Origin of the sequence: Bowmanella denitrificans (assembly GCF_002887595.1) — a bacterium.
Classification (GTDB): Bacteria; Pseudomonadota; Gammaproteobacteria; order Enterobacterales; family Alteromonadaceae; genus Bowmanella; species Bowmanella denitrificans.
On the sequence record NZ_PEBU01000008.1, the window covers coordinates 57,672 to 115,342 of the forward strand.

Genomic DNA, 57,671 nt, shown 5'->3' on the forward strand with positions numbered 1-57,671 from the left:
GCGGGCTACTGCTTCTGTATCAGGGCTAAGCTGCATCATACCAAAAGGCACAACAGCACCAGGGAATGTATGCCCCTCACCACCGGTACCAATAAACGGGTCAACATACTGACTATTGCCATTGTATGAGCTTGCCAGAACCGGCAAATTCAAACAGCAGATAAGTACACTGAGTCCTAAACACTTTATGGCCAGTTTTGTATCCATCAACATCACCCCAGTTTGTTGCAGCCAGCATGTGCAGAATCATAGGTTACAGATTCACACGCGGAACGTTCCAAAATTGTTAATGAGTGTAAATAAGCATATCGTATCGTCAAGGCATTTGGATCGGTGCCGGACTAAACAACAGAACAGTGACAATGACAGCCAATAACGTGAATAAAAACATAACCGTATTTGATGTGGCCAGACAGGCCGGTGTGTCCAAATCCACCGTGTCTTTGGTTCTGACCGAAAGTGATAAAGTCAGTGAGAAATCGAAGGAAAAAGTACTTAAAGCCATTGATGAACTGGGCTATGTGTATAACCGTGATGCGGCAGCGCTGCGCAGCCGCCGTTCTAATCTTGTCGGTGTAGTCATCAATGACCTGACCAATCCATATTCTGCCCAGCTGGCGGTGGGTCTTGAGCGGCATATTCGCAGCCTGGGCTATATGTCTGTACTGGTCAACAGTGGCGAGGACCTCACCACTCAGAAACAATTAGTTCAGCAGCTTAAAGAATATCGGCTGGCAGCCCTAGTCATCTGTCCAACTCCAGGTACTGATGCACAATGGCTTAATCAGCAAATCGATGCCGGCATTCCGGTTATCCAGATTATGCGCGAGGTTGTCGGCGCGCGCGCACCCTTGGTGATCCCGGATAATGTCAAAGGGACCAGCCTGGTAACCCAACACCTGCTCGACCAGGGCTACCGTCATTTGGCCTTTATTGGCGGTAATGAGAGCATTTCGGACTTTCATGAACGACTGGCCGGATTTGATAGAACCTTACTAAAAGCACAACTGACAAACCTGCAGATTACCCGAATTCAGGCTCCCACCAATCGCCACGGCGGACGCCAGGCCATTCAGCAAGCCCTGCAATCCGATCCCAATCTGCAGGCAATAGTGTGTTTTAACGACGTTATCGCTTACGGCGCCATTGAACAATTGCACGCATTAGGCCGAATCCCTGGTAAAGACATTGCAGTAGCAGGCTTTGATGATCTTGAAGACTCGTGCCGTATGTCCCCGGCTCTGACTACAGTGCATATTGATGCCGATAAAATTGGCCAGGCAGTATGTCGTTTGCTGGGCAATAAGAAAGAGGCGGTCGCCTCTGAAGGACGTATTCTGGTGGATGTGGAGTTTATCCCGCGTAGTTCAGGCTAATGTTATAGCCTGAAGATACAGTCGGTATGTTCGACTCGGGACCACAAGATACTGTACATAAATACATACATTTGCCATAGTCTGGCACCTAACGCAAAACAGGAAGTATTTATGCTTAGGTATATTGTTGTCACCGCTCACCAGAGTGAATATCCAGCCCCTATCGAGTTTACAAAAGGCACAGCGTTAACCATAGGAGAAAAATATGCAGGTCCTGAAGATTGGCAGGATTGGTATTTTTGCTCAACTACCGGGCATTCAGGGGGTTGGGTCCCGGCTCAGGTTTTCCGCCAGACAAGTGAAGACCAGGGACTGGCATTAGAGGACTACAGCGCCAAAGAACTAAATGTAGTGGCAGGTGAATACCTCATTGGCGGACGCATGCTGAACGGTTGGGTATGGGCAACGAGACAGGATAGCACCGACCGGGGTTGGGTACCCATGGACAATTTAACACCGTTAAATTTTTAGTTGTGCGGATCTGCTCTTCAAACCCAGCATGATCAATGCTGATTCATAACGTTGTCATATATTAACGCTGAAATAGCGGGCCTTACGCAAGTTAAGGCCACGTATCATTGAAACGATCGCAATCCATATTAAGCAGTTTGTTATTGTTAGTATTTCAGGCACAGGCAGGGCAAGCTGAAGGCCTGCAAAGCAAAGTGGCTAGTCAGATAAGGCTGGATGATCGCTCAGGCAAGGACCTGCGCTACCAATATCGCCTGCGAATTTATCCGTCCTTCAATGTTAATGACGCCTGGAGCTTGCATGCTTTTGTCGCGACCGGTAAATCCTTTGCATCCAGCCATAACACGTTGGACGAGGGGAAGGCCGACCATCTTTACATGCGTCGCTTTTTTGTTCGCCACCAAGATAGCCAAGGTAAAACCGAACTTGGCGTTATTCCCACTTACAAGGGCGATGTAGCCTCTACCGGCCTGTCAAAGGATGGCTGGATAAGCGGTATTCGGCATGTACAACAAGTCAGTCCAGACAGTCAGTTGGAGCTGGTGGTGGGCGAACTGGCCCATATTGACGATGCCAATGCCTGGCAAAAACTGCATAGTCTGAACTATCTGGAGCTTGAATTTACCAGCCAAATAAACTCATCCATAGGCTACGAGCTAAGCCTGGAGCATATGTTGGGAGACAATTTCTTCAGGGGCGAACTTCGGTACCAAAGTCCTCACGGACAGCACTACGCCATTGAGCTTATCGACAGGCTCGACAGTAGCAGAATTAAAGTGGTATTGAGTATGGGCATGCCACTGGCCTGGCTTGGTGCCGAGTTTTTCACTCACTACAGCTATGTGGATAAAGGCTTTGGCCAACGTGCCGAGCTTACCGAAGACTTTCTCGAATATGGCCATGCCCTGGCCTTTGAATTGGACGGCAAACTGAACAACAGTGGCTTAGGTTGGTTCGCCAAAGCAGAGCATTATGCTGACACTGACACCAGCCGCATACAGATTGGCCTAAGCTACACATTTTCCAGCCAGTAAAAAAGCAGCCGAAGCTGCTTTTTATTTAGCTAAAGGGAACTATCTGTATGAAATGTTCTCGCTATCCAGAGGAATGCTATCTGGCTGAGTCAAATCCCAAACCTTGGAGTATACAGTGGTACCACCGGCATTGCGGCAGGTGATTTCCTGATACAGGTTAGGCAGCTCATTACGATGAATTTTCTGGCCAGTGAAGACATCTGTATCAAAGCCATACTTGCTGTTTTCGCCGTTAAACACTTCAAGCGAACGACCATGGTCCTGACTGATATAGCATACGCCATCAGTTGCATAGTTGGTCACAGACAGAATACCGCTGTACTCAAACTGGTCCTGATATGGGTAACCAGGCTCCCAGGGCTTAGTCGGACGCTCATGGTAGTAGCCGTTGGGCGTCAGTGTGGCGTCCCAGGTCATTTTGGGAGCGCGCGGGATATTATGACGGATGGCAAACTGCTGACCATCCAGATCTGTGCATTGTACCTGCAGGTATTTATGCACTGTGGCAAATCTTTCATCGAAACCGGTCTCAACCTGGTCCACCAAAGGAGTTCCAAACGGACCGATGCGGCCAGGGTTAATCAGGGTACCATCTTCGGCATTATACAGACCAGCTTCGGTGCAGGACGCATTGCCGCCATGACGGACATAAGCTTTAACCGTGCCGTAGTTCACCTCGGCAGTGGAAATAGTCGTCACCGGCCCTTGGTTATAGGCAGAATCACGTTTAAAACCGTCATTGTCGTAAACAACTTGCGGGGCAGCCACAGCATTGACAGAAACACAGGCAATACCTATCGCTAAAACGAGCTTATTCAATTTCATTCCGTTAATTCCTTTCAAAAATAAATAAGTAGCATGAAAGACAGATCCATCTTGTTTTGAGCTCGTTAAGGATACTAAACCACCAATGACAACGCTGTCATGTGATCAAATGCCACCAAATGCAAAAAAATGTAACCAAGGCAAAGACAAAAAAAACGGCGCCTTAGCGCCGTTTTTTGCATTAAATCCTGGCTTTTCGCTGATAGACGGTCATTAACGCTATCAGGGCAATCAGCACAGCCTGCGACATCAGGGTCACACCATCTGCGTAAATACCCAGCCAGGTTGCTTCCGGCAGATTCAGTGGGATACTGACAATACTGCCGGTTTCCTGCAATGCAGCGATACCGCGACCGGCAAAAATAACCGCCAGCGCAAACATAATGGCGGCATTCACCTTAAAGAACATGCCCACCGGCACCCGCATTGCCAGTTTGAAGATAACCACACTAAGTACCACCAACAAAACAGCCGCCGCCAGCATGCCGAAAATCACAGCCTGTTGCCCTTCGGGGCCAGCCTGTAACCACAACGCTTGATAAAACAGGATAATTTCGAAGATTTCCCGGTATACCGCCACAAAGGCCAGGACCGCAAAACCGATATTCTGCCCTGAAGACAAACTGGCACTCAGCTTGTCTTTAATATACTGCTGCCAATTGCTGGCATGCGCCTTGGAATGCATCCAGATCCCCACCCACAGCAAAATAGCTGTAGCAAGCAATGCTGTCATACCTTCGGTGAGCTCCCGGCTGGCGCCGGATATATTAAACAGATAGCTGGCCACCGCCCAGGTCGCCAGACCACAGACCAATGCGGCAATCCAACCGCTGTGTACATATTTCAAACTGGAGGTAGCACCAGAGCGCTTTAAAAATGCAAAGATTGCCGCCAGTACCAATATGGCTTCAAGGCCTTCACGTAACAAAATGATTAAAGAGGCGACAAAGCTCAGCAATGGTGACAACCCACCTTCATCCAACAGAATCTGCGCCTGATCCAAAGCGGATTGGGCCCGGTTATAGCGGCTTTGCAACTCGTCCACGCTTAATCTGTCACGCAAGCCGTCACGGTAGGCAAACATAGCCAGCTCAATATCCTTACGCAGGGCCTTATCCAGGTTATCCAGACTGGCTTCCACCAATTCAAAGCCTTCCAGGTATGCACCGATGGAAAGCTGATAGGCCTGCTCGAAATCCCCTGCTTCAACGGCCTGCCAGGACTGAGCCAGCGTTTGTTTGGCAAATACCAGCGGTGCCGGTTTGTCAGACTCGATGACATCCGGATGGGCACGTAACTGTACAAACTGCTCGACATTCTGCCCTTGCGCTTGAACTTGCACTGGAGTCAGGGTAGCCAGTTGGTCCAGGTTAAAGGGTGATGTCACTTTGCCCTGCGGCCGTTCGGTTACGTATCCGGCCACAAAAGCCGCCAATGACCAGCGCTGACTTTCAGACAGGTTGGCATAACTTGCCATTCCCGTTCCCTCAACGCCTAGGGTAATAGTGTTGTATAAACCAAACAGGGTCAGTTCGTTCATACGTTCGGTATCGTGAAAATTCGCCGGTGCAGGTTCCATACCGGCTCCGGCAATACCGTCGCCTAACCCCGTTGCACCGTGGCAGGCAGAACACATCTGCTGATACAGATTGGCTACCGACAGAGGTTCAGGTGTGCCTCTGGGTGCAAGTTTAATGTCATAGGCCTTAGTCACGGCTTCGCTCAGCTTAGCGGTCATGGCCTTAATTTCCTGACCTGGACGCCTTTCATCAATCAGGCGCTTCAGGGTGCGGCTGTCTTCTAACAGCTGTGGGCTTTGCACCGTGGCCGGTAAATTTTGCAGGATCTGCTCCACCGCTTCGGCAAACTCAACCTGCTCCACATATTCGCCTTGATCCACTATCTGACCATCGGCCACTGTCATGGGATAGTCCACACCGACATAGGAAAGCAAATGCAGGATCCGCTCGGGACCAGGCCCTGACGCTTGTGCCAGGTGGGCCGTCAGACCAAAAAACAGCAGGGTCAGGGCCCAGTTAAACCTCTTCATTTATTGCACCATCTACTAATAACTATTCTTGTTTATTATTTCATCCCGCCTGCTTGAGAACAACTCTCGATTGCATATGAAACTCTGTTGTTGGTCGCATTGCAAAGTTACCAACTAACAAACAAGCAGGTAATGCATGTTAATTTGTTGCACAGAGGTTAAGAATTCAGTAGTTTCTGGGCATCTAATCTTACAGGGATCTATGATGTCCACCTTAGCTTCAGGAAGAATTCTTTCCATCGACCTGTTCCGCGGCCTGACCATTCTGGTCATGGTATTTGTGAATGAGCTGGCAGGTATTAGCGATATTCCCAGCTGGATGAAACATGTGGCGGCCGATGCCGATACCATGACCTTTGTCGATCTGGTGTTTCCGGCCTTTTTGTTTATCGTCGGTATGTCTATTCCTTTTGCGGTACAGGCCAGACTCAATAAAGGCGACAACGCATGGGGTGTATTCCGTCATGGCTTGGTACGTGCCTTTGGCCTGATTGTGATTGGTTTTTATATGGTCAACAGTATTGGTGGCTATGACGAATCCGCCATGCCAATTAGTATTCATTTGTGGACCTTTTGCATGTACCTGTCGGTATTGCTGGTCTGGTGCAGCCTGCCCAAGGGTTGGAGTCACCGTCAACAGTGGCTGGTGAGGGCCGTCGGAATCGCCGGTCTGATAGCGCTATGGTGGCTGTTTCAAGGCCCCCAAAATAGTGGAATGACGCCACAATGGTGGGGAATACTAGGGTTAATCGGCTGGGCATATTTGTTTGCGCTGATAGCCTATTTGTTAGTGGGACAGCGACCGTTGCTGCTTAGCTTGATAGCCCTTGGCTTTATCGCGCTGTTCGCCCTGTTTCAGCCATTTGAGGGGCAGTCAGGCTTGCTGGGCTGGTTCGCTCAGGAAAACCGTAACCACACCCATACTGCCATGGTGCTGGCCGGTACACTGATGTCATTACTGTGCTTCCATGCCGACTATCCTAAACGCCAAATGAATCTGGGTATTTATATTGTGGTCAGCGCCGCGCTGGCCTATATCAGTTGCCAGCTTTGGCCAATTTCAAAGATCTGGGCCACCCCAAGCTGGGCACTACTGAGTGTATTTTTCTGTAGTCTGCTGTTTGCGCTGTTTTATCAGTTGATTGAGGTAAAGAGGCACACCGCCATGGTCAAAGCATTTGAACCTGCGGCCAATAACCCACTGCTGATTTATATTCTGCCTTATATAATTGCCGCCGGCCTTGGCAGCCTGGGGTTGACCCTGCGCCCGGAATTTCTGTCATCCGGAATACCAGGTATGTTGTGGAGCCTGCTGTTTGCCCTGGCGATGATGGTATTAGTGACCCTGCTTAACCGTATCGGCATTCGATTAAAACTTTAGGGTCGGTGACCAGGGTATCGACAAATACTCTCGCAGAGGCCCGCACTAAACGCTGCGGCGCGCTCTGCGAGAACTTTTATCTGGGTAAGTAAAGACTGACTTTCAGGCCGCCTTCCACGCGATTGGCCAGGCTGATACGGCCATCATGGGCCTCAATAATTTCCCGGCACAAGGCCAGACCCAGCCCGGTACCCTCACTCTTGGTGGAATAAAAAGGTAGCAACGCCTGCGTTAACACCGTGTCACTCATACCACTGCCGCCATCACTGACTTCAATCACCAGACTATTTTCCAACTGGCGTATGCTCAGGCTGATATCGGCAGGCGAGGAACCGGATTCAGTGGCGTTCTTCAGCAGATTAATCAGTACCTGTTGCAACTGTGCCGGGTCAAAATAGCCCGGCTCCTGTGGCAAATCGCCCACTAATCGGAAGGGCCACTGGCTGGCCAGCGCCTGAATAAAAGTCGGCCATTCCACCCGCACTCGATTCGGTTGCGGCAATTTGGCAAATTTGGCATAGCCAAGAATAAAGCTGGTTAGATGGCTGGCACGTTCGCCGATAGTGTCAAATACCATGGCCAGGCGAGCTTCCTGATGCTGTTCGGCCAACAACTTGCCCGAATGTACCATGGACGAAATTGGTGCCAGGGAGTTATTCAGCTCATGACTGATAACCCGAATGACCTTTTTCCAAATCTGCACTTCCTGACGGCTTAATTCGCGGGTAAGTTGCTTGAACAGCAATAGCTTATGCTGGTTGCCATTCATCAAAAAGTTGCCATGAGACAAATGCCAGGTTTGCTGGCTGCTGTCATCCTCACTGTCTCCCAGGCTAAACAGCCCGTCCCGACCAGAATCCACCGCATCTTGCATGGCTTGTGGCTGGTTTTTGAGCAAATCTCCCAGACTCATGCCTTCAATCCGGTTACCAGCAGTGAGCAATTCTCTGGCACTGGCATTGGCGAAAATAACTCTGTCGCTGTTATCCAGTAACAACACCGCCAACGGCGAGCTTTGCAGAACTTTGTCGAGCATCAGCTCACGCTGATAAATCCACTGTTTTTCCTGTCTGAGCCGGTTTGATGTCTCATTGTACAAGCTTGCCAGCTGGCTGATTTCATCTTTGCCCTCCACTGCCAGGCTGACACCAAACTCATTATCGCGGAAATTCAACAGGCCGGTTTCCAGCGCGGTCAGGCGCCTTGCCACCCCATCGAACAGATAATGACAAAGACAGATGGCCAGCAGCAGGGCAAACAATGTGACCAATATCAACTTACTCAGGGGCACTTCCAGCGTTACCGCATAAACACCAGCACTGGCCAGAATCGCCACCAGCGCACTTAAAATAAGTTGGAACTTCAGTTTGAACATTAAATCAGCCCGTACTTTTCCAGGCGCCGGTATAACGCCTGGCGACTCATGCCAAGTTCACGCGCCACTTTAGCAACCACGCCCTGATGTTTATCCATGGCCTGTTGAATTTCTTCCGGTCCCGGTTCGGCGCTGGTTTGCGGCGCGGGTTGCGACCCACGATCCTGCAAAGCAAAATGTTCCGCTTCCAGTATGCCCTCGGGAAACAGCACGCTGACTCTTTTGCAGGCGTTCTCCAGTTCCCGCACATTGCCTGGCCAGGAATAGGCTAATAAAGCACGCTCAGCAGACAGTGACCACTCACGACCAGGTAAAAAGTGTTGAATCAGGGGCAGAATATCATCCTTACGCTGCCCTAAGGGTGGCAGGCTAAGCTCCACCACATTCAGGCGATAATACAAGTCTTCGCGAAAGCGCCCGGCCTGGATATCTTGCTGCAAATCGGCATTGGTAGCAGATATGACCCGCACCTTTACTTTTTGGGTGGCGGTGGATCCCAGTCGCTCAAACTCACCGGTTTGTAAAACCCTAAGCAGCTTGATTTGGCCGGATAACGGCAGGTTGCCTATTTCATCCAAAAACAAGGTGCCACCGTCAGCAGCTTCAAAGCGCCCAACCCGTCTGGCATTATTACCAGTGTAAGCACCCGCTTCGGCGCCAAACAGCTCGGCTTCTATCAGCTCTTTGGGTAACGCACCGGCATTAACCTTAATAAAGGGCTTGTCTTTTAGCGGCGAATTGGCCTGAATAATACCGGCAATGCGGTCCTTTCCTGCGCCATTAGGGCCGGTAATCAATACCGATACATCCGATTTTGCCAGCTGCAGCGCCATATCCACCAGCCGCTGCATAGCATGGCTGCCATACACCAGACCACATAAATTGTTCTTGTTCAGCTCTGCCTGCTGCTGACTCTGAATCTGCCGAAAGCGCTGGTTTTCCTCCAGGGCACTGCCTAGCTGCAGTAAATTGGCAATGCTGGTTAGCAGCTTAGCGTCATCCCAGGGCTTGGCCAGATAATCGGCTGCACCATCCTTCACCAGCGACACCGCCGCTTCGAGCTCTGTCCAGGCTGTGATCAGAATTATCGGCAGGTTAGGATTGATCTCTCTAAGCTGGTAAAAAAGCGCTTTTCCCTCCTCGCCCGAGGTGGTATCAGCTGTGAAGTTCATATCCTGGATCACCAGGGCGATGCGCTGGTACATCACTGCTTTTACCGCTTCAGCCGGGCCTGATGCCAGCACGGGTTGGTAACCATGAATCTCCAGCAACAAGCTCAGGGCATTCAATACCGCCTGGTTGTCATCCACTATCAGGATTTTTTCCATCTATTATCGTCTTTTTGTGTGGGTCGGGCTTTAGCCCGACACCATTTACTTCAGTAAAATGTGGTTAATAAGCCTGTTGCTTATTAACACCAAGCACGATGTCTCATACATTACGGGTGGCAATACTGGGCGCAATCTGTGCTGCGCGCAGGGCTGGCCAGTAAACAGCTAACATGCCCATCAGGTAGATACCGCACAAGCTGTACAAAATAAACCAGTTGTCCAGACGCGGCAGCGAGTAGTGGCGCATCAACACATCACTCATGGCCAGTGCCAGAATACTGCCTAGTATCATACCGCTAATGCTGACCAGACTGTTTTCCAGCAGAAAGTAGCGCAAGATGTCAGATTTCTTTGCTCCCAGGGCACGGCGGGTACCTATCTGACGAGTACGACGCCCCACATTAAACAAGGCCAGGCCACTAATCCCAAGGGCTGTCACCAACAACAGCACACAAATCAGCACCAACAACATATTGCTCATCAATTTATCCTGACTGTTATAGGTCGCCAGTAGTTCGTCCACCCCTTTTATATTACTGACCACCCGCTCAGACTCTGAAGCCAATAGCACAGACGCGACCTGTTGCATCACTTCGTCACGGCGTCCGGCTTCGGTTCTAACCAGCACGCGCTTAAACGCCACCCCTTCAACCTGCGGAATCAGCACCACATTGTCGGGTTTTTCATCCTTTAGCCACGGGCCTTTCATGGGAGCGACTATGCCAATGATTTTCAAAGGGATATCACCTAGATACATGGTTTGCCCCAGGCCATCCCCGGCAGGAAATAAACCATCGATAAACTGACGGGTGACCAGAGCCACAGCGGCATTTTTATCATAATACTGGGAATACACGACATCGGCCGCAGTAAAATTCCGTCCTTCTTCCAGTTTTACCCCCAGAGTATTGAGCAAATGCTCATCGGCCATAAAAAACGCCGCACGCTCGCTTTGACTTTGCTGAGGTGAGGGCTTTAAGTTAAAGCTGGTAGAATCACCACTACCAGACAAGGGCACCTGGTTTATTACCACCGCGTCCGCCACCCCGGGAATGTTACGTAGCAGGGTTTCATCCACTTCCTGTTGCTGGCGAATATCCACTTGTTTGCCGAAAGTGTAGAGATTGAACCTGAACAGGTTCTGGTCCTGTAAACCGGTTTCCTGATGCAGATAAGTCAGCCTGTCATTGATAATAAATGCGGCATTACTGACGATAGCCAGGGTGACGGCCACTTGCATAATCAATAGTAGTGCACCGGTTTTACCACGCATCAGTGCGTTGAAGATGGGTCTTAATTCAGACATGGGCTAACTCCTATTGGGTTTTCAGGTACAGGGCTGGTGTGGTACGACAGACCTTCCAGGCCGGATAACAACCGGCCAGCAAACAGGCCAGGATAGAAATAGTGGGCGCAGCCAGCCACATGGTCAGATCCATCTGTGCTACTTGCTCATAGCGGCTGAAGCCGCTTCGCAGCAAATGCAGTCCCAACTGGGCGATGGCCAGGCCCAGCACACCGCCGGCCAGTCCCAACATGCCGACTTCCACCAAGTGCTGCATAAACACCTGGGTTTTGCTGGCCCCCAATGCGCGACGTACGCCAATTTCCGGGGCACGCTTGAGGAATTTGGCCAACAGCAAACTCAGGATATTAGCCAGGCACACCGCCAGAAACATAAAACTCAACCCCACCAAGACCTTGTTGTCATCGCTGACCACTTCGCGATAATCCAACCACTGACTAATGTATTTAATGTCCCCTTGTGCATCGTCACGGTTAAAACGTCCCAGTTGTTGCTGCTGTTTGATATAACCAGCCAGGTAATCTCGATAATCCTGCTGCATCTGCTTATCTGTCAGTTCCACCCGGTACTGCAACCACACCACTTCTGAATTCAACTTATCCTGGTAGGTTTTCTGCTCTTCATATTTCCAGCCGTTGTTGTTGCCCCAGCTCTTTAGTTCCTCGATGGGCAGCAGGGAAAAGGGAATAAACAACTGTTCATTATTACCCCAGGCACCATTATTCAGGTCATATATTTGTGGTTCCAGTTTCCAGTCAGCCAGAATGCCGACAACACGGTAGGCAACAGAGTCCAGCACAATGTCTTTCCCCACGTTATTGCCGCCACCAAACAGTTTGCGGTTCATTTCGGCACCAATCACGGCCACGGTCTCACCTTGCAAATCAATGCGTTTATCCCAGGGGCCGCCGTGCGCAAATGGCACTTCAAACATGGCAAAGAAATCGCTGTCTGCGGCACGCGCCACTTCCATAAAAGGAGCAATATTGGCGTTGTCGGGTTTTACCCCAAAACCGGTTTTCAGCATGGCAGTCTGGCGAAACGGCACCGGGCTTTGGCGCAAGTTCATGGCATCCTGATAGGTCAATTGGTGCGGCAGGTTATCGACTGTCCACCAGCTGGCGTCCTGATCCATAGTGCGAAGCTGTACAGCAAAAATCTGCTCATCTTTGTGCTGCATCGGGTTGACCGACATCATGTGATAAACAGACAAACTGGTCATGGTAATACCGATACCGATGGCAATGGCCAGCAGCATCAGCAAACTGACGATGGGTGTGCGCTTTAAGCTGCGCCAGGCAAGGTCAATATAATGAATAAACATCTCAGGCTCCTGCCGTGGCGCGTTGTTGTTCAGCCCCACCCTGATAAAGCTTAAAGTCGCAGATCTGACCGTCCACAACCTGAATATTACGCTGGGCACGGCGGGCCAGCTCCGGGTCGTGAGTGACCATAATGATGGTGGCACCGTCTTTATTGATGCTTTCCAGCAGCTCCATCACCTGGCGGGCCATCAGGCTGTCCAGATTACCGGTAGGTTCATCCGCCAGCAGAAAACGTGGCTCACCGGCCAGCGCCCGGGCAATGGCCACCCGTTGTTGCTGACCACCAGAAAGCTGCGCCGGCACATGCTTGGCGCGCGCCCCCAAACCAACCTGCTCCAGGCAGCGCTCAATGCGGCGCTTACGCTCAGCCGTTTTAATGCCGCGATAACGCAGCGGCACTTCCACATTTTCGTACAGATTCAGATCAGGGATCAGGTTAAAGCCCTGAAAGATAAAACCGATTTTCTGGTTTCTGAGCTCAGCGCGGCCGTTATCCGTTAACTTGCCGACATTGATACCATCAAGCTCATAAGTGCCACCAGTGTATGTTTCCAGCATACCGGCAATATTTAAAAAAGTGGTTTTGCCTGAGCCAGACGGACCGGTGACGGCAATAAATTCACCTTCATTCACCTGCAGATTAAAATCCCTAAGTGCATGGGTTTGTACCATTTCACTGCGATACACTTTGCTGATATTGGTCATGTTAAGCATGTTCTTTTCCTTTTCGTTATTCTGGGATGCCGCTTAGCGCAACATCACTTTTTCTTGATTTTCAAACGTATCCAGGCTGGAGATAATCAGGGTATCGCCTTCCTTAACACCACTGAGTAATTCCACATGGCTGATACTGCTGACCCCGGTGCGAATGGCTGTGCGATAGGCGGTTTCGCCTTCAACCTTGTAACCCAGGCTGCCGCCGCTTTGTAAGAAGGCGCCACGTTTTACCATTAAGGTATCCGGGCGATTTTCCAGCAGGATACGTGCTGACAGGCGCTGGTTTTGACGCAGTCCCTGAGGCTGATCCAGTAATCTGACACGGGTAGTTACCTGGCGATCCCGCACTTCCGGCGAAATGGCCTTAAGCTGTCCGGTCAAGGTGGTACCGGCCAGTTGCAATTCCACATCCATACCCAGTCCCAGCTCGTCGGCGTAACTTTCTGGTACCTGTAATTCCGCTTCAAAGGCGCTTAAGTCCACCAGGGTAATTAATGGCTGGCTTTGACTGACCGCGGCCATCTGCTCCACCAGGTGGTTACCGACAATACCCTTAACCGGCGCACGTATGGCCAGACTGTCGACCTGTCGTTCCAACTCTTCCACCACCAGTTGCTGGCGCGCTATGGCAATGCCGGCACTTTTTAATTCAAAGGCCAGGGTATCTTTGGCTATTTGTACTTCCTGAGCGGCCAATCTGTGATTAAGTTCGGCCCTGGCCAGGTCGTCAATGGCCTGATCGAAATCACGTTGACTGATTAGCTGGCGTTGCATGGACTGCTGGGCACGGCGCTCTTCACGCACGGCCGCATCCAAATCCACTTTAGCCAGCTCCAGGGTGCGGGTCAGGGCCAGTTCCTGTGCCCTGGCATCCAGACGCCGACCTTCCAGCTCACCTTCTAGTGATGCCAATACGGATTGTTGCTGCTTCAAATTGTTGGCAAGTTCAGGGCTGTTTACCTCTGCCACAATCTGATTTACCGCAACTTCATCGCCGGGTTCGGCCAGCAGCCGTACATGGCCTGGTTGGGGACTGTACAGCACAGGGGCATTGGCCGCCACAATATGGCCTGTTGCTGCGACATCTCGCACCAGGGTGCCGCGCTCTACTTTAGCGGTTAACAGCCCGGCGCCATTCACTGACTGACTCGACTCAGCCCCATTTAACCAGGCCAGTGTCCCTACAGACACCAACACCATGGCGGCCACTGCCGCACGCTTGCGCCAGACTTGCCCGGCGGTGCTCCCTACCAGCATATCCTGGCCACTGGTATCCCGGATCATTTCACTCTCCCGTTGCTGAATTCGGTGCATAGTTCAATCACAGGTGCCAGAGCACAAAGCATCAGAGGAACAGTTAAATAAATCATCAGTAGTTGCATGGGACACTCCGGTTTTAATTTGCTTCCTGCAGACATTAAAGCCAGCCCTATGCCACTTTTTAAAAAACACATAAACTATTGTATTTAAATGTTTTTTCAACTTTTCCTTGATTTTAGAAGCTGTCCGCGGACAGAAAAAGTGTCCGCTGCGGACACTTTTGTACGCTTGCTTACAATTGCACATAGGTGGTTTACAGCATTTTTCTACGGATTAGCGAAACTTGGATGCGGGCATTGGGCCCCTCCAATAAAGGAACTGATTATGCACCCCCTGAATAAACTGATGTGTGCCACTTTACTGCTTGGTCCGACGGTGGTGTCCGCCAAGACTATTTATGTCGCTGCGGATGACAGTCTGACGAGCAAGCTGTGTGTCAGCGCTGCCACGGATGCGCCGGTGAATTTTCACCTGCAACAAAAACAATCTGGCTTAAAACTTCGTGTTATTTCGGAGAAAGTCAGCTGTAACGGCAGTGCCATAGGCGATTTTGCCTATCAGGCCGGCAATCTTAGGGTAGCCCGACAGCTCAATCGGCTTAACCCACAGGCAACCTATACGGAAATTAAAGATATCGCCGAAGTACCACGAGACAATAAAGTCAGGATTATCCAGGTAAGCGGCGAATAAGCGACTACCCGTTTCAGGGGACGGGCATCGTTATCCGGCCAAACCAGCTGTTCAGGCCTTCACTACCTGGCTGGTTTGGCTACTTTCCATCAGGCGGGCAAAGCCTTGCTTAGCAACAGGCAAAAAGTCATCCGATAATGATACCTGCGCCGGTAAATGGGCTGTAGAGATGCGTCAGCAAGCCTGCTACTCCCGGCCAGTGATAATCAGCAATCGCGGGTGATCCAAATCCCATTCCCGCCAATCCGAAGAAAACCTTGAGGTCTGAAAACACGGCTGGGCCGAAACACAGGTATCCGGCTCTACCCCGTTGGCAAGTTGGCTAAATCAGAACATGAACAAAAACAAAAACACTCAAAGCAATTGACAATCATTCTCATTTGGAGAAATATATCCAAGGTCTCCCATGTTTACTGGTCTACCTTGGGTTGATGCCCTATTTGGTATTTACGGCGAGTTATCTCGCCGTTTTTTTTAGGTGACGACAGTTTGCTCAGACAAGGTGTTAAACAATTTAGTCAACTCACCCAGTTAGCGCCATTCTGGCCAACACGAAGCTGGCGTTTACTGCTGCTGGTCGCATTGACTTTCAGTCTGTTACTGCCAGGACCGCTGGCGGAGTTGATACGCCAGAGCCTGGTGGATGCTTATCTGGGTGTGTCGGTGTTTGTACTGGCAACCCTGTTACTGTTTTACACCATTGAGCAGGGCCTTAAAGTGGATCTGGCAGACCTGCTCAGACAAAATCCCTTATGGCAGGTGCCTGTTGCTACCTTACTGGGCGTACTGCCTGGATGCGGCGGTGCAGTCATGGTCGCCACGGCCTACTCGGCAGGTAAAATATCCATGGGCGCTCTGGTCGCCACACTGACTGCCACTATGGGCGATGCAGCTTTTTTGCTGCTGTTTAATCAGCCTGTTACGGCCCTAAAGGTATTTGCACTGGCCGCTGCCGCCGCCATTATCAGCGGCTACCTGGTGGACACGCTGAACTTATATGCACCGGCCCGCACCAGGCACAGTGACGTGCAAGTTATTGCACCCAGAAAAGCCACGCCCTTCAACTATCTGTATCTGCTACTCGGCATACCGGGATTGTGCTTTGCTATTGCAGGACTGTTGCAATGGCAACCTTCTGTTTTGCTGGCTCAGATTCAGGACAGCATAGCTTTAACGGCACTGTTATTGGGCATGGTAATTTGGTGTCTCTCCCCTGCCACTATCCATTACAACAACAAGCAATCAGCTTTACTGAAAGCCCAGGACGAGACCTTATTTGTCAGTTCCTGGGTGATAGGTGCTTTTGTTCTGTATGCGATTCTTGACCACTTCGGCGGCTTGAATCTGGCAGCGGTTACTGATGCTGGCGCTGTATGGATGCCTATGCTAGGCCTGCTTGTCGGTCTTTTGCCGGGCTGTGGTCCACAAATTCTGCTAACCACTTTGTATCTGCATGGTCAGGTACCTTTTTCAGCCTTACTGGCAAACGCGATCGGCAACGACGGCGATGCGCTATTCCCCACCCTGGCCATCAATGGTAAAGCGGCACTTTGGGCTACTTTGTATAGCGCCGTCCCGGCCCTGCTTTTTGGCTATGGCTGGTACTGGCTGGTAGAAGCCTGACAGGAGCGCAGAAAAAGCGCGGAAAGCGCGCTTTAATGCAAAGACTGAGATGATGTGGGAAATGGCACCAGACAATCCTGACCATCCCCATACTGGCGGTAATGCTCCACCAAGGCCTGATATGTCTTGGTAACCCCCCAATTCAGCGCCTGTGCCATCGCCTGGTTATTGCCGTTGTGGCGCATGGCAGACAAAACAAATTCATGCACCTTGCGCAACTGGCCTTCCGCCAGCTTCGGCTCCGCCTCTCGGCTGTAGAGATCGGCCAGATTATGGTAACTGACCACCAGCGCCGTCACAGCCGCCTTAGCGTCACATTCCTCATCCAGCAACTGTTCCGCTTCGGCAATAGCACGCTGGTAATGGGCAATGGCTGCCCATAACTGGCGATCCGCCAGGCAATCATTACCTGCCATGATATGGCTTTGCCACCTTTCCATGCAGGCCACCATAATCAGATTCCTCCGTCTGTCAGCTTGACCGGGTTTAACAAGCGCTGTAGCTCTTCGCGGGACAAATCGGTCTGCTCCTCGGCCACATCAACTATGGGTCGTTGCTGCTGGTATGCCTGTTTGGCAATGTCAGCGGCTTTCAGATAGCCGATCACCGGATTAAGCGCCGTGACCAGAATAGGATTGCGATGCAGTGCCTGTTCCAGACGCTCGCCGTTGACGGTAAAACCGGCAATGGCTTTATCGGCCAGATGCGTGGCACTGCTGCTAAGCAAGGCCAGGCTATCCAGCAAGTTGGCCGCAATCATAGGCAGCATGACATTTAACTCAAAATTACCGGACTGCCCGCCAATCCCTATGGCCACATCATTGCCCATGACCTGCGCTGCGGCCATAGCGACGGCTTCAGGGATTACCGGGTTAACCTTACCGGGCATAATGGACGAACCTGGCTGCAGAGCGGGCAGACTAATCTCGCCAAGCCCGGCCAATGGACCGGAGTTCATCCAGCGTAGATCATTGGCAATCTTCATCAGACTCACCGCTGTGGTTTTAGCCGCCCCCGAGAGCGCGACAGCGGTATCCTGGGTAGCAATCAGGGCAAACAGGTTATCGCCTGGTTTAAACAGCAACCCGGATGTCTGACTAAGGTGTTCACAGAACAGCCGGGCAAAGTTTACATGGGCGTTAACCCCGGTTCCTACTGCTGTGCCTCCCTGGGCCACCTGCAAAAGCTCAGGCAGGAGCCCTTGCAACTGACGGATATTTTGTTGGATTTGCGCCTGCCAGCCGCCCAGGGTTTGATCCAGCCGAACCGGCATGGCGTCCATTAAATGGGTGCGCCCCGTCTTGCAATAGCCTTTGACCTGTCCGGCTTTTTCCTCCAGTACCCTGCTGAGATGTTGCAGTGCTGGCAGCAACTCGCCATGTACCGCCAAAGCGGCACTGACGTGAATAGTAGTGGGAATGACATCATTGCTGCTTTGGCTGCAATTAACATGATCATTGGCACTGATAGTTTCACCCAGCTTGTCAGACGCCAGTTTGGCAATCACCTCGTTGGCATTCATATTGGTACTGGTACCCGAGCCGGTTTGAAACACATCTACGGGGAAGTGTTGCCTCAAATCACGGTCTTGCTGCAAGCTGTCACAGACTTCGCAGATGGTATCGGCAATCCTGGCGGGCAGGGTGTCCAGCGCTTTATTGGCTTTGGCGGCAGCGGCTTTCACCTGCAGCAACGCGCGAATAAAGGCAGGCGGCATGGTGCGCTGGCTGATATTGAAGTTGTTCACCGCGCGCTGGGTTTGCGCGCCGTACAAGGCATCTGCAGGAACCTGCAGTTCGCCCATACTGTCTTTTTCCATGCGGGTTTGTTTCATCATAACTCCCTGGTTGACTATCCGGGTCAGGCTCCGGACAAAAAATAATGGCTGAGCAGGCGCAATTCGCAGATTAAATGACTATCCTGGCGGCGTTCATGATCTGAGCGCGCCAGACTCTGTAACGCCAGCAGCGGTTGGTGTATCTGGTCGAGGCACAAATGTCGCCAGTGCAGGTCGATACAGTCGTCGCACAAGGTATCGAGCAACAAGCGCACCGCCTGGCGGTGAAAACGACGCTTCACCTGCCGGCTGGCATGACTGTCGGCCAGCATGCAATTTTGCTGCAGATAATTATAGAGTAGCGCCGGATTATCCGGTTGCAGGGCATATCTGACATTCGCCCGTTGACTGAAATAGCCTAGTTTGTCTGACAGTGTTTTCATACCCACAACATGATAATAGTTCTCGTTTGCATTATTTGCTTATTGATCACTACTGTCAAGGCAAGGTGTAATGCGGCTATGTACACTGTAAGTGTGCTACTGGACGGGGGCAGAAAATCTAACTGAATAAATGGCAAGCAACACGATTATGCTAAAAAACATTAAAATTCAAGTATTTGACATTTTTTTAATTTTTATTATTGCGAATCATTATCATTTTGTGCAAACTACAAATGCACTACACACCCAAGTCTACTGGTCTTTCTTGGGATTCTTACCGGGCGGGTTCTCCATGGCCCGCCCGGGTTTTTCTTTTACAATTTCCCTACAAATTTGACTGAACTCTCTCTCCCTATCCAATCCAGCTTTGATACAATCCGCAGCGATAATTACCTAGGCAACACGGGAACCACAGCATTGATAAGGAAAACCGCCGCAGCATTATTGCTGGCTTGCCTTGCCTTGCCCGTGCTGGCCGATGACAAGTCTGAAAGTGAAAGCAACTGGAACTGGCAAGTCTCCCTGGGCTTATCTGCCTGGCAGGAAAAATCGCTGCTTAAAGACGCGCCGGGTAACAGTGCCCTGCCCGTATTACCCACATTGCAGTTTGACGTCAGCTATAAAAATTTCTTCCTAGAAACCCCCAGTCGTCGAATTAGTAGCTTAAGCAGCTATGCCTTGTGGGGTTACCATATTTATCAGGATGAAGTCTGGCAGGTGGATGCCATCTGGGGCTCCTATATGCCGTTTCTGGATGAATCCGGCTATACGCAGCACGGCTTTGACGTTAATGAAGCGCTGCGCGGTATCAGTGAACGCCAATCTGACGGCAGTATTGGCGTTCGTTTACAGCGCTTCGAAGACAATCAGCACTTCTCGGTAGAGTTAGTCAGAGACTTAGACAACGCCTACCGGGATTTCCTGCTGCAAACCTATTACAACTATATTATTCAGGCACGTAACTGGGATATCCAGTTAACCCTGGGGTTGAATCTCTACAGCAGTGCGCTGGTGGATTACTATTTTGGGATTCGCCCTCATGAAGTTACCCCGGACAGACCGCTCTACAAAGGAAAAGCGGCATACCGACTGCACTTGGGGGTATCCACCCTCTATCCCATTAATGAAGACTGGTTGCTGGAACTCGGTTTTGGCATGAATCATTACAGTAAAGGCGTGTCCGACAGCCCTATTGTTGAGAGCAGTCTGGAAGCCCTTGGCATGGTGAATGTTCGCTATGTTTTTTAAGGGAATTGCACTTTTACTGTTGTTGCTAGGCCTGCCAGCAGCGGCTCAGGAAGGACCATCGGACAGGCAGTTTTTGATATCACCGGATACCTGTGTAGCCATTAACAAAGGGCGAACCTGCTATACCCAAGTGAGCATAGAATGGCAACTTCCGGAACATGGCGATTATTGTTTGTTCTTAGAAGGCCAAGGTACGCCCCTGGCTTGCTGGAAAAATCGTCGCAGTGGCCAATGGCAGTTTGAGTTCGCGTCAGCCACCAGTATTCAGGTGCTGTTAAAACGTCAGGATACCATCATGCTAAGCAAGGAAATTCAGGTTAACTGGGTTTATGAATCACAGCGACGCAAACGTAATTGGCGTCTGTTTTAGGAGCGACAAGTATGCAGTTATACGGAAAAATCCTGCTGGTGGAAGACGACGCATCACTGGCCCAATGGGTTCAGGAATACCTGCAGGGGCAAGGCTTTGAAGTTTGCCATGAAGCCCGTGGCGACCAGGCTGTCGCTGTCGCCAAGCAATCTCAGCCAGACCTGATTCTGCTGGATCTGATGCTACCGGGTCTGGACGGTATTTCCGTGTGCAAAGAAATCCGACGCACTAGTCAGGTTCCCATTATTATGCTCACCGCTCAGGGTGAAGAGCTGGATGAAGTGATTGGTCTGGAAGTGGGTGCCAACGACTATCTGGTAAAACCCATCAGACCAAGAGCTTTGCTGGCGCGAATTAAAGGTCAGTTGCAACGCACCGAGACCACCAGCAAGGCTGATAACCTGATGGAATTTGGCCGCTTGCATCTGAATCTGGATGCCAACCGCGCCGTACTGGACAATCAGGAAATAGACCTTTCCAGCAATGAGTTTGCTATGCTCTGGTACCTGGCGCAAAACGCCGGGCGCATTATCAACCGGGATGAAGCCTTTCGTCAGTTGAAAGGTCGTGAATACGATGGCCTGGATCGCTGGTTTGATGTGATGATTTCGGTGCTACGCAAAAAATTAGGGGACGATACCGCCTCCCCAAAACGGATAAAAACAGCCTGGGGCAAAGGCTATCTGTTTGTCGCAGATGCCTGGGAATAAAATCCACCCCAAGGTGCACAACTGCCAGTATTTAACTGGCAGGCTATTGCTCCGACAACCGTCCAGACAAGTTCACGCAATTCTTTACAACTTGTCGCCCTGACACAAGGTAATATCAGCAAAATGCATTGCTTTTACCGGGAAAGCCGTCTGGCCCAATCATGAGTCGTATATATATCAGCCTGTTGCTGACCGCCCTGCTAACTTTGTTTTTATTGGGTTGGGGCATCGACAAATGGGTAGAACAGCACAGGGAAAGCCAGCAACCTCAGGATTATCCGCATTTAAGTCAGTTGTTTGCCGATCTAACCAGCAAAGTAGACCAGGGCAATGAGCCAGCCAGTCTGGTTGAGCGTATGAATCAGATTATGCCTCTGCCATTGGCACTGGAGTCCTCATCTAATCTTGCCTTGCCTGCAGATCTGATGGACGAATTGCGGCATCCCGGCGGACTGCTGCTGGAGTCGTCTCAGGGACCTTACTTACTGGCGTCATTACCTTCACATCCGGACTATTTGCTACGTATGACCTTGCCGCCGATGGAACGCATGGATCTGGACCGCGACCTGGCCCTCACCATCGCGCTGTATGGGGGACTGGCCATGATGATGGGCATCTGGTTATTGCCACTTACCCGCCGTTTGTCACTGCTGACCCGCATGGCCCACAGATTTGGTCAGGGAGATTTGCAGGCCAGAGTGCCACGGAGCCGCTTTTCCTACATTCAGGATTTGGAATCCAGCTTTAACCAAATGGCACAGCGTATTGAACAGCTGATTGCGGAAAATCGCTTGCTGGCCAGCAGTCTTTCCCATGATTTGCGTACGCCTATGGCCTGCTTTCGTTTTGGACTGGATGCGGCCCTGGACAGTCAGGACTGCCAGGAGAAAGATCGCTATCTGCAAAGGTTGGAGGGCGATCTGGAACGTATGGAAAACATGGTCTCTGCATTTTTGGATTTTGCCAGCCTGGAGCGTCAGGCCGCCCGCATACAGCCAAAAGCCTTAAACCTCACTCAGCTACTTTGCAGTGCGACAGAGGACAACCGACCACTGGTGGTCAAGCGCGGGTTAACCCTGGAACATCAGACACCGCAGGAAGACTTTTGGATTATGGGCGACGCCATGTGGCTGGGCCGGGCCATCAGCAATATTGTTACTAACGCCACTCGCTATGCACGCAGTCAGATTTTACTCAGATTGATTGCCAGTAGGGACATACTGGAAATCCATATTGAAGACGACGGTCCGGGTATCGATGAGGAAAAACTAAAAGATGTATTTAAACCCTTTGTCAGCCTGGAACTGAATCGTCAGCGTGGGACTTATGGTTTAGGTCTGGCTATTGCAGAACGTGTGGCCAGTTGGCATGGGGGCAGCATCAGTGCCGATCGCAGCCCCCTGCGCGGTGCCCGGTTTATTATTCGCTTACCCCGCCAATAAACCGAAGAGCTATTCGCTAACCCTTAGTTGCCAGTCGCACTTTGGTTGGGTAATAGCAGATATCCAGCTTGCCATTGCCCTTAAAATGAAAAAAGGCATTGTCCATCTTTCTGCCTCTGTCGAGACGCTCGGCCATTGCAGCAGAGTCCTGCTCCTGAACCTGCAATGGCAAATGTTTCTCGACCGGAATATCCGCAGCCACCTGCATAGACAGAATCTTACCTTTCGGCTGGTCAGCGGCAATCACGCCCATATCCACATCCGGATTTCCTCTGGGCAGCGCCTGAAGATGTGGCATGCCCCATAGTACCCGGCCAAAAACGCTCATATTACGGTCCAGATGACGGGGGGCCTGGCCAATCACAATATAGAAATCCGCACTGCCGCTGTTGGCTTCAGTGCTGCGTGCCATGGCCAGGACACCAGGACAATGCACCAACCATTCCTGGCCGTCCGTCACATCGCGGGCGGCAGCAAAACCTTGCAAATAACCAGTCTGGTCAGCAAAAAAGTCCGGCTCTTGTACCAAAGTAAAATTTGCATCCGGTTTAATCGCCCGGCTGAACTCTGCCTGAAGATTCTGTTTATGTTCAGATAAGCGTGTTTCACTAACATCGCCGCCCTGCGCCACAAAACCGTCCACGACCCGATAGAAATCCAGACCGTCATAGTAACCTTCTCGCACCAGACGTTTAAATTGCCTGACATGTTCCGGGGCCATAAAGGGAGCCAATTCCATAACAACCTGCCCCTGCTCCAATTGCAAATAGATGAGGTTCTGCGGATCTGGTGTGCGCCAGCCCTGTTCGGCCTGCACGGCGCAGGTGGCAAGCGCAACTATCAGCGGGACTATCCAGCCTTTCATTTTTATTCTCCTTTAACAGTCGAGCGGTTATCGTGCTGAGTTATGGGGCAGGTTGCAAGCCAGCCATCCCGGATTCAGTTATGATCATGCAACCCTGTTCACAGAATATCTTAGCCTGTATGCGTAGCGCACTGATTTTCATTACATTTCTCCCATTTTATGGTTTCACCAATGAAGTGGAGCGAATTAGTGTTACGGCGCAAGCGCAGGACGACCTAGCCGTTAGCCACAATAGTGTCGAGCAACAGACGCTGCAATTGCTGCGCCCGGTCCATATCAGTGAAGCCCTGGCGTCACAACCGGGTGTATGGATTAGTCGTGGTAACGGTCAGGAGCATCTGACCGCTATCCGCTCCCCCGTCCTGACTGGTGCCGGTGCCTGCGGTGCCTTTTTGGTCAGCGAAGACGGTATTCCCATCCGCGCCAGTGGTTTTTGCAATGCCAATCAGTTGTTTGAACTCAACAGCGAGCAAGCCCAGGCGATAGAGGTGTTTAAGGGCCCGGGCAGCAGCTGGTTTGGCGCCAATGCCCAGCACGGCATTATTAACCTGGTTTCCCGCCCTATTCCGCAAAGCTTTGAAGCACAAACGAGCCTTGAAACCGGTCCAAATCAATATCGACGCGGCAGCTTTGCTCTTGGCAATGAACATGCCATTGCCTATGGCAATGTGGCTGATGATGGCGGATACCAGCAAAGTTCAGGTTATAGCCAATATAAATTAAATCTGGCCTCACAAGGCCAGTTGGGTAACTGGCAATGGCTAGGCCGCCTGGCCATGACCAAGCTGGACCAGCAAACGGCCGGGTACGTCAGCGGACTGGATGCCTACCGGGATGAGACACTGCGCAGACAAAACCCTAACCCGGAAGCGTATCGAAACGCCGAAGCAATACGCATGTCAAGCCGCTTTACCCTGGCCCTGGATGAAGATCGGCAATGGCAATTAACGCCCTACTTGCGCTGGCAGCAAATGGATTTTTTACAACACTATGTACCCTGGCAGGCACAGGAGCAAAATGGCCAGCGCAGCCTTGGTCTGCAAGCCCAATATAGCCATGCTGCCGGTGCATTAAACTGGCTGGCAGGCGTTGATCTGGAACTGACCGATGGCGATTTGCAGGAATATCAGGCGCAGCCTTTTAGCCCAGCTATTCCTGCAGGCCTTCATTATAATTACCATGTTATTGCCACCACGTTGTCACCTTTTATCAACATTAACTGGCACCTGGCGAAAAACTGGCGACTCATTGCCGGGCTCAGGTACGACAAGCAGCAATACGATTATCGCAATCATCTGCCTGACGGCGATGCCTGCGCCGAAGACATCGCAAACTGTCGTTTTGTACGTCCAACCAGCCAGACCGTCAGTTACCCGCAGTGGTCACCTTCCGTTGCCCTGCAATATCAATGGGCGCCAGGGCATCAATGGTATACCCGCGCCAGCCGCGGCTATCGGGCACCTCAGGCTACCGAGCTATTCAGATTGCAAAATGGTCAGCGACTGGCGGAGTTAGACTCAGAACAGTTGAGCAGCCTGGAAAGCGGCGTCAAAGGCAACTGGCAGGGTATCAGTTACAACCTGGATCTTTACTGGATGGACAAACGTCAGGTGATCTTCCAGGATACTGAACGTCAAAATGTCAGTAACGGCCATACCCGGCATCGCGGTCTGGAGCTAACGTTACAGGGCGATATCGGCCAGTCCTGGTACTGGCAGGGTAGCGCCAGCTTGGCTCGCCACACCTATCACAATCAGTTAAAACTGGCGGAGGACAATATTCGTGGTAACCACATGGACACAGCCCCCAGTCAGCAATTCAGCGCCATACTCGGCTGGCAGACTGATTCAGGCAACAAATTGGAACTGCAATGGCAGCATATGGGAAGCTATTATCTTGACCCGCAGAATAGCGCCAGCTATCCGGGACATAGCTTGCTGCACTTGCGCGCTCAGTACGCCCTGAATCAACGCTGGCAGTTGGGAATGCGTCTGCAGAATCTGACTAACCGCGATTATGCAGAACGCGCCGATATTGGATTTGGCCAGTATCGCTATTTTATCGGCTTACCTCGCTCGCTTTATCTGTCCGTGAGCGCCAATTGGTCGTCCTGACCTGCGCAGATACACAGATGGTTCCGACCGCTGTCTTTCGCCCGGTACATCGCCTGATCGGCGCGGCCCAGCCATTGATAACCGGTTTCTCCCGGGTGATATTGCGCAATACCAAGAGAAATCGTCACCTGGCGTTCACTAATATTCGCCTGGGCAATATCCTTACGTAACTCTTCAGCCAGCAAGCCCGCTTCCCTAAGCCCGGTGTTGTCGGTAATAACAACAAACTCCTCACCACCAAAGCGGTACAGGTGATCGCTACGACGAATACGCTTTTCTATCAGTTTGCACACCATCACTAAAATTCTGTCGCCTTCTTCATGACCATAGTTGTCGTTAAACTGCTTAAAGTTATCCAAATCCAGCAGAATCAGGGACATAGGCAGAGGCACACGTTGGAAATGGTAAACCGCCTCCAGCAGTTTTTCTTCAAGCGCGCGCCGGTTACCGGCACCGGTCAGCGGGTCCAGTGTCGCCAGGCTCAACAGTTTTTGCTGCTGCGCTTTGGTGCGCCAGGCAAAAATGCCGGCAAACCCCATGGTCGCCAGCCCAGATAGAATAAATGCGGCCAGATGCAAAACAGCCACTTGCTGCCACAGCAACAGAAAGAGCGCCAGTAGCGCTGTGCCAACCAGGCCCACGGCCAGTTGTGGAGTTAACAGGAAAAACACCGCCAATGCGGCCGGGTAAAACCAGAATAGCTGCTCCGCCCCTCTGAGCATCACGGTCATCACCAGTACCAATTGGCATAAAAAGGCAAATACATGACTCATCAACCACACCCGACCGCTGACATAGACATGCACAAAAACCACCAGCATGGCCACCACAGCAAAACTATCCAGCGCGGCTATCAGCCAGTCACCATTGAATAACCTTAATAGCGCAAAGGGCAAAATAGCCAGCGCCCCCAGCAAGCTGATGCTGAGTAGGATCCATTCTTCAGTGGTTCGCGGCACCTTCGGCATAGATGATCCAATATGGAAAAGTGTCATGGGCGGCGGGTGCAGCAACACCGCCCGGTCCTGCCCCCTATTTCAGGGCAACTTGTACGTCTTCATCCAGTACATCCACATTGTCCAGACGAATATCGGTATTAAAACCAAACAGCTTACCGCTCCAGATAAATACCTGCCAAACCAGCACACCAAAAGGTATGTAACCAAAATACCCCATCAATGGCATTTCCGAGAACAGATGAATGACGTCTACATAAGGAATATTGTAAACCCAAAAGTTTGGATTGGTCGTGCTGGTATGAAAGGCATGACTGCCATGGTTCCAAAATTCCCAGAACAGGCCATTACAGAGTGACGCCACCCCAATTAAAACCCCGGCACTCCAGTCACCTTTGGCAATATCGGTAAAAGGGTTCCAGATGTTCATGCGCATCAGAATACCCGTCATTACGGCAAAGGGGCCTATCCATACCACCCAGAAAAACGGATAAGGCCAGACCACCATTAAGCCAATCAGCACCGTACCGATTAAAATCATTAAATTGCCATTTAACGGCATTTTAGGGCCATTTTTATAGCGGGCCGGCAGCGCAGGAAAGGTGTGGAACAGGTTATACCATTGGAATAACACCGGCGTTACCGTGCTGTAGGTAACCAGAAACTCCAATGCCAACACCGGATAGGGCCAGGGCGCCTGGTCAGCGTCGGGGTAATACCAGTTACCCAACACAAAATAATCATAATATTCAAAATAGGCCCAGCCGCCGATGGACACCAGTGCGGCAATAAATAGCGTGGTGGGCCGACTGGCAAACAACGATCTGCCATTATTGCGATGATAAACAATGCCATCCAGTACCAGAATAAAGCCCCACCATAAGGGCGTAAAAGACCAGTAAACCAGATCACCAAAAGCCGTGGAGTGTGACCACATCAGCCACCAGAAAAACAGGTTTAAAACCAGACCAAACCAAAACCACCAGGGCAACGGCTGCTTGCCGGGTTGCGGCTTGGGTGTGGCTCCCTTAAAACCATATAGCTTGGGAAACAGGATTAAACCGCAGATATACACTGCGCCCGCTCCAACAGCCAGAAAAGCCCATAAATTGAAGCCGGGTGCCTGCTCAATAAATTGTGGCGGAAATACCCCAAAGCCCGGCGGCAAATGGTCGGGATAAATAAACCAGGCTACCGCCAGCGGCACCAGCAGAGTCAGCAATACCGGCCAGATAAGTTGAAATCGCATCAGTTGGCTCCTGCAACATCCTTTTAACATTGCAATCCAGTCTGCCACAGGTATTCTTTTTTCGTCAAAGTCTTCAGGAATAAATTGTTCGATGGACACGCAAAATTATCTGCCTTCCTGGCAACCTGGGTTGGCACGCAACCACATATTGGCATTTCTGGAACGGGTAACCACACCGGATTCACCCGAATTTGTGCCGCCGCAACAACGCATTGCCACCTTTGATAACGACGGCACCCTGTGGCTGGAAAAGCCCAATATTACCGAATTGGTTTTTCTTAAGGATCTGATGCGCTTTGATGAAAAACGTACCTTACCTGTGGGTGCCGGGTTGCGTCAGCGGGTCAAGCACTGGCTGCATCACATTCATGACGAGTTAATTGAAGATGCCAGCCTGTTGTTTAAGGAGTTTCGAGAAGGTATCAGTACCGATGAATACCATAGCTGGGTGGCAGACTGGCTGGATAAAGCCAGGCACCCCAGGTTTGACAAACCTTATACCGAGCTGACTTATCTACCCATGCGTGAAGTCCTGCAACTGTTTGCCGCCCATGGCTTTAAAAATTATCTGGTCTCCGGAGGCAGTTGTTATTTTATTCGCCCCTGGTGCGAAGCGGCCTATGGTATTCCTCCCGAGCAGGTCATCGGCAGCAAACTGATTACCCGCCTGAGTGACAAATCGGGTGGACTGGAAGTGGAAATGGCACCGGTGCCCTGGTTCTTTGATAATGGGCCCGGTAAGGTGCTGGCGATTGAAAGCCAGATTGCCCGACGCCCTATTGCCGCGTTTGGTAACAGCAGTGGTGACATCCAGATGTTGCGCTGGGCTGGCACATCACCAACATCCCTGTGCATGTTGATTGAACACACCGATGATGAAAGGGAATATCGCTATTCCCCGGGTGATGACACGCTGGCGGCAGCCAAAAGCCACGGCTGGACCAAAGTGGATATGCAAAGAGACTGGCGGCAGATCTTCCAACCAGGCTAAAAGTGATAACTCAGCTCCACCCCCAACTGACGGGCTTCACCGCGAAGCTCTGTCACGGCAGAAAGTGCAGCAATAGAGTCAAACTTCAGCTCGTGGTACTGGCGGTTAAATAGATTCTTCGCCCATAGTGCTACTTCCCATTGTGCATTCGGCTGATAAGCTATCCTGCCATGCCACAGACTGTAGCCCTGCTGCTGAAGGTAAGGATTTTCATTTTGATCAAAATAAAAATCGGATTGGTAATCAAAACCTAATTGGCTCAGCAGGCGGCCACCGGCCAGATTGATTTCATATTGGACCAATGCACTGATATTCCACTCAGAAGTAAAAGGCAACTGGGTGCCCGCCACATATAAATCTTCTTCCTGATATTCCCCCAGCTCAGCCTTGGGTAAGTAGCCAATATTCAGGTCCAGCATCAATTGGCTGACTGGTGTATAGGCCAGGCTCAATTCCAGCCCCTGAATACGGGAATCACCGCCATTTTTAAGGACATGATAAGGTACCAGGCCGGTGGTACGATTGATAAATACCTGCTGGTCCTGATAACGATACCAGAACGCTGCCAGGTCAAGATTCATATCCCATTGCGGTAGCTGCAGTCTGGCCCCCACTTCCCAGGCATTGAGACGCTCCGGCGCATATTCAGAATCGACAGCCTGAGCTTCACTACTGGCAAAACCGCCATTGTAACCGCCGCTTTTGTAGCCACGTGAATAGCTGTAGTACAGACTGGTGCGTGAAGAGAGTTTTTGTACCAGAGCCAGTTTGCCCGACCACTCGCGGTCATCCACCTCGCCGCGCAGATCCCAAACGCCTGGAATATAAGCCCCCACCACATCCATATCAGCAATGGCATGGTATTCAGTACTGTCATCGGTAAATCGCAAACCCGCAGTGACAATCCAATCTGGTGACAGGTTATAGTCCAGTTGGCTAAAGACAGAGAACGACTGATTTTCCAGCGTGTTGTGGTAGAAAAACTGCACGGCACCACCTGCGGTTGCAGGATTAGCGCGAAAATCCCTGAATAGATCCAGGTCGTTTTGCTGCTTCAGCTCTTCCTGTAAATAGAACAGACCAGCCATCCAGTGACTGTTTTCCCCCTGCCTGCTGGCGCTTATTTCCTGGCTGAAAAACTGGTTATCCGAGCCCAGACTCCCCTCAATAAAATTGCCCGGACCATCAGAGTCAAACGAATGAAAGCGCTCAAGATCTTTATGTGCGGTAATGGATTTCAAACTCCACCGCTGATTAACCTGCCATTGCCATTGAATACTGGCTCCCCAACTGTCCGTATCATGCCGCTTGTCGGCCGTGTCCGCCTCGGTTTGCCAGAAATCATCGGTAGCCGGCGCAAAACCAAAGCTATCCACGCAGCTACGGCTACCGACCTCATCAGGCAGACAGCGCGCGCCAGTTCCTGAGGCTTTCAGTATCCCCGCACTATATATGGGTTTGGGCGCGCCCTGCCAATCTTCCGAATATAATTTAAACAGCAGGGATGCATTTTCCCATTCGCTGGCCACCAGCAGGCGCACACTGTTTTGTCGCATACCACCGTCCTGGCCGTTGGCATCCAGATTTTGGATGGAATAATCGTAATCCACATGATTAAACGCCAACCGTGCTGCGGTGTTGTCGGCTAAAGGCACGTTGACCGCCCCCTGCAAAGCCCGGTAATCCTGCTCCGCTACAGACGCTCTGGCGTAGCCACTAAACTCGGCCTGTGGCAATACTGATGTGAGTAAAATGGCACCGCCGGTAGTATTGCGGCCGAATAATGTACCCTGTGGCCCACGCAGCACCTCCACCCGTTGGATGTCATATAAAGTAGAATCAAGGAAGTTGGCACCACCACTGACCACCTCATCGGCATAGATAGCAATGGGTGACACTGTAGATGTGTTGTAATCAAACATCCCAATACCACGGATATTGAAGGACGGAGCCGTACCTTCCCCGGCCACTTTGGAGGATTTCATATTGGGCGCCAGTGCCGCCAGTTGCGTGGTATCTTTTATATGCTGACGGGCAATCTGCTCACCATCAATTAATGTCACAGCCACAGCAACGTCTCGAATATCCTGTTGACGTTTCTGGGCATTGACGACTATCACTTCTATTTGGTCTTGTGTCTGTGATGTGGAAGATTGCGCCACCGCTAACTGACTAAAGATCAGGGCTATAGGGGTAACTAAGGGCCTTGTTATAAACATAGGGATCCAACCAACGAAAACCTGGGTTATCGCATTAACGCGGCGCAGTCCTGCCGCAATGCGTTCTTTCGCTTCCGTATGGGTCAGTGGCATTCCAGCCGCTCACCAATCCTTGCTTTTTCCTTGCTAACGAGCCGTTTAGCGCACGTGCATGTATCAAAAAACAGCCTCTGCACACAACAGGCATTGGCACATGCCAGCGAGTTGTGCGATGCAACAGAAAGGTTATTGCAGACTGTACTCAGATTTTGTACAAACGCCTGAAACAGGAAAAAGATATGTGCAGCAAAGCGTAGCAGAAAACCATGACACTTTGTTATAAGCACTGGATTTAATTGGTGAAACTATGACCAACTGACGGTTCAGCCGCTATTATCTATTCTTAACAATCATCGCACTCTCATTTAAGCTTGGTTTTCTGAAAAGGTCCGCATTGGTATGGGCATGGACAAACTTGATAATTACAATCGCCTGACGGAACTCCCGGCTTTAAGCACGAACATCAGGCTTTTCAAGGCGCTGTCGGTACAGGGTGAAGCCTTGTTTATCAAGCAACGCGATATCGGCAAAGATGCGGATACCTCTGCCACAGAGATGCCCGACATGGACTGTCTGGCAGTAACATTAAGCGCATTCAGTGAAGCCGGTCAGTATGTTGAAGTACTGGCCATAAACGAACATGAGCTGGATCTGTGGCAATTGGTTTCCCGTCTACCCAAACAGGACCTGAATTTACGCTTGCAAGCGATGCTGCAACTGGCCCAGGCTGTAGCAGAGATTCATGCACAAAAACTTATTTGTGGTTACCTTAATCCCAGAGCACTTTACTGGAATAACGACGCCAGTAGTCTGAGTATTTTGGATTTAGGCCACCCAAGCGTGGTCAGTCAGGTAAACCGGCACAGCCTTCAGGGTCAGCTTGACCCGGTATTATTGAAAGTCATGGCACCGGAGGTCACAGGGCGGGTTAATTGCCCGATGGATAATCGTTCTGACCTGTATTCCTTGGGAACCTTGTGTTATTTCCTGGCAACTGACAGGTTCCCGTTTGAAGCAGACGATGGCATGGAACTTATTCACGCCCAAATTGCCTCCACCGCGCCGCCACCAAAAGAACTAAACCCTGGTCTGCCCACACAAGTCAGCAAAATAATCGAGCGGTTGCTCAACAAAAACCCCAATGACAGATATGGAGATATCCAGGGGGTACTGCAAGATTTACAACAATGTCAGCAGCAATGGCAGAAGTCAGCCAGCATCAGCGCTTTTCCGATGTCGGTGTCATTAGGCAGCCAGCGACTGCATTTTTCCAACCAACTATATGGCCGAGATACACAAGTTCGTCAGTTACAAGGTTTATTTGAACGCACCCTGGTGGAAAAGCAAAGCCACTTACTTTGTATCAAGGGTTATTCAGGGATCGGAAAAACCGCCATAGTTGAGCAACTTGCCCAACCGGGCCTGACCAACAAAGCCAATTTCATTCGCGGTAAATGCGAACAGTTTCAACGTGATGGCCTGTTTGGTGCCATCCTCGAAGCATTGGGTGAGCTGGCGGAGCAGCTATTGCAGGAAAATGCCGCGCAATTGGCGCATTGGCAACAATGCCTGCAGCAAGCGGCGGGCGATGACGCATACTTGCTAGCAGCCTTTATGCCGCAATGGCTGCCAATAACCGGCCCCGCCCAGAACAGTGACGCTGCCGATTATCAGGATACCAGATTCAGTAAGCTGCTAATCCGGCTGTTTAAAGTGTTCGCCCAACAGCAGCGCCCTGTGGTGCTATTTCTGGATGATATGCAATGGGCCGATACCGCCAGTTTAAATCTGTTGGAAGAGCTGCTGACCGATAAGCAAATAGATAATTTGTTGGTTTTACTGGCATACCGTGACAATGAAGTCAGCGATACCCACCCTTTGCTGTATTGTCTGACCCGCATCGGCAAATCAGGTGTCAGGGTTGAACAGATGCAGGTTGATGCGTTAGCAGATTCAGCGGTGCAGGAACTACTGGCAGACACCCTGGGCAAACCTAAAGGCGAGCTGACAGCATTAACCGCTTTGCTGATGCAAAAAACCAATGGTAACCCCTATTTTGTGCGCCAGTTCTTACTGACATTGCATGATCAGGGCTTGTTACAACGCGACACTCAGGGACACTGGTATTGGGATGTAACAGAAATTGCCCAACAGAAAATTACCGACAACCTGGTTGAGCTTACCACCTTGCGATTTGAACGCTTGTCGGCCCATAGCCGCCGCCTGCTGAGTATCGCGGCCCTGATAGGCAATAGCAGCCAATGCCAGATATTGGCTGAGCTGTTGGGGCTAACACGCCAGCAGTTGGAAATGCACATCGCCGAGATTGTTCAGGAAGGCATTATGACGGCCTTTACCGATACCAAAGGTGCCCGGATTGAGTCGCTACGCTTTAACCATGACAAATTGCAGCAGGCCGCATACAAACTGTGCAGTGAGCAAACCCAGATGCAACTGCATCTGGCCATAGGTGAGTATTATCTGGAAAATTACCCGGCTGCACAGCTCAATGATGTAGTACTTGAATTTGTCAACCATCTGAACGCAGCCAGCAGGCTGTTTGTGGCCAACCATAACAGGTTGTCACTGGCCAACTTTAACCTGCAGGCGGGTGAAAAAGCCCTGGCGGCCAACGCTCACAGTGCTGCCAGAGATTACCTGAGTATTGCCGCAGGCTTGCTGGAAGAAAGCGACTGGCATGAACACCACGATGTGTGTTTTAAGGTTAAGCTGGCAATGGCCAGCAGTTTTTATCTAACCCAGGCCTACGAGGAAGCCGGGCATCTTTGCCAGGCTTTGCTGGAGCATGTCCGGGACCTGACCGATAAACTGCGAGTCACCAAGTTGCAGCTACTGATCTTGTACGGCCAGAATCAGCTTCCTGAGGTGTACCAGCTTGGCGCGCAGGTGTTAGTTGAAGCCGGTATTGATATTCGCGAGCCTGCCGGTATTGCGACCCGCTATCTGGAACTGGAGCAGCATTATGATAAAAACAACATTGCTGGCCTTATTCATAAACCGGCCTTGAAAGACGAGAAGCTGAAACTGGCCATCGAGGCCTTGAATGTGCTTTCCACCGCAGCCTATATTCTGGGGCCGGATCATTATCTTACCGTGACCCATGCGATTGTCGCTCTGAGTGTCACTCAGGGTAACTCGGCACCAGCCAGCCGCGCATACGGCTCCCATGCCATCATTCTCAGCGGTGCTTATGGACAGTATCAGCAAGCACTGCAGTTTGCCGACCTGGCCATTGAAGTGGACAGACGTTACCAACATTTGTACACCCCTGAAGTGCAGTTCCAGAAAGCCGCCGCTGTTCTGCCCTGGGTTGCGCCCCTGGCGCAGAGCCTCGACAGTCTGGAGAGCAATATTTATCTGGCCATGGATGACAGCAACATAGAGTTTGCCGTGCATTCCGCGCTGTTTTTCGGCTTTTATCTGTGTTTAAGCGGCAAGCCGCTGGACAGAGTTAATGTGCAGATGGACAAGTATGCACGTTTTATTATGGACAAACGCATTCCCTATAATCTGGAGTTCATCAATCTTTGGCGCCAATACGTGTTGAATCTGCGCGAAGATGAGCAGGACCCATTACTACTGGCGGGGCCAGCCTTTGACGAAGCGGTGCAGGTGGAAGTACTGGAGCAAACCCAGAATCTGACCATTTTGTTTTGCTACCATAGTGTCAAACTGATGCTGGCATATTTGCACGATGATCTGGAGCTGGCCGCGCATCACTATCAGGCCGCTGAACCATTGGCGGCTGTGGCGTTTTCACTGTATCACCAAACCGAATTTCACTTTTTTGCGGCATTACTGGCTGCCCGGCTCAGCCAGACTGAGCACGACTCATGGTATCAGGTACTGCAAGGTAAACTGACACTACTGCAAAACTGGGCCATTAACGCCCCAGACAATCACCAGCACAAAGTGCTGCTGTTGGAAGCCGAACTGGCCAGGCTTAATAAGCAGGCTGCCGGCTGGCAACAATATGAAACCGCCATTCAGGCAGCACAGCAGTCAGGCTTTATCCAGCATCAGGCCATTGCCGAAGAACGTTACGCAGATTATTGGCTGCAAATGGGCAACCTGGATTTTGCTCAGCAGTTGCAAAGCAAAGCCTATCAGAACTTTAAGTTCTGGGGGGCTATCAGCAAGGTGCGCCATATGCGTCTGCGTCAAGTCGCAGGCCAGGCCGGTCAGGCAGACCAGGTGCAGCGCAGCGAAGATCTGGATTTAGTATCGGTATTTAAGGCATCAGAAACCTTAAGTGGTAAAGTCAATCTGCGCGCCTATCTGGACAAAATGATCCATATTATTGTCGAAAATGCCGGCGCGCAGGCCGGCACATTGCTGTTTGTTGACGATGAAGGCGTGTTAAAAGTCCGCGCCGGTTATCCGGAAATTCGCCAGCATGAAGACTTGCCTCACAGTTTGTTAACCCTGGTCAGCCGTACCCTTAAGCCGAAACTGCTCAACAATATTGCGCAGGCCGGCAGTCTGGCCCGAGATCCTTACCTACAGCGCAGCCAACCCCAGTCTCTGCTCTGTATTCCTGTGATCGTAACCGGCAGTTATCGCGGTATTCTGTACTTAGAGCACTTCGACATGAGCGGTGCCTTTCCCCAGGACAGAGTGAACGTACTGCAGTTGCTGGCCAACCAGACTGCGGTGATGTTTGACAACACCAGGCTTTATCATAAAGTGATCGAGGCCAACAAAAACCTCGAGCGCAAGGTCCAGCAGCGCACCGCCGAGCTGGCGGCGTCTAAGCTGAAAGCAGAAGAAGCCACTCAGGCAAAGTCATCGTTTCTGGCCAAAATGAGTCATGAAATCCGCACCCCTATCAATGCGGTAATTGGCCTGAGCCGCCTGGCCATAAAAACCGAGTTGGATTCGGAACAACTGGACTACGTGAGCAAAATTCAGGAATCAGGCGAAACCCTGTTAGGTCTGGTCAACGACATTCTGGATTTTTCCAAGATCGAAGCAGGCAAAATGACACTGGAACACTGCAGCTTTTCACTCAGTAAGCTGGTGCAGCGTTCCATCAATCTGAACGCCTTCAGAGCACACGCCAAGGGTCTGGAACTGCTTTGTGATATAGAGCGTGATGTACCCGACCTGTTGCTGGGCGACCCGTTGCGGATCCAGCAAATCTTGGTGAACTTGCTGTCCAATGCCATAAAATTCACCGATCAGGGCCTGGTGCATATCCAGCTCAGCGGCAAAGCCAATGAGCAGAATCAGGTGCAGTTGCATATCAGCGTACGGGATACCGGAATTGGCATGAGTGAGGAACAACAAAGCAGGCTGTTCCAGTCATTTACTCAGGCAGACGATTCGGTCACACGTAAATACGGCGGCAGCGGCCTGGGACTGACCATCAGTAAACAGCTCTGTGATTTAATGCAGGGGCAAATCTGGCTGGAAAGCGAACTGGGCAAAGGGTCCTGTTTCCATGTCAGTCTGCCACTTAGCCGTTCAATGCAAACTGAAGCCAATCCTTTGTTCAACCCCACCCGCATGGCAAAAATGAAAGTGCTGGTGGTCGACGATGTGGCCCTGGCCAGAAAGTTGTTGCGTGGCCTATTGCAGGACGTTGGTATCAGCGCAGACGAAGCCAGTAGTGGTGCCCAGGCGATTGACATGGTCAGGCAAGCCGCCACCGACAAAAACTGTTACGACACGATTCTGATGGACTGGCGCATGCCGGAGATGGACGGCATCGAAACGTCCAAACGCATTCAGCAAATGGGATTGACGGAATCACCCCGCATTCTGATGGTGACCGCCTATGATAAACAAGAGGCCAGAAAACAACTGGGAAGCACCATTATCAACCAGTTTCTGGAAAAGCCGGTGAATCATTCCACATTGGTGGATGCCCTGACCAATGTGATGGCGGGGCAATTAAATGATAACGAAGAGCAGCACAAAGGGCCGCTGGCCGTTCCTGATCTGCGTCAGTACCGTATTTTGTTGGTGGAAGACAATGCCATCAACCGCCAGGTGGCCTTGGGAATATTAAAAGACACTGGTGTCAGGGTGGAAACCGCTGAAAATGGCCTGGTAGCGCTGGAGAAGCTTCAGCAACAAACCTTTGATCTGGTGTTAATGGACATTCAGATGCCCCATATGGATGGTCTGACCGCGACCAATCTGATTCGCCACCAGCTTAAGCTTGCCGATTTACCTGTGGTGGCAATGACCGCCCACGTGATGGAAGCCGATCGCCAGAAAAGTCTGGAAGTGGGTATGAACGAACATATCTGTAAACCTCTGGAACCTGATGTGCTGTTCCAAACTCTGAGCCAGCTGCTGCAGGACAGGGCATTAACCAGGACCGGGAAATTGCCCGTCAGCCAACAGCCCGAGGCTGATACAGCTTTACTTGGCAAAGTGGCACGCATCAAACTGTTATCCAGCAAACAAGCCATCAATAATATGAGTGGTAAAACTCAACTGTATTTAAGCTTGCTACAGGATTTTTATTTTGAACAACAGGAAACGCCAATTCAGCTTCAACATTTATTGGTCAGTGGCAAGCTCGACGAATTATTGCGTTTGGTGCATTCATTAAAATCGACCTCTGCTTATATCGGCGCGTTCGACATATCCAAACGTTGCGGGGAAGTGGAAAGCCTGTTGCTGAAAAAAACCTGTGATGAAAAGGCCCTGGCCGCCATCAGTCATCAGTTACAGGAATTACTGGAAGCACTCAGTCCGCTGTTCCAAGCCCCAAATGGCAGTGGTAGCGCTGAACATTTTAACCCGCAGCAGTTCCGCCAAACGCTGGTGAAATTACTGCCCCTGCTGCAACAATCGGACTTTGCTGCCGAAGAGCAACTGGCGCAGCTGCTGGGGTTATGCCAGCAAACCGAATATGCAGAAAAACTGGAAGAAATTAATCGTCGGGTGGCAGATATTGAATACGAAAAGGCAGCGACTTTAGCCTCTGAATTATTAGCCAGCCTGGATAATGACCAAGTGACCTAGCAAGTTAACCGCCCTAATCCGGCACCAAGCCTATTGCGCTGCGCCTGATTGTTTTTTATGCTTGCGCAGTAAGGATAACAACAACTACAAAAATTGAGGGAACGCCCGTGAAAAAAGGTCGTCTTACCATTGCAGGCTGCGGTCTGCATCCGGGCCATATGACGCTGGAAACCCAGAGTCTGATTGAACATGCCGAAATTGTGCTTTTGGTGGCCCCGAATCCCCTGTCTATCCAGCATATACTGCAGCTCAATGCCAATACCGAGCATCTGGGGCGTTTTTATAATATGGGCTTCTCGCGCCCGGAAATTTACCGGCAAATGGCCAAACGTATTATTGAATTGGTCACGGCCGGCAAAGATGTCTGCACGGTATTTTATGGTCATCCCGGCGTATTTGTTTCTTCTACCCGGATGGCCAGCCGGGTTCTTAAGCCTTTAGGTCACCAGGTCCGCATGCTACCCGGCATTTCTGCCGATGCCTGCCTGTATGCTGATTTGGATCTGGACCCGGCCGATACCGGCTGCCAGTCTTATGAATCCACCCGCTTCTTACTTACCCGCCGCCAGGTAGACAGCAGCGCCGCGCTGATTTTATGGCAGGTGGGTCTAACCGGTGAGCACAGTATGGATCACTTTCAACCCGGCGAGCAGGGACTGGCTGCCCTGACGAAACTGCTGTTGCAAAGCTACCCGGCCGATCATCAGGTATGCTTATACGAAGCACCGATTTTTCCCGGCTTTGAACCGAAAAAGGACTGGCTGGCCCTGGCCGATTTACCCGGTGCTACAGTCAATACCGTCAGTACCTTGTATATACCGGCCTGTCAGGCCCCGGAATTTGCCGCAGACCGCCTCGCCTGGCTGGGTCTGACGGAAGCGGATATTCATCATTGGGATGAGTATGAAGAAGTAGAGTGTGATATTTAACCCATAACAACAAAAGGAAAGCCTTATGGATAACCTAAGCCGTTTCTACCTGGAGCTGGCCACCAATGCCAGCAAACTGGACGCCTTCAATAATGGCAGCAATGCCGCCGAATTGGTCGCTAACCGCCAACGTTTGTTAGCTGAAGCTGGAGTGGAAGACGCTGATAAGTTACTGACTATGGATAGTGAATCATTGCGTCAAAGTATGGCTAAAACTCTGATTAGCATAACTGGAGATTGGAAGGGATTAGAAAAAAGCTCAAGTAATAAAGATAATAAAAGCAACATAGTTTCAATCAAGAAATATAATCATTAAAAATCATGAGCCAACTTCCCTTTCTTGCAATATTAACTTTCAGTTTTTTCATTCTAATGAAATCATTTGCAATGGATAAGGAAAGTTTGGCTCAAAACTCTCTTGAAATCACTAAAATTTCAACTGAGATAGAATCAATCGCTAGAGAAAACCCATCTAAAGCTATAGAAATAGCATTGCAAAACCTAAACAAAATAACATATATACAATTTTCTAAGGAACGAGCAACATTACTCAACTCTTTGTCATATGCGTATTATATGCAAGGTGACTACAAGAGCTCATTGAATTACGCAAAAGAGGTGGAAAAATCAGCAAAAAAAATTAATTCACCCGAAATATTAGCTCGTTCTTATATGCTTCAGGGCAATGTACTTCAGGGTGTCAACGAATATCCTAGTGCAATTGAAAGATATTTAATAGCTATCAAACTATATAAAGAGTCGAATAACAAATTATATCTTGGATACACCTACAACAACTTAGCTAACACTTACGAAAGATCCGGGAAATATGATTCTGCTTTAGAATATTATGATCTCTTTAGAACTACAGTTAAGGGGATTGCTAGCACTGGAAGTGCAGATCTTGGAAGCGGAGATGTATTGCTTGCGAAGGGAAATCCCCAAGAGGCGAAAACTTATTACGAAGAAGCTCAAAGAAAATACCTATCTGAAAATGATAAATTCGGTTCACTTCTGGCAACTAGCGCTATCGGAAACTCTCTTTCAAAAATAGGAGAGGACGATTTAGCCTTAGAAAAGTATCACGAAGCAATAATCGAGTCACAGAAGATTGGATTCAAATTTATAGAGCTTTCTGCAAGATTGAGAACTGCAGAATCTTATTACAGGATAGAAAATTATGATGCTGCACTCGACTTTTCAAAAACCTCATTAAATTTAGCAAATGATATTGGTGAACGACTTGAACAAGTTGAAGCTCACAGATTAATATCAAAAATATTGGAGGAAACAGGGAATCCCCAAGACGCCCTTCTACATTTAAAAAAGGCTCAATCGATACAAGATGAGTATCAAAATGAGAAAGCCTCAAACCAGTTGACCGTAATGCAGGCCCTATTCGAAAGCGAAGCCAAAGAAGCCCAGATAGCGGAATTGGAAGAGCAAAACCAGATGCTGCAACTTGAGCAGCAGGTTAGTCAGAAACGCACCGAAAATGCCTGGCTCACCGCGACACTGCTTTTGGGTATGTTGGGTGCCATCGCCCTCTGGGCGATGCTGATGCAGCGGGAAAAAATACGCCTGGCCAAACTCAGTCAGCAGTTAACGGTGGCCCGCCGTCAGGCTGAAGCGGCGACCGAAGCAAAATCCGCCTTTCTGGCCAGAATGAGCCATGAAATCCGTACCCCGATCAATGCCGTTACCGGCCTTAGTCGCCTGGCACTGGACAGCCAGAATGAGCGTGAGCAACGGGGCCATCTGGTGAATATTCTGGATGCAGGTGAAATACTGCTGCGTCTGGTGGACGATATTCTGGATTTTTCCCGTATTGAGGCAGGCAAACTCTCTATCGAATGTGTGGCACTGGCACCTCGCGAATTGCTAAAAAGCACCCTGAATATGCATATTGTTCAGGCCAATGCCAAAGGCCTGGCACTGGTTGAAGATATCGCCGCGGATATGCCCCGCCAACTGCTTGGCGACCCCTGGCGCATCAAGCAAATACTGAATAATCTGGTTGGCAATGCCATTAAGTTTACCGAGCAGGGCACGGTGACAGTACGCCTTTGTGCTAATCCTGCCCCGGACCAGCCGGATCTGCTGATGCTGGAAGGCGCAGTCAGTGATACCGGCATTGGCCTGAGTCAGGATCAGCAGGATGCCTTGTTCCAGTCCTTTAGCCAGGCTGATGATTCCATCACCCGGCGCTTTGGTGGCACCGGCCTGGGACTGGCCATTTGCAAGCAGTTATGTGACTTAATGGGTGGCCGTATCTGGGTGGAAAGTGAACCTGGCCAAGGCTCAACATTCAGATTTGAACTGCCGCTTAAACGCCTTGCTGGCAATCCGCAGCCTTGCCAGGACAACTATCTTCCCAAGGGCATTCCTGACTGGTCACAATACCGGTTGTTGCTGGTGGAAGACAATGAAGTGAATCGCCAGGTGGCCATAGGGTTATTGCAAAAAACCGCGATTGAGATACAAGTGGCAGAACACGGCCAACAGGCGCTGGACAGATTAAAGGACGAGTTTTTTGATCTGGTTTTAATGGATATTCAAATGCCGGTTATGGACGGCCTGACTGCCGCTATTTTGATTCGCCAGGATCTCGAGTTACAGTTACCGATCATCGCCATGACGGCCCATGCCATGGAAGCCGACCGGCAAAAAAGCGTTAAGGCTGGTATGGATGGCCACCTTGCCAAACCGATAGATACCCAGACCCTGTATAGCTTACTGGGCAAGTATCTGCATACCGAGCGCTATTTTTCCCTGGCCTCGCCTGATGCTGAATCCAATGAGCCAACCTGGCAGGTTGAACAACTGGCGGGCCTGAATGTAAAGCAAGCCATTGCCAGATTAGGTGGCAACCCGCAATTGTATCAGTCATTGCTGGGGGCTTTTTTTCGTGACCAGAAAGAGACCGCCGGTCAGTTGCGCCAGTTGCTGGCCCAACACGACCACTCCACATTGTTCAGGTTAATCCATTCGCTGAAATCCAGCAGCGCTTATATCGGCGCGTCAGGCTTATCGGCTCAGTGCGGCGCACTGGAGGCTATACTTGAACAAGGCCCTTGTGATCCTAAGCCCTTGTTAAAGGTCGCGGATGACCTGGAAGCCCTGTTAAATACGCTGGCGCCAGTATTCGAATCCAGCGACCAAAGCAGCCCACAGGCGATTGACGAGAGTGAGCTCAGGAGCCAACTGCAGCAAATACTTGCACTGCTGAAACAATCGGATTTTATGGTGGAGGAAAAACTGGCGGCGCTGCAAAAATTGTTGGCCGGAGGCCCTTATGCGGAACAAATTGCCCGCCTGGTCAAAAAAGTCGATGATGTGGAATACGAGCGGGCCGGTGAGTTGGTTGCAGAGATGTTGGCAGAGCTACAGGATGCCGCGCCGCACCATAAACTTAAAGTGTTGAACCCTTAATCTTGGATCCTGACAGATGCTGGCTAAACAGCGGGTGTTGATCATCGATGATGAAAAAACCAACCTAAAAATTCTCAGTGACATACTGCGAGACGAAGTTGAAGTGATATTGGCCAAAGATGGTCCTCAGGGTATTCGTAAAGCCGGGGAATATGCCCCGGATCTGATCCTGCTGGATGTCGTCATGCAAGACATGAATGGCTTTGACGTCATCAGTCACCTTAAGCATGACGCCACCACCAGCGCCATTCCGGTGATTTTTATTACCTCGCTGGGTGATGTCAGCCATGAGGAAAAAGGCTTATTGCTAGGTGCTTGTGACTATATTCAGAAGCCGTTCCACGCCGCTATCGTGCTGGCCAGAATTAAACTGCATCTGCAGTTGGGCAGACAGCGGCTGATGCTGGAAAAGCTCGCTAATATTGATCCACTGACGTCGGTAGCCAATCGTCGTCGTTACGACGAAGTGTTGCACAAAGAATGGCGGGTGGCAGTTCGCAACAAGGCGCCGCTGTCGCTGGTAATGATAGATATTGATAATTTCAAACAGTTTAATGATCGCCATGGCCACGCGGCAGGTGACAGGGTGTTGCAGGAAGTGGCGCAAACCCTGAATGAGCAATTAAAACGTCCACGGGATTTACTGGCCCGCTACGGTGGCGAGGAGTTTGTGGTGCTTTTGCCTGATATTGACCGGGCCGGCAGTATGGAAGTGATGGAAAATTGCAGACTGGCCATCCAGGCCCTACAGTTGGATCATCCCTTTTGTGAAAACAGGCAAAACGTGACGATAAGTATTGGCGGCATTACTTGTAGTCCTACAATGAAAAACCGTCCGGAGGACAGCCTTAAACTGGCTGACGACATGCTTTACCTGGCTAAGCACCAGGGCAAGAACAGGGTAATGTGGTTTGGCGAAGAACAGGGAGTGATCCAGCATGACAACAGCGCACCCAACGGTACTGCTGGTTGATGACGAAAAAGCCAACCTAAGGCTACTCAGCGATCTACTGCGACAGGACGCCGGTATCATCCTGGCGCAAAGTGGTAACCAGGCCATTGAAAAAGCGGTGGCCATGCAACCGGACTTGATTCTGCTGGATATTCTGATGCCGGGCATGGATGGCTTTGACACCCTGCGCGCCCTTAAATCCATGCCGCAAACCAGCGACATACCGGTGATTTTTATTACCGGCCTGGACAACCCACAAAAGGAACAAGAGGGGCTGCGTCTGGGTGCGCAGGATTACATTCACAAACCTTTTAACATTGACGTGGTAAAAGCCAGAATCGCCACCCAACTGGAAATCGTCCGAAGCAGAAGGGAGCTGCAAACGCTGTCTGAGGATCTAAGCCGGGCCAGTGAGGCCAAAAGCCGCTTTCTGGCCAATATGAGCCACGAAATACGCACCCCACTGACCAGTATTATCGGCTATGCAGAAGCGTTACTGGCGGGAGAGTTTAACGGCGATGAGCAGCAGGCAATCAAAGCCATCAGCGTCAGTGGCAAGCATTTGCTGACTTTGCTAAATGACGTGCTGGACCTGTCGAAGATAGAAGCGGGCAAGCTGGAAGTGGAATTGTTACCGGTAAATTTAGCGGCACTGCTTGAAGAAGTGCAGATGCTGGTCGCCGACAACGCCAGAAAAAAGCATCTGACCTTTTCGATGGACCTGGCCAACAACCTTCCACAGGGGATTCTTACCGATCCTGTACGCCTTAAACAGATCCTGGTTAACCTGCTGTCAAATGCGATTAAATTTACCCCCGAGGGAGAAGTTAGCCTGTCTGTCAGCCAGCAAGGCGAGAAGATGTGTTTTACCGTGCGAGATACCGGACCTGGTATCGACAAAGCCCGGCAGGCAGAATTATTTGCCCCTTTTACCCAGGGTGATTCTTCTATCAGCCGGGAGTTTGGCGGTACCGGGCTGGGCCTGAGTATTTCTGCGCAATTGGCGGCGAAATTGTCTGGCCATATTCATCTTGACAGCACACCAGGTCAGGGCAGTAGCTTTAGTCTTTATCTGCAAGCCCAGCCCTGTCAAATCCCCGGTAAATATGATGCCATAGGTACCAACAAAGGCCAGCTCAACGGCAAAGTATTGCTGGCCGAAGATTCCACCGAAAGCCGCCAGTTACTCAAACGTATGCTGCAAAGCCAGGGACTGTTGGTGAAGGCAGTGGAAAATGGTCAGCAGTTGCTGGAAGCTGCCATGGCCGAAGAATTTGATTTGATATTGTCGGATATCAGTATGCCGACCATGGACGGATTGCAGGCCATTAAGTTGATGCGTGCGGTTGGCGTAGATACCGCGGTTATTGCCCTGACCGCCAATGTGATGAGTCAGGACATTAAGGTCTATCTTGAATCCGGTTTTACCGACCACCTATCCAAACCCATTGACCGGCAAAAATTCGCTAAACTGCTGAATACCTATCTTCCCAATTGCCAGAATGTTGATGAACTGCATATGCCAGGAGAGGAAATGCAGCAGTTGATGCAGCAGTTTGTGCGTGGCTTACCTGCTCATTTAAGAGCCATACAACAAGCGTATCAGCAAAATAATATTGCACAGCTGGAACAATTGGCACATAAGCTCAGAGGCACCGCTGCGTTGTTTCAGTTCAAACAAATCAGCGAAATGGCCAGGCGCCTGGAACATCGTCTGCCCATTGACAAGCTACCACTGGCTCTTGACGACCTGAGCCAGGAAGTGGAAAAACTGGTCGCCGATACGGACAAGCTGTCCGCAGACTAATTCAAGGAGTCCACTATGCCATACAGGGAAATGACCGCCCTGATTGTTGATGATGATGCCGATGTCAGGGCTTTTTTACGTACCGCACTGCGCAGTCTGTTTAGCTGTAATCTGATGGAAGCCTCTTGCGGAGACACCGCAGTGGGTATCTATACAAAAAACCAGATAGATTTGGTGTTTCTGGATATTCAGATGCCGGGAAAAGACGGTATGGCCATCTTACGCGAATTAAAGCAAACCGACGCCAATGCCAAGATAGTGATGGTAAGCGCCCATGGCACCATGGATTATGTTACCGAAGCCATCAAACTGGGGGCGTCGGGTTTTATCCTGAAACCTTTCCATCTGCAGAAAATTAAGGCCATTGTTGAAAAATTAATGGGCCCCGCCACCAGTCCGGCCTAGGGGCGCACAATAAGGACTTTGCCACAGGCGTGACCTTTGCGGCATAATTGCGCAAAATTACCGCAAAAGGAATGCACATTGCGCCTGTTGAGCCTGACCGGTTTATTGTTGTATAGCTGCCTGTCGTCTTCGCTGTATGCCGCATCCAACCAATGGTTGGCGCAACTCGAAGCACCTTTCCAGCAATGGCAAGCATTGATCAAAACCAACCCACATCTGCTGTTGGAACAGCTACACTCTATGCCTGCGGAGCATAAAAACACCGCGTTAAAACAAGCTCAATACCATCTACTGATGAGCCATGCCAGCGGCGCTCTGGTGTTGCCAGAACAATCCATACAAGAAGCACAGGCCGGGCTCAGCCTGGTGACGTTGGATGAACAGCCCTGGTTATACCACCAATTACAGCTTAGCCTGGCCCTGGCGCTGGATTTAGACGGTGCCCCCGCCAAAGGGTTAGACGCAGTGACCCAGGCCCTGCTGTGGGCAGAAAGACACGACGATGCAAACCTGCTGGTGGCGGCCCTGATGACCCGCGGCACGTTGTTAAACAGTCTGACCGACTACTTAGGTGCCATGGCCGATTTGCAACGCGCCTATAATCTGGCGCCGCAACAAAGTGACGATATTGCCAGAGCGGATATTGCCGGTGCATTGGCGCTGGTCTATGAATATCGGGGAGAGGATAACCTTTCTTTGCCTTATTTTCAGGAAGCGGTGGATTACTACCGTCAGCAGCCGGCCTCGGTCAGCCTGAGTATTTATCTGTATGGTCTGGGCCGGGCGAATAAGAACCAGGGCAATACAGATACTGGCCGGGCACAACTGCAGGAATCGGCAAAAATATCTGAACAACTGGAAGACCATCAGGGCGTAGCCTACGCGCTTAAAGAAATAGCCGGTATGGACTTACAAGCGCAGCGCTACACCGAAGCAGAGCGTCAGGCGTTAGAGGCAATACAACTATTCAGGCAAGCCGATAATAACTATATGCTGCTGGATACTGCCCGCTTGTTGTCGAGTATTTATCTGGCACAACAGCAGACCGAAAGAGCCCAAACCTGGCTTCAGCAGGCCCTGCAGGCGCTGGATCCGGTCAGTATGCCTATCCAGAGAGTTGAGTTGGCCATTCAGCAAGCTAAGGTGCTGGCGGCACAGGGCCATTACCAGTCGGCTTTTGACCTTTTATTGCAAAGTACCGACGAGAAACAGGCCATACAAAACAGACAGAGTAGCGAGCAGTTACATCAGCTTCGCAGTCGCTATGAACTGGATGCTCAGGCCCATCAGAATCAAATACTGAATGCCCAGAATCAGTTGCAGCAAACCCAGTTGCAAAGCCAGCAACGCAAAAATCAGCTGCTGATCTTGCTGTTTTTTTGCGCAACCTTAATTTGCACATTGTTACTGTTTCTATTCTATCGCCAACACAGCCACAAACGCGCCCTGCAACAACTGGCCGACACAGACAGTTTGACGGGGCTGCTAAACCGACGTAAAACACTGGCCCTGTTGCAACTGCAGGCCGATCTGGCTAAACGCCATGGTTTTGATTTTTGTGTGGCCTTGGTTGACCTGGACCATTTCAAAAAAATCAATGACAGTCTGGGGCATCAGGGGGGTGACGTGGTATTAAAGCATTTTGCCGATCTTTGTCAAAAAACCCTGAGGCATACAGATATTGTCGGCCGCATAGGCGGTGAGGAATTCCTGATTGCCCTTCCCCATACCAGTATTGACGATGCCGCTGTTCTGATGGAAAAGCTTAGGAAACGCGCCGAAGACATCACCAAGATGATGGCGCTGACTGATTTGCAAGTATCAATTTCAATCGGGCTGGTAAACAATACGCCACCGCGCACTGCCATAGAGCTTCTGGCCCAGGCAGATAAAATCCTGTATTCGGCCAAAGACGCCGGTCGTAACCGGGTTGTTGTGGATATTCCAGCGGTAGCATAAGCCATTGGATTATTTAGCTATCCCCCATGATCAAGCGTAGAAACTTGTTCAACGCGGTTTCCAGACAATGTATGGAATCACCGTCAACCAACAGCACAATATGGCCATCCAACTCCCGGTTACCAAAGCTGAAGCGGATTTTAATCAGCAACATCATCTTGTCGTCCTGCCCCTTATCCAGCAGCTTGGCAATGGCGCCCCAGAACAACTGTGGCGGTTCATAATCAAAATGTTCGTCGAACATGTCTGCCAATGAGGCAAAACAAGCACTTAGCACAATATTGCCCATTTCCCCCAGCGCATCCTGCTCAATGTCGGTCAGGGCGCCCATCGGGACGTCAATGCCCATCATCATACGCACCAACTCCAGGCTGCGCATTTCAGGAATGACCATCATGGCCTGCCCTTTCAAACCACCCGCAAACTTTTGCGCAATAGCACAGACCTCGTGCCCCTGATTCAGATAGTCAACGGCAGTGGGTAGATCACACACATCCACCATGGGCACGCTCATATGGATGTCTTCCCGCACTATTTCGCTAAGAGCAGCAGCAGCCTGATTCACGCTGATATTAAAAACTTCGCTTAGGGCATCCCGCTGCAGGTCGTTAAGATGCAGCATGAAAACGCTCCATATCAATAAGCAACTGTTTGACCACATCTGGATTAACGGGCTTTTTGTAGTACCCCAATCCGGCGTCCTGAACCTGTTGTTGCATGGATCTCTGCACATTGGCAGTTAACAGGCCGATAAAGCATTTTTGCTGACTTTGCTGTAATTGAGTGGCTAACTCCAGGCCATTCATATTGGGCATATTGAAATCCAGCGAGGCACCATGAAACTGGTGCTTAACGGCCAGTTGCAGCGCTTCATCACCACTGCCCGCTTCAAACAACTCCAGATCAGTATGCTGCTCTCGCAAGAAATTGCATACGAATAATCTTGCTACTTTACTGTCATCCACTACCAGAATTTTATAAGGCATAGATGCCTCCTTTTCTTAATCTGCCACACAGACCTTATTCCGCCCACTTGCCTTGGCCTGGTAAAGGGCCTTGTCAGCCCGGCCTAATGTATGTTCAGTTTTTTCCGATTCCTGTAACTGTGCTACGCCCACACTTAAGGTGACTGGCATCTCCATAGATTGCTCCTCGATCAGGGCTCTAAGCTTATCAGCCAGTATAGCGGCCTCCGACAAACTGGTTTTGGGACAAATTAACAAAAACTCCTCTCCCCCCCAACGCCCCAGCACATCACTGGCCCGCACACTGTTTTTAAGTGTACGCGCCACCCGCTTAAGTACGGTGTCGCCAGCTAAATGCCCATAGTTGTCATTAATCTGCTTAAATCTGTCGACGTCCATCAGGAGCACGCTCAGCGCATCGCCATAGCGCCCCGCCCTTACCCCTTCCTGACGCAACACCGTATCCAGAAACTTACGATTGTAAAGGGACGTCAGTTGATCGGTATTAGCCAAACGCTGATACAGCTTAGCTTTTTCTTCAATTAATCGCTTGGCGGTAACTGCTTTTACCAATTTATCAGTACGTTGATTCAGCTCCGCTGACATATGCGCAAAGTTACCCACCAGTGTCTGTAGCTCACGTATACCACCAGCTTGTATTTCATCCACTGACAACGGCCGCTGACCAATTTCAGAGGTCAGACTGGCCAGTTTATTAATTGGCTCGGCCAGCGTCTTGGCATACCAGGCTCTCCTGCGCTGCACATAGGGTATGTATAAAAGCAACGCCATTGCCACAATCAGCACCAGGCCCCAGACCAGCTTTTTAACCAGACTCAGCATGTCCTGTTGCGATTGCAATACATCTGAAAGCTCATAAAACATAATAAACTGCCAGTCGGTAGACGGAATTTTCACTTGCGTCACCAGATGGTCATGCTGCTGACCGGCAATTCTGGCCACTTGCTCGTCGTTTTGCAGAAACTGCGCTAAACGCTTTGCCAGTTGCTGATCTTGCAGACTATCAAGCCGGTAACTGTCAGGCTTGTACTGGGTGCTGCTGACTTTTTCCGAATAGGTATGGCCCGACAGCTCAGGTAATCCCAGTAATTCAGACATATCATTAGACATGGCAACAATACGTTGCTGACCATCCAGCAGAAATACTTTTTTGCTGCCAATGTGTTCATCGACGAGTAGATTGTCCACCAGGGCAGCCAAACCAATATCCAGACCAACCACCCCCTCAAGAAAGTCGTTGCGATAAACCGGAGACAACGCGGACACCACCCAACCCATACCAGCCGGGTCAAGGTAGGCCGAGGTCCAGACCACCCTGCGTTCGGGGTTATGTTGCTGATCGGCCAGATAATAAAAGTTAAAATCCTGCATGTGCATGACAGGGCCGAACCTCAGTGCGGGATTGGCGATATAAGGGTAAATGCGGTTCATATTATCCCAGGAATTAAAATAAGCCTGCGCCACCGTCGGATTGGTTTGCACGATAGACTTATACAAGGTGTCTAGCCCTTCCAGGTTACGCGCTTTCCAGCGCTGCTCTGCGCCTATCTCGGTATCACCAGAATAGTACATACCTGCTCCGCCATTATCGGCAGACTTAAAAAACACGCCGTCAGCATTGGTACTAAACTGCGGTTCTGGTGCCCTCAGGGGTAAATCGGTGTGGCGGGAAAGGCTCAGATAGTGTTCATGTGACGCCCGAAACAGCACAACCAGATGGCTGACCTCACGTAACTGGCTGTCAATCAAAGCCGCCGCTTTCTGACTCAGGCCCACAACAGAAGCCTTCAGACCATTAAGCAAGGCGCGTTCTGCCACAGGCGTGGCATAAACAGATAAAAGTATTGCCAAAGACGTGAAAAGCAGTAAGCCCAGGACCAATGGGTAAACCGAAACATTGATAATCATCTGCCGGATACTTGTATCCAGGCTGATCAGCTTGGCTGGATTGTTCAAGGTTGATGACTGACTTGACTTTGGTGGTAGCAAAACTTCGCTCCCATAGCTAACTCAGCGCAGGCATACCAGCTTGCCACCATCGCAGCAAATCTTCTTCTGGCATGGGCGGAGAATAATAATACCCCTGACCAATATGACACCCCTGCGCGGCCAGGTACTTCCAATCAGATTTCTTCTCGATACCTTCGGCGACAACCTTAAGTCCCAACTTGTTGCACATGGACAAGGTACTCTCAAAAATAACCTGCAAATGCGCCTTACGGGAGACGCCTTCAATCAGACTACGGTCAATTTTCAGCTCAGTAAAGGGAATTTGCGACAGTTGTTTAATTGATGAATAACCGGTGCCGTAATCATCAATGGAGAGGCCGCAGCCGGACAATCTCAAACGGGTAAGAATTGACAACGCCTTGCCGATATCCTGAATAATGGCGGTTTCCGTCACTTCAAATATCAGCTGTTTCGCCGCGTCCCCAAGTTCTCCGACCTGCTGCATTACCCGGCCACTGAAGGCTTCATTGGCAAAAGATACCGCCGACAAATTGACTGAAATAGCGGTATCCAAACCTGCCTGTTGCCAGCGCTTTTGCTGCTCAATCGCCAGACGAATCACTTCATAGCTCAAATCATCGATGAGGCCATGTGCTTCACAAAGCGGGATGAAATCATTGGGGAACACAATCTGGTATTGATTGCATGTTAGCCTGACCAGCGCCTCAACGCCCGCCAACTGGCCGCTTTGCATGTCAATCTTGGGTTGATAATGCAGAACAAAGCGCCGCTGGGTCAGCGCCATGCGCAATTCTTCAATCGCCAGCGGCGATGACTGGGCTGTGCGGGGTTTAAAATCCAATTTGTCGCGTCGCTGGGTATAAAGTCGCAACAGACTATGCAAACGCTCCATCGACAAGGGTTTTTGAACCCCATCCAGCACCCACAACCCCTGGGTATTGGCCATCAGTTCCACTGCGGAGATCAAACTCAATTCGCGGCCGCTGACAATTATGATGGCGGAATTCCGCTTGCGGCTGGCCAACAGGTGAATCAGTTCAATACCATCCAGATCCGGCATTTCCAGATCACAAATCAATATGTCGTAATCCTGCTCCCTGGCATCGATCATGGTCAGGGCAACCCGGCCATTTTCGGCCAGCGCAACCTCACCAACACCAGCGTCCAGGCACATATTGGCAACAAATTCCCTTTGACTGACGCTGTCCTCAACAATCAACACAGAAAGCCTTTCCATCACATCTCCTAATGCGTTCGACTCTGCCGAATCAGTACATCCGGCACATCATCCAGTTCGACGACCTGCTCTGCACCACCATGTTTAATCGCCTCTTTGGGCATGCCAAACACAACGCAGCTTGCCTCACCTTGTGCATAAGTAATGGCCCCGGCCTCTCGCATGGCTAACAAGCCCCTGGCACCATCGTCACCCATACCGGTCAGAATAATGCCGCAAGCATTGCGTCCTGCGTTGCGCGCCACAGAGCGAAACAAGACATCCACAGACGGACAATGACGATTTACCACAGGCCCGGCCCGAACCTGAACATGATAAAACGCACCACTGCGGCTTAACGTCATATGCCGACCACCTGGTGCAATCAGAGCCAGACCAGGCCTGACCCGGTCACCGTCACAGGCTTCACGCACGTCAATCTGGCACAAACCATTCAGACGCTGAGCGAAGGCAGCGGTGAATTTTTCAGGCATATGCTGAACAATCACCAGGCCCGCCACATCAGCCGGAAGGGGACTGAGAATTCGCTCTAATGCAATAGTCCCACCAGTAGAGGTGCCAATAGCTATAACCTTATCAGTGGTTTTACTGAGCGCCGCAGAGGCTGGTCTTTCCTGCTGATTTTGCAACTGGGTTCTATGCCCTGCAGAAAGCGGACGGATATTGCCGACCCGGGAGGTTGCCGCCGAGCGAATAGCTTCAACCAACTGTTGCTTGCTACTTTGCAAAAAGCCTTTCACACCCAACTGTGGCTTAGTAAAGATTGCCACGGCACCGGCCGACAGCGCTTCCATGGTGGTCTCTGCACCCTGTTCGGTAAGGGAAGAACAAATAACCACGGGTGTGGGCCTGGACCCCATAATTTTTCGCAAGAACGTGATGCCATCCATTCGCGGCATTTCCACATCCAGGGTAATAACATCCGGCCAGTTTCCGCGCATTTTCTCCACCGCAAAATAAGGATCTGCGGCTGTACCAATCACTTCCATATCAGCTTGTTCAGTCACTATTGCAGCCAACATTTGCCTAACCACAGCAGAGTCATCCACGATCAATACACGAATTTTTTTCTCTGCATGACTCATGGCAATGAACTCTCGCTAAGCCTGAAAACTTCACATTCCCCCGTGTGGCTATCAAACAATAGTTTTCGTCCCTGCTCGCCACCGACATCCCGGTTAAACAACTGCCACCCCTGCTGCTGAACAAATGCGTCAGCATAGTCCACGTTGCATCTTGCCACCTGAAAGTGCCTGGCCAATCCCCGTGTTCTGGCATTTCCCGCGCCACCATACAGACTGGCCTGCACATCGCCCGCCACCAGCCCGGCCTTTTGTACCTGACGCTGAAAATGCGGCAGGATAAGTTCGGCATATTTGCCCATGGACAAAGGACTTATCGCGCCAGCCTTGGCATGCACCATCAGATAGTGGCAGATCGCAAAAAAGCCTGTGGCTGGATGCCACAGCACCAGACTGACACAAGAACCTAAAATAGTGCTGTACTGACGGGATAGTCGCCGACCTGTTGCATAACCGCCTGGCGCCAGATAAATCATGGCATAAACCGATAGCAACCGGTCCTCACTGTCTGCAGGCGGGGATCATAACCATTGATGCTCTCAGAATGTCCAACCAGCAACCATCCGCCGGGTCGCAAGTTGCTCAGTACATTTTGTACAATTCGCTGTTTGTCGGCTAATTCAAAATAAATCAAAACGTTACGTAGAAGAATCAGATCAAAGCTTTGCCCTAGTCCAGGGCCATTTATCAGGTTGTACCTAGTGAACGTCACATGGTCTCTTAACGCAGGCTTGAACATAAACCAGCCTTCGTCTTTGCCCTTACCCTTAACACAGAAGCTTTTCAGGAGATTCTGCGGGATTCGTGCGGCTGCCTGGATGGGGTAAATCCCCCGCCTGGCGGTATTCAGTACCTGCGTGTTGATATCTGTACCGACAATCTGCCAGGACGAGGCTAATCCATAGCGCTCTGCCATCAGCAGAGCAATGCTGTAAGCTTCCTCGCCACTAGATGCTGCCGCACTCCATACCTGCCACCCGCGCTGCTTTTGCTCGGCATGCAATAATTCATGGCTGATAAAATCAAAATGCTTAGGCTCGCGAAAGAAGTAAGTCTCATTGGTGGTGAGCAGATTGATCGCAAGTTGCTGTTCGTTCTCATCGGCCATTAAGCGCTTGCGATAGGCACTCAGGTTGGTCAGCTGCAGTTCACGCAGACGTTTCTGCAAACGGCCGTTGACCAGAGGTTGCTTGCTGTCATTCATATAGATGCCAGTTTTTTCGTACAACCACCTGGCTATCTGCCTGAAATCGTGCTGACTGAGATCATTGGCTATCAATGGACACCTTGGGTCAGAAGTTTTCGAAATCAAACTCGTCGTCAGCAACTTTTTCCTGCGTTTTACTCTTTACTCTGGGCGCAACATTTTGTTTTGTGTGCAAGGCTTTACGGCTTAATGAACGCCTGCTGGCAGTCGCGTTATGGTCTACCTGGAAAAACTCCATCATCTCTTGTAATTCAACCGCCTGACTGGTCAGCTCTTCCGAGGTGGAAGACAATTCTTCCGACGCCGCCGCATTCTGCTGAGTAGCCTGGGTAATTTGGCTAATCGCGGCATTTATTTCATTTGCCCCCGTGGTTTGTTCAGCGCTGGCCGCTGCAATTTCCTGTACCAGCTCAGCGGTTTTTTGAATGGAAGGCACAATTTCATCCAGCAATTTGCCAGCCTGTTCCGCGAGGGCCACGGAACTTCCCGCCACTTCCCCAATTTCCTTGGCGGCAGTTTGGCTGCGGGCGGCCAGCTTGCGCACTTCAGCAGCCACCACTGCAAACCCCCGTCCGTGCTCGCCCGCTCTACCTGCTTCGATGGCGGCATTCAGCGCCAGTAAGTTGGTTTGGTAGGCAATATCATCAATAATACTGATCTTATCGGCAATCTGACGCATGGCCACCACCGTCTGCCTGACCGCTTCCCCCCCTTCCATGGCTTCCCTGGCACTTTTGTTGGCAATGCCGTCGGTGATCTTAGAGTTGTCATTATTCTGATTAATCGAGGCACTCATTTCTTCCATGGCTGCCGAGGTTTCTTCTACACTGGAAGCTTGTTCTGACGCCGCCTGACTAATGGACTGGGCCGTGGCACTCATCTGCTCAGAGGCAGATGACAGGTTATCGGCTGCGGCCCGCACCTGGCTGATAATACCGGATAGTTTCGCCACCATCTGGTTAATGGCATACAACATGCTGTTGTTGTCACCATTCGCCAGTTGGATTTTTACCCGCAAATCCCCGGCAGCGACTTTCGAAACAATCTCTTCGGCATATTGAGGCTCACCTCCCAACTGCTTGACCAGGCTACGGGTAATGGCGATGCCCAGTATAACACTGGCCACCAGGCTCACCAGAATCAACACAATATTAATGGTCAGGGTCCGCTGGTAGTTTTGCATCGACAGATTGAATTCCTTTTCCGCCACCATCAGTTGCACATCCACCAACTTTGAGAAGCGATCGGACACAGGTTCAATGCTTTGATACAGACGCTCCAGTACAAAGCGGTCAAGCGCTGCTTTGTCATTGGTGGTCAGGATTGTCAGCAGCTCACTCACCGCATTGTCTGCGCTGATAAGCAAAGGCTTTAGCTCATTCACCAATGCCGTTTCTTCGGCCACCAGTGATGTGGCAAGATAGGCCTGCCAGGTCTGGCGCACTGTTTGCTCTGCCATGCGGATATTTTTCAGTCCTGCCTCGGCACTTAGGCCACCATTTCTGACCTTATGAGCGGTATCGACAATATTGACAGCGTACATATCTGCGATAAGTTTAAGATCTTTAAGCGGCACCACCCGGTCTTTGTATACCGTTTCCATCGCCTGGTGTTCAGACTGCATGCCCCTGATGCCCATCAATCCTATCGTCACAATCAGCAGGATCAGGACACCGGCCAGCAAGGCCAGTCGAAAGGCAACTTTCATATTGCTAAACATAATTACCCCACTTTTTATTGTTCAATGACGTTTTCGATGATGGAGGCCATTTCTTCCACCGACAGCACTTTCTCTGCATGTAACAAGATCACAAATTGTTCATCAATATTGGCTACGCCCTTAATAAACTGAGCACGAATCTTGGCTCCAAAGGTTGGTGGTGCTTCGATTTGGTGCGGCTCAATGTCCAGCACTTCGTTCACCGCATCCACCACCACGCCAAGCACAACATGATGCTGCTCAAAAGGAATTTCCAAAATGATGATGCAACTGCGTTTTTGAATCTGTGTCACGCTTTTACCAAAGCGCAGGGATAGATCGATCACGGGTACCACTTCACCACGCAGATTCAGTACCCCTTTGACAAAATCCGGCATCAATGGAATGGCGGTCACGCCACTGTATTCAATAATTTCCTTAACCGCCTCAATTCCAACAGCAAAACACTCATCGCGAAGTACAAACGTCAGATATTGGTGATGCTGGCTTGCATGCAACGGATCCAACACAACATCATTCATGTTTTTCTTTCTCCGATTTGTCTGACGCGGGCGCGCATTGGCGGCTTTCTTTATGCATGGTGAATTCAATTAACTGCGGCACATCAAGAATAAAGCCGATGTCTCCGCTGCCCATCACAGTAGACCCACCTATGCCACGAATGGCACGAAACATCTTGTTTAACGGCTTAATCACCGCCTGCAGTTCTCCTAGCAATGTTTCCACAACCAAACCGGCGCGATTCTCACCAAACTGCACCACCACCACATGTTCGCGCTGCAAACGCTGCCCCGGAATTTTCAGAATATCCCGCACCCGCACAAAGGGCAGGACTTCACCCCGTAAATTCAGGTAGTCACGCTCTACAGCCAGTGCTTCGGCATCAAAAGCCAGGCACTCCTGAATCATATTGACCGGGATCACCAGATGAGCATCACCTACCGTGACTTCAAAGCCATCAATAATGGCCAGGGTGAGCGGTAAACGAATGCGAAACCTTGTGCCCTGATTAATGTCACTGGCTATGCTGATCTGGCCACGCAGTTCCTCAATATTGCGCTTCACCACATCCATGCCAACACCGCGGCCGGATAAATTCGTTATGGCTGATGCGGTCGAAAAGCCTGGTTCAAATATCAGCTTATAGATGTCTTCCTTACTGAGCTGCTTGTCTGTATCCAGGATACCGTTTTCAATGGCTTTGGCGCGGATCCTGTCAGGATCCAGTCCAGCCCCATCATCTGTGATTTCAATCACCACAGCTCCGGCTTCATGATAAGCATTCAGACACAACTGCCCTTGCGACGGTTTACCTTTGTAAATACGCACATCCTGGGGCTCGATACCATGATCAATGGCGTTACGAACAATGTGCATAAGCGGGTCGGAAAGCTTTTCCACCATTGACTTGTCCAGTTCGGTTTCAGCTCCCAGTACCTCCAGGTTAATATCTTTGCCCAGTTCTTTACTGACATCGCGCACAATTCGCTTCAGGCGGCCGAATGATTCACCTATCTGCACCATACGCAGGCCAAGAGCTGCATCGCGGATTTGCTCAACCAGCAGGGTCATGCCGGCAAAGGACTCCTGCAGTTTTTCATGGGCCAACTGGCCGATAAGTAGCTCATTGGCAGCACCGGCCGTCACTAACTCACCAATTAAACCAATCAGATTATCCAGTTTTCTGGCATCAACCTTAAGAAACTGCAGGTCAATCGGGCGCTTGTGTTCCTGA

The 57,671-nt window shown here is 50.6% G+C and carries 46 protein-coding genes and 1 pseudogene (2 of these 47 cut by a window edge); 21 read left to right on the forward strand and 26 right to left on the reverse strand.

Annotation, left to right across the window (positions count from 1 at the left end; genetic code table 11):
- Positions 1–207, reverse strand: the start of a protein-coding gene (locus tag CSR04_RS15105) for a GH92 family glycosyl hydrolase (protein WP_102797319.1). It extends 2,166 nt beyond the left edge of the window; the window shows 207 of its 2,373 coding nt (coding positions 1–207); it begins with the start codon at positions 205–207; the stop codon falls past the left edge of the window.
- A gap of 155 nt (positions 208–362) precedes the next feature.
- Here CSR04_RS15105 and CSR04_RS15110 point away from each other — a divergent pair, with 155 nt between their 5' ends.
- From CSR04_RS15110 to CSR04_RS15120, 3 genes are all read left to right on the forward strand, one after another.
- Entirely contained in the window at positions 363–1,376 is a 1,014-nt protein-coding gene (locus CSR04_RS15110) for a LacI family DNA-binding transcriptional regulator (protein ID WP_102797142.1), read from the forward strand.
- A 111-nt stretch (positions 1,377–1,487) separates the two neighbouring features.
- Entirely contained in the window at positions 1,488–1,847 is a 360-nt protein-coding gene (locus CSR04_RS15115) for an SH3 domain-containing protein (RefSeq protein ID WP_102797143.1), read from the forward strand.
- 143 nt (positions 1,848–1,990) lie between these two features.
- Positions 1,991–2,881 carry a hypothetical protein gene (locus CSR04_RS15120; RefSeq protein ID WP_102797144.1) on the forward strand — a complete coding sequence of 297 codons (891 nt, stop codon included), beginning with the start codon at positions 1,991–1,993 and terminating at the stop codon, positions 2,879–2,881.
- Between the two features lie 39 nt (positions 2,882–2,920).
- On the opposite strand, the gene CSR04_RS15125 is transcribed toward CSR04_RS15120, so the two are convergent.
- Both CSR04_RS15125 and CSR04_RS15130 read right to left on the reverse strand, forming a co-directional pair.
- Positions 2,921–3,706, reverse strand: coding sequence for a hypothetical protein (locus tag CSR04_RS15125; RefSeq protein WP_102797145.1), 786 nt, complete (start codon positions 3,704–3,706; stop codon positions 2,921–2,923).
- Between the two features lie 181 nt (positions 3,707–3,887).
- Positions 3,888–5,756, reverse strand: a complete 1,869-nt coding sequence (locus tag CSR04_RS15130; RefSeq protein WP_102797146.1) for an FTR1 family protein — start codon at positions 5,754–5,756, stop codon at positions 3,888–3,890.
- 202 nt (positions 5,757–5,958) lie between these two features.
- On the opposite strand from CSR04_RS15130, the gene CSR04_RS15135 reads away from it, so the two are divergent.
- A complete protein-coding gene (locus CSR04_RS15135; protein WP_172449376.1) occupies positions 5,959–7,137 on the forward strand; it encodes a DUF5009 domain-containing protein in 1,179 nt (392 codons plus the stop codon).
- Between the two features lie 76 nt (positions 7,138–7,213).
- Here CSR04_RS15135 and CSR04_RS15140 read toward each other — a convergent pair whose 3' ends face one another.
- From CSR04_RS15140 to CSR04_RS15165, 6 genes are all read right to left on the reverse strand, one after another.
- Positions 7,214–8,512: a sensor histidine kinase gene (locus CSR04_RS15140; protein ID WP_102797148.1), complete on the reverse strand. Its 1,299-nt coding sequence runs from the start codon at positions 8,510–8,512 to the stop codon at positions 7,214–7,216.
- Positions 8,512–9,840, reverse strand: coding sequence for a sigma-54-dependent transcriptional regulator (locus tag CSR04_RS15145; RefSeq protein WP_102797149.1), 1,329 nt, complete (start codon positions 9,838–9,840; stop codon positions 8,512–8,514). Before CSR04_RS15145 ends, CSR04_RS15140 begins: the two co-directional genes overlap by 1 nt.
- A gap of 103 nt (positions 9,841–9,943) precedes the next feature.
- Positions 9,944–11,149, reverse strand: coding sequence for an ABC transporter permease (locus CSR04_RS15150; protein ID WP_102797150.1), 1,206 nt, complete (start codon positions 11,147–11,149; stop codon positions 9,944–9,946).
- Between the two features lie 10 nt (positions 11,150–11,159).
- The gene (locus tag CSR04_RS15155) at positions 11,160–12,473 is read right to left on the reverse strand and encodes an ABC transporter permease (RefSeq protein ID WP_102797151.1); all 1,314 of its coding nucleotides are present in this window, start codon (positions 12,471–12,473) and stop codon (positions 11,160–11,162) included.
- Position 12,474: 1 nt separating this feature from the next.
- Positions 12,475–13,188: an ABC transporter ATP-binding protein gene (locus CSR04_RS15160; RefSeq protein WP_102797152.1), complete on the reverse strand. Its 714-nt coding sequence runs from the start codon at positions 13,186–13,188 to the stop codon at positions 12,475–12,477.
- Between the two features lie 33 nt (positions 13,189–13,221).
- Positions 13,222–14,475, reverse strand: a complete 1,254-nt coding sequence (locus CSR04_RS15165) for an efflux RND transporter periplasmic adaptor subunit (protein WP_102797153.1) — start codon at positions 14,473–14,475, stop codon at positions 13,222–13,224.
- Positions 14,476–14,835: 360 nt separating this feature from the next.
- Between CSR04_RS15165 and CSR04_RS15170 the strand changes: the two genes are divergently transcribed.
- Together CSR04_RS15170 and CSR04_RS15175 are read left to right on the forward strand one after the other, a co-directional pair.
- Positions 14,836–15,201: a DUF3718 domain-containing protein gene (locus tag CSR04_RS15170; RefSeq protein WP_172449377.1), complete on the forward strand. Its 366-nt coding sequence runs from the start codon at positions 14,836–14,838 to the stop codon at positions 15,199–15,201.
- A gap of 489 nt (positions 15,202–15,690) precedes the next feature.
- A complete protein-coding gene (locus CSR04_RS15175; protein ID WP_172449378.1) occupies positions 15,691–16,824 on the forward strand; it encodes a putative manganese transporter in 1,134 nt (377 codons plus the stop codon).
- Positions 16,825–16,856: 32 nt separating this feature from the next.
- Here CSR04_RS15175 and CSR04_RS15180 read toward each other — a convergent pair whose 3' ends face one another.
- The 3 genes from CSR04_RS15180 to CSR04_RS15190 are packed head-to-tail and all read right to left on the reverse strand — an operon-like array spanning position 16,857 to position 19,044.
- Positions 16,857–17,264 (reverse strand): DUF2753 family protein, encoded by a 408-nt coding sequence (locus CSR04_RS15180; RefSeq protein ID WP_172449379.1) that lies wholly within the window; start codon positions 17,262–17,264, stop codon positions 16,857–16,859.
- Positions 17,265–17,278: 14 nt separating this feature from the next.
- Positions 17,279–18,658, reverse strand: coding sequence for a class II fumarate hydratase (locus tag CSR04_RS15185; protein WP_102797157.1), 1,380 nt, complete (start codon positions 18,656–18,658; stop codon positions 17,279–17,281).
- 26 nt (positions 18,659–18,684) lie between these two features.
- Positions 18,685–19,044 carry a hypothetical protein gene (locus CSR04_RS15190; protein WP_102797158.1) on the reverse strand — a complete coding sequence of 120 codons (360 nt, stop codon included), beginning with the start codon at positions 19,042–19,044 and terminating at the stop codon, positions 18,685–18,687.
- Positions 19,045–19,461: 417 nt separating this feature from the next.
- Here CSR04_RS15190 and CSR04_RS15200 point away from each other — a divergent pair, with 417 nt between their 5' ends.
- The 4 genes from CSR04_RS15200 (at position 19,462) to CSR04_RS15215 (ending at position 22,814) form a co-directional block, all read left to right on the forward strand.
- A complete protein-coding gene (locus CSR04_RS15200) occupies positions 19,462–20,292 on the forward strand; it encodes a MipA/OmpV family protein (protein WP_172449380.1) in 831 nt (276 codons plus the stop codon).
- Positions 20,282–20,662 (forward strand): DUF3019 domain-containing protein, encoded by a 381-nt coding sequence (locus tag CSR04_RS15205; RefSeq protein ID WP_172449381.1) that lies wholly within the window; start codon positions 20,282–20,284, stop codon positions 20,660–20,662. The genes CSR04_RS15200 and CSR04_RS15205 overlap by 11 nt, the downstream gene beginning before the upstream one ends.
- Before the next feature lie 11 nt (positions 20,663–20,673).
- Positions 20,674–21,372 carry a response regulator gene (locus tag CSR04_RS15210; RefSeq protein WP_102797162.1) on the forward strand — a complete coding sequence of 233 codons (699 nt, stop codon included), beginning with the start codon at positions 20,674–20,676 and terminating at the stop codon, positions 21,370–21,372.
- A 161-nt stretch (positions 21,373–21,533) separates the two neighbouring features.
- A complete protein-coding gene (locus CSR04_RS15215) occupies positions 21,534–22,814 on the forward strand; it encodes a sensor histidine kinase (RefSeq protein ID WP_102797163.1) in 1,281 nt (426 codons plus the stop codon).
- Between the two features lie 16 nt (positions 22,815–22,830).
- Here the strand turns inward: CSR04_RS15215 and CSR04_RS15220 are convergent, their stop codons facing one another.
- Entirely contained in the window at positions 22,831–23,679 is an 849-nt protein-coding gene (locus tag CSR04_RS15220; protein ID WP_102797164.1) for a peptidylprolyl isomerase, read from the reverse strand.
- An 80-nt stretch (positions 23,680–23,759) separates the two neighbouring features.
- On the opposite strand from CSR04_RS15220, the gene CSR04_RS15225 reads away from it, so the two are divergent.
- A complete protein-coding gene (locus tag CSR04_RS15225) occupies positions 23,760–25,793 on the forward strand; it encodes a TonB-dependent receptor (protein WP_245921652.1) in 2,034 nt (677 codons plus the stop codon).
- On the opposite strand, the gene CSR04_RS15230 is transcribed toward CSR04_RS15225, so the two are convergent.
- On the reverse strand, positions 25,760–26,761 hold the full coding sequence (locus tag CSR04_RS15230) for a GGDEF domain-containing protein (RefSeq protein WP_172449382.1): 1,002 nt from the start codon (positions 26,759–26,761) through the stop codon (positions 25,760–25,762). The genes CSR04_RS15225 and CSR04_RS15230 overlap by 34 nt on opposite strands.
- 64 nt (positions 26,762–26,825) lie before the next feature.
- Positions 26,826–27,998 (reverse strand): mechanosensitive ion channel protein MscS, encoded by a 1,173-nt coding sequence (locus tag CSR04_RS15235; RefSeq protein WP_102797166.1) that lies wholly within the window; start codon positions 27,996–27,998, stop codon positions 26,826–26,828.
- A gap of 91 nt (positions 27,999–28,089) precedes the next feature.
- Between CSR04_RS15235 and CSR04_RS15240 the strand changes: the two genes are divergently transcribed.
- Positions 28,090–28,989, forward strand: a complete 900-nt coding sequence (locus tag CSR04_RS15240) for an HAD family hydrolase (protein ID WP_102797167.1) — start codon at positions 28,090–28,092, stop codon at positions 28,987–28,989.
- On the opposite strand, the gene CSR04_RS15245 is transcribed toward CSR04_RS15240, so the two are convergent.
- Entirely contained in the window at positions 28,986–31,301 is a 2,316-nt protein-coding gene (locus CSR04_RS15245) for a TonB-dependent receptor (RefSeq protein WP_102797168.1), read from the reverse strand. The genes CSR04_RS15240 and CSR04_RS15245 overlap by 4 nt on opposite strands.
- A 351-nt stretch (positions 31,302–31,652) precedes the next feature.
- On the opposite strand from CSR04_RS15245, the gene CSR04_RS15250 reads away from it, so the two are divergent.
- The 9 genes and pseudogenes from CSR04_RS15250 (at position 31,653) to CSR04_RS15285 (ending at position 47,733) form a co-directional block, all read left to right on the forward strand.
- On the forward strand, positions 31,653–38,249 hold the full coding sequence (locus CSR04_RS15250; protein WP_172449383.1) for an ATP-binding hybrid sensor histidine kinase/response regulator: 6,597 nt from the start codon (positions 31,653–31,655) through the stop codon (positions 38,247–38,249).
- 107 nt (positions 38,250–38,356) lie between these two features.
- On the forward strand, positions 38,357–39,178 hold the full coding sequence (locus tag CSR04_RS15255; RefSeq protein ID WP_102797170.1) for an SAM-dependent methyltransferase: 822 nt from the start codon (positions 38,357–38,359) through the stop codon (positions 39,176–39,178).
- 25 nt (positions 39,179–39,203) lie between these two features.
- The gene (locus CSR04_RS15260) at positions 39,204–39,494 is read left to right on the forward strand and encodes a hypothetical protein (protein WP_102797171.1); all 291 of its coding nucleotides are present in this window, start codon (positions 39,204–39,206) and stop codon (positions 39,492–39,494) included.
- A gap of 71 nt (positions 39,495–39,565) precedes the next feature.
- Positions 39,566–40,147, forward strand: a pseudogene (locus CSR04_RS25530) (tetratricopeptide repeat protein); the annotation flags it as partial.
- 417 nt (positions 40,148–40,564) lie between these two features.
- Complete coding sequence (locus CSR04_RS15265; RefSeq protein ID WP_245921656.1) at positions 40,565–42,610, forward strand: ATP-binding protein; 2,046 nt, start codon at positions 40,565–40,567, stop codon at positions 42,608–42,610.
- Between the two features lie 16 nt (positions 42,611–42,626).
- On the forward strand, positions 42,627–43,583 hold the full coding sequence (locus CSR04_RS15270) for a GGDEF domain-containing response regulator (RefSeq protein WP_102797173.1): 957 nt from the start codon (positions 42,627–42,629) through the stop codon (positions 43,581–43,583).
- Complete coding sequence (locus CSR04_RS15275) at positions 43,549–45,369, forward strand: response regulator (protein ID WP_102797174.1); 1,821 nt, start codon at positions 43,549–43,551, stop codon at positions 45,367–45,369. Before CSR04_RS15270 ends, CSR04_RS15275 begins: the two co-directional genes overlap by 35 nt.
- A 15-nt stretch (positions 45,370–45,384) precedes the next feature.
- The gene (locus CSR04_RS15280; protein WP_102797175.1) at positions 45,385–45,774 is read left to right on the forward strand and encodes a response regulator; all 390 of its coding nucleotides are present in this window, start codon (positions 45,385–45,387) and stop codon (positions 45,772–45,774) included.
- A 78-nt stretch (positions 45,775–45,852) separates the two neighbouring features.
- Positions 45,853–47,733 (forward strand): diguanylate cyclase, encoded by a 1,881-nt coding sequence (locus CSR04_RS15285; protein ID WP_102797176.1) that lies wholly within the window; start codon positions 45,853–45,855, stop codon positions 47,731–47,733.
- A gap of 13 nt (positions 47,734–47,746) precedes the next feature.
- On the opposite strand, the gene CSR04_RS15290 is transcribed toward CSR04_RS15285, so the two are convergent.
- The 10 genes in view from CSR04_RS15290 to CSR04_RS15335 are tightly spaced (at most 16 nt apart) and all read right to left on the reverse strand, a layout consistent with a single transcriptional unit that may run on beyond the window.
- The gene (locus CSR04_RS15290) at positions 47,747–48,355 is read right to left on the reverse strand and encodes a chemotaxis protein CheC (RefSeq protein WP_102797177.1); all 609 of its coding nucleotides are present in this window, start codon (positions 48,353–48,355) and stop codon (positions 47,747–47,749) included.
- Positions 48,342–48,719: a response regulator gene (locus tag CSR04_RS15295; protein ID WP_102797178.1), complete on the reverse strand. Its 378-nt coding sequence runs from the start codon at positions 48,717–48,719 to the stop codon at positions 48,342–48,344. Before CSR04_RS15295 ends, CSR04_RS15290 begins: the two co-directional genes overlap by 14 nt.
- Positions 48,720–48,734: 15 nt before the next feature.
- Positions 48,735–50,708: a sensor domain-containing diguanylate cyclase gene (locus CSR04_RS15300; RefSeq protein WP_146027182.1), complete on the reverse strand. Its 1,974-nt coding sequence runs from the start codon at positions 50,706–50,708 to the stop codon at positions 48,735–48,737.
- A 16-nt stretch (positions 50,709–50,724) separates the two neighbouring features.
- On the reverse strand, positions 50,725–51,927 hold the full coding sequence (locus CSR04_RS15305) for an EAL domain-containing response regulator (protein WP_102797180.1): 1,203 nt from the start codon (positions 51,925–51,927) through the stop codon (positions 50,725–50,727).
- A gap of 8 nt (positions 51,928–51,935) precedes the next feature.
- Positions 51,936–53,012 (reverse strand): protein-glutamate methylesterase/protein-glutamine glutaminase, encoded by a 1,077-nt coding sequence (locus CSR04_RS15310; protein ID WP_102797181.1) that lies wholly within the window; start codon positions 53,010–53,012, stop codon positions 51,936–51,938.
- Positions 53,009–53,485 carry a chemotaxis protein CheD gene (locus CSR04_RS15315; RefSeq protein ID WP_102797182.1) on the reverse strand — a complete coding sequence of 159 codons (477 nt, stop codon included), beginning with the start codon at positions 53,483–53,485 and terminating at the stop codon, positions 53,009–53,011. The genes CSR04_RS15310 and CSR04_RS15315 overlap by 4 nt, the downstream gene beginning before the upstream one ends.
- Complete coding sequence (locus CSR04_RS15320) at positions 53,482–54,336, reverse strand: CheR family methyltransferase (RefSeq protein ID WP_342751402.1); 855 nt, start codon at positions 54,334–54,336, stop codon at positions 53,482–53,484. Before CSR04_RS15320 ends, CSR04_RS15315 begins: the two co-directional genes overlap by 4 nt.
- Complete coding sequence (locus tag CSR04_RS15325) at positions 54,302–55,936, reverse strand: methyl-accepting chemotaxis protein (RefSeq protein ID WP_102797183.1); 1,635 nt, start codon at positions 55,934–55,936, stop codon at positions 54,302–54,304. The genes CSR04_RS15320 and CSR04_RS15325 overlap by 35 nt, the downstream gene beginning before the upstream one ends.
- Before the next feature lie 14 nt (positions 55,937–55,950).
- Entirely contained in the window at positions 55,951–56,457 is a 507-nt protein-coding gene (locus CSR04_RS15330; protein ID WP_102797184.1) for a chemotaxis protein CheW, read from the reverse strand.
- Positions 56,450–57,671, reverse strand: the 3' portion of a protein-coding gene (locus CSR04_RS15335; protein ID WP_102797185.1) for a chemotaxis protein CheA. It continues 932 nt past the right edge of the window; the window shows 1,222 of its 2,154 coding nt (coding positions 933–2,154); the start codon falls outside the window, past its right edge; it ends in the stop codon at positions 56,450–56,452. The genes CSR04_RS15330 and CSR04_RS15335 overlap by 8 nt, the downstream gene beginning before the upstream one ends.

What these genes read in the sequence shown, in the direction of transcription:
- CSR04_RS15110 (WP_102797142.1), top strand. Translation starts at nt 363, where the DNA reads ATGACAGCCAATAACGTGAATAAAAACATAACCGTATTTGATGTGGCC.
- CSR04_RS15115 (WP_102797143.1), top strand. Translation starts at nt 1,488, where the DNA reads ATGCTTAGGTATATTGTTGTCACCGCTCACCAGAGTGAATATCCAGCC.
- CSR04_RS15125 (WP_102797145.1), bottom strand. Translation starts at nt 3,706, where the DNA reads ATGAAATTGAATAAGCTCGTTTTAGCGATAGGTATTGCCTGTGTTTCT.
- CSR04_RS15130 (WP_102797146.1), bottom strand. Translation starts at nt 5,756, where the DNA reads ATGAAGAGGTTTAACTGGGCCCTGACCCTGCTGTTTTTTGGTCTGACG.
- CSR04_RS15135 (WP_172449376.1), top strand. Translation starts at nt 5,959, where the DNA reads ATGATGTCCACCTTAGCTTCAGGAAGAATTCTTTCCATCGACCTGTTC.
- CSR04_RS15140 (WP_102797148.1), bottom strand. Translation starts at nt 8,512, where the DNA reads ATGTTCAAACTGAAGTTCCAACTTATTTTAAGTGCGCTGGTGGCGATT.
- CSR04_RS15145 (WP_102797149.1), bottom strand. Translation starts at nt 9,840, where the DNA reads ATGGAAAAAATCCTGATAGTGGATGACAACCAGGCGGTATTGAATGCC.
- CSR04_RS15150 (WP_102797150.1), bottom strand. Translation starts at nt 11,149, where the DNA reads ATGTCTGAATTAAGACCCATCTTCAACGCACTGATGCGTGGTAAAACC.
- CSR04_RS15155 (WP_102797151.1), bottom strand. Translation starts at nt 12,473, where the DNA reads ATGTTTATTCATTATATTGACCTTGCCTGGCGCAGCTTAAAGCGCACA.
- CSR04_RS15160 (WP_102797152.1), bottom strand. Translation starts at nt 13,188, where the DNA reads ATGCTTAACATGACCAATATCAGCAAAGTGTATCGCAGTGAAATGGTA.
- CSR04_RS15165 (WP_102797153.1), bottom strand. Translation starts at nt 14,475, where the DNA reads ATGATCCGGGATACCAGTGGCCAGGATATGCTGGTAGGGAGCACCGCC.
- CSR04_RS15170 (WP_172449377.1), top strand. Translation starts at nt 14,836, where the DNA reads ATGCACCCCCTGAATAAACTGATGTGTGCCACTTTACTGCTTGGTCCG.
- CSR04_RS15180 (WP_172449379.1), bottom strand. Translation starts at nt 17,264, where the DNA reads ATGGAAAGGTGGCAAAGCCATATCATGGCAGGTAATGATTGCCTGGCG.
- CSR04_RS15185 (WP_102797157.1), bottom strand. Translation starts at nt 18,658, where the DNA reads ATGAAACAAACCCGCATGGAAAAAGACAGTATGGGCGAACTGCAGGTT.
- CSR04_RS15190 (WP_102797158.1), bottom strand. Translation starts at nt 19,044, where the DNA reads ATGAAAACACTGTCAGACAAACTAGGCTATTTCAGTCAACGGGCGAAT.
- CSR04_RS15205 (WP_172449381.1), top strand. Translation starts at nt 20,282, where the DNA reads ATGTTTTTTAAGGGAATTGCACTTTTACTGTTGTTGCTAGGCCTGCCA.
- CSR04_RS15210 (WP_102797162.1), top strand. Translation starts at nt 20,674, where the DNA reads ATGCAGTTATACGGAAAAATCCTGCTGGTGGAAGACGACGCATCACTG.
- CSR04_RS15215 (WP_102797163.1), top strand. Translation starts at nt 21,534, where the DNA reads ATGAGTCGTATATATATCAGCCTGTTGCTGACCGCCCTGCTAACTTTG.
- CSR04_RS15220 (WP_102797164.1), bottom strand. Translation starts at nt 23,679, where the DNA reads ATGAAAGGCTGGATAGTCCCGCTGATAGTTGCGCTTGCCACCTGCGCC.
- CSR04_RS15225 (WP_245921652.1), top strand. Translation starts at nt 23,760, where the DNA reads ATGATCATGCAACCCTGTTCACAGAATATCTTAGCCTGTATGCGTAGC.
- CSR04_RS15230 (WP_172449382.1), bottom strand. Translation starts at nt 26,761, where the DNA reads ATGCCGAAGGTGCCGCGAACCACTGAAGAATGGATCCTACTCAGCATC.
- CSR04_RS15235 (WP_102797166.1), bottom strand. Translation starts at nt 27,998, where the DNA reads ATGCGATTTCAACTTATCTGGCCGGTATTGCTGACTCTGCTGGTGCCG.
- CSR04_RS15240 (WP_102797167.1), top strand. Translation starts at nt 28,090, where the DNA reads ATGGACACGCAAAATTATCTGCCTTCCTGGCAACCTGGGTTGGCACGC.
- CSR04_RS15245 (WP_102797168.1), bottom strand. Translation starts at nt 31,301, where the DNA reads ATGCCACTGACCCATACGGAAGCGAAAGAACGCATTGCGGCAGGACTG.
- CSR04_RS15250 (WP_172449383.1), top strand. Translation starts at nt 31,653, where the DNA reads ATGGACAAACTTGATAATTACAATCGCCTGACGGAACTCCCGGCTTTA.
- CSR04_RS15260 (WP_102797171.1), top strand. Translation starts at nt 39,204, where the DNA reads ATGGATAACCTAAGCCGTTTCTACCTGGAGCTGGCCACCAATGCCAGC.
- CSR04_RS15265 (WP_245921656.1), top strand. Translation starts at nt 40,565, where the DNA reads ATGCAGGCCCTATTCGAAAGCGAAGCCAAAGAAGCCCAGATAGCGGAA.
- CSR04_RS15270 (WP_102797173.1), top strand. Translation starts at nt 42,627, where the DNA reads ATGCTGGCTAAACAGCGGGTGTTGATCATCGATGATGAAAAAACCAAC.
- CSR04_RS15275 (WP_102797174.1), top strand. Translation starts at nt 43,549, where the DNA reads ATGACAACAGCGCACCCAACGGTACTGCTGGTTGATGACGAAAAAGCC.
- CSR04_RS15280 (WP_102797175.1), top strand. Translation starts at nt 45,385, where the DNA reads ATGCCATACAGGGAAATGACCGCCCTGATTGTTGATGATGATGCCGAT.
- CSR04_RS15290 (WP_102797177.1), bottom strand. Translation starts at nt 48,355, where the DNA reads ATGCTGCATCTTAACGACCTGCAGCGGGATGCCCTAAGCGAAGTTTTT.
- CSR04_RS15295 (WP_102797178.1), bottom strand. Translation starts at nt 48,719, where the DNA reads ATGCCTTATAAAATTCTGGTAGTGGATGACAGTAAAGTAGCAAGATTA.
- CSR04_RS15305 (WP_102797180.1), bottom strand. Translation starts at nt 51,927, where the DNA reads ATGGAAAGGCTTTCTGTGTTGATTGTTGAGGACAGCGTCAGTCAAAGG.
- CSR04_RS15310 (WP_102797181.1), bottom strand. Translation starts at nt 53,012, where the DNA reads ATGAGTCATGCAGAGAAAAAAATTCGTGTATTGATCGTGGATGACTCT.
- CSR04_RS15315 (WP_102797182.1), bottom strand. Translation starts at nt 53,485, where the DNA reads ATGATTTATCTGGCGCCAGGCGGTTATGCAACAGGTCGGCGACTATCC.
- CSR04_RS15325 (WP_102797183.1), bottom strand. Translation starts at nt 55,936, where the DNA reads ATGTTTAGCAATATGAAAGTTGCCTTTCGACTGGCCTTGCTGGCCGGT.
- CSR04_RS15330 (WP_102797184.1), bottom strand. Translation starts at nt 56,457, where the DNA reads ATGAATGATGTTGTGTTGGATCCGTTGCATGCAAGCCAGCATCACCAA.